Annotated in this window: 54 protein-coding genes (2 of these 54 cut by a window edge); 22 read left to right on the top strand and 32 right to left on the bottom strand. The window is 58.1% G+C overall.

What is annotated here, in order from left to right; genetic code table 11:
* Together ACR0B0_RS07205 and serS are read left to right on the top strand one after the other, a co-directional pair.
* Positions 1-849 carry the 3' portion of a mechanosensitive ion channel family protein gene (locus tag ACR0B0_RS07205; protein ID WP_480647070.1) on the top strand. The gene continues 816 nt to the left of window position 1, outside the view, so only the last 849 of its 1665 coding nucleotides appear in the window; the start codon falls outside the window, past its left edge; its stop codon occupies positions 847-849.
* A gap of 71 nt (positions 850-920) precedes the next feature.
* The gene (serS, locus tag ACR0B0_RS07210; RefSeq protein WP_170349112.1) at positions 921-2213 is read left to right on the top strand and encodes a serine--tRNA ligase; all 1293 of its coding nucleotides are present in this window, start codon (positions 921-923) and stop codon (positions 2211-2213) included.
* 58 nt (positions 2214-2271) lie between these two features.
* Here serS and ACR0B0_RS07215 read toward each other — a convergent pair whose 3' ends face one another.
* The 5 genes from ACR0B0_RS07215 to ACR0B0_RS07235 form a co-directional block, all read right to left on the bottom strand.
* Positions 2272-2886 carry a helix-hairpin-helix domain-containing protein gene (locus ACR0B0_RS07215; protein WP_170349113.1) on the bottom strand — a complete coding sequence of 205 codons (615 nt, stop codon included), beginning with the start codon at positions 2884-2886 and terminating at the stop codon, positions 2272-2274.
* 96 nt (positions 2887-2982) lie between these two features.
* Positions 2983-3969 carry a fatty acid desaturase gene (locus ACR0B0_RS07220; RefSeq protein ID WP_480647072.1) on the bottom strand — a complete coding sequence of 329 codons (987 nt, stop codon included), beginning with the start codon at positions 3967-3969 and terminating at the stop codon, positions 2983-2985.
* 165 nt (positions 3970-4134) lie between these two features.
* Positions 4135-5598, bottom strand: a complete 1464-nt coding sequence (gene der, locus ACR0B0_RS07225; RefSeq protein WP_480647074.1) for a ribosome biogenesis GTPase Der — start codon at positions 5596-5598, stop codon at positions 4135-4137.
* Between the two features lie 48 nt (positions 5599-5646).
* The gene (locus ACR0B0_RS07230; protein ID WP_480647076.1) at positions 5647-6969 is read right to left on the bottom strand and encodes a PQQ-like beta-propeller repeat protein; all 1323 of its coding nucleotides are present in this window, start codon (positions 6967-6969) and stop codon (positions 5647-5649) included.
* A 39-nt stretch (positions 6970-7008) separates the two neighbouring features.
* Entirely contained in the window at positions 7009-7680 is a 672-nt protein-coding gene (locus tag ACR0B0_RS07235) for a hypothetical protein (protein ID WP_170349117.1), read from the bottom strand.
* Between the two features lie 224 nt (positions 7681-7904).
* Here ACR0B0_RS07235 and ACR0B0_RS07240 point away from each other — a divergent pair, with 224 nt between their 5' ends.
* Positions 7905-9137, top strand: a complete 1233-nt coding sequence (locus ACR0B0_RS07240) for an efflux RND transporter periplasmic adaptor subunit (RefSeq protein WP_170549529.1) — start codon at positions 7905-7907, stop codon at positions 9135-9137.
* Positions 9134-12907, top strand: a complete 3774-nt coding sequence (locus ACR0B0_RS07245; RefSeq protein WP_480647079.1) for an efflux RND transporter permease subunit — start codon at positions 9134-9136, stop codon at positions 12905-12907. Before ACR0B0_RS07240 ends, ACR0B0_RS07245 begins: the two co-directional genes overlap by 4 nt.
* A gap of 46 nt (positions 12908-12953) precedes the next feature.
* Here the strand turns inward: ACR0B0_RS07245 and ACR0B0_RS07250 are convergent, their stop codons facing one another.
* The 4 genes from ACR0B0_RS07250 to ACR0B0_RS07265 form a co-directional block, all read right to left on the bottom strand.
* The gene (locus ACR0B0_RS07250) at positions 12954-13277 is read right to left on the bottom strand and encodes a hypothetical protein (RefSeq protein WP_170505489.1); all 324 of its coding nucleotides are present in this window, start codon (positions 13275-13277) and stop codon (positions 12954-12956) included.
* 153 nt (positions 13278-13430) lie between these two features.
* A complete protein-coding gene (locus tag ACR0B0_RS07255; RefSeq protein ID WP_170505486.1) occupies positions 13431-13835 on the bottom strand; it encodes a DUF2147 domain-containing protein in 405 nt (134 codons plus the stop codon).
* A 64-nt stretch (positions 13836-13899) separates the two neighbouring features.
* The gene (locus ACR0B0_RS07260) at positions 13900-15705 is read right to left on the bottom strand and encodes an ABCB family ABC transporter ATP-binding protein/permease (protein WP_438826481.1); all 1806 of its coding nucleotides are present in this window, start codon (positions 15703-15705) and stop codon (positions 13900-13902) included.
* Between the two features lie 79 nt (positions 15706-15784).
* Entirely contained in the window at positions 15785-17131 is a 1347-nt protein-coding gene (locus ACR0B0_RS07265) for a LysM peptidoglycan-binding domain-containing protein (RefSeq protein ID WP_480647081.1), read from the bottom strand.
* 126 nt (positions 17132-17257) lie between these two features.
* Between ACR0B0_RS07265 and ACR0B0_RS07270 the strand changes: the two genes are divergently transcribed.
* Positions 17258-17809, top strand: coding sequence for an LOG family protein (locus ACR0B0_RS07270; RefSeq protein ID WP_170349124.1), 552 nt, complete (start codon positions 17258-17260; stop codon positions 17807-17809).
* A 44-nt stretch (positions 17810-17853) separates the two neighbouring features.
* Here the strand turns inward: ACR0B0_RS07270 and ACR0B0_RS07275 are convergent, their stop codons facing one another.
* The 3 genes from ACR0B0_RS07275 to ACR0B0_RS07285 form a co-directional block, all read right to left on the bottom strand.
* The gene (locus ACR0B0_RS07275) at positions 17854-18303 is read right to left on the bottom strand and encodes a host attachment family protein (RefSeq protein ID WP_170349125.1); all 450 of its coding nucleotides are present in this window, start codon (positions 18301-18303) and stop codon (positions 17854-17856) included.
* A gap of 207 nt (positions 18304-18510) precedes the next feature.
* Complete coding sequence (locus tag ACR0B0_RS07280; RefSeq protein ID WP_480647083.1) at positions 18511-19389, bottom strand: metallophosphoesterase; 879 nt, start codon at positions 19387-19389, stop codon at positions 18511-18513.
* A 3-nt stretch (positions 19390-19392) separates the two neighbouring features.
* Positions 19393-19992: a superoxide dismutase gene (locus ACR0B0_RS07285; protein ID WP_113789565.1), complete on the bottom strand. Its 600-nt coding sequence runs from the start codon at positions 19990-19992 to the stop codon at positions 19393-19395.
* Positions 19993-20093: 101 nt separating this feature from the next.
* Here ACR0B0_RS07285 and ACR0B0_RS07290 point away from each other — a divergent pair, with 101 nt between their 5' ends.
* Together ACR0B0_RS07290 and ACR0B0_RS07295 are read left to right on the top strand one after the other, a co-directional pair.
* Positions 20094-20855, top strand: coding sequence for an FkbM family methyltransferase (locus tag ACR0B0_RS07290; RefSeq protein WP_480647085.1), 762 nt, complete (start codon positions 20094-20096; stop codon positions 20853-20855).
* A gap of 100 nt (positions 20856-20955) precedes the next feature.
* On the top strand, positions 20956-21345 hold the full coding sequence (locus ACR0B0_RS07295) for a hypothetical protein (RefSeq protein ID WP_480647087.1): 390 nt from the start codon (positions 20956-20958) through the stop codon (positions 21343-21345).
* A gap of 68 nt (positions 21346-21413) precedes the next feature.
* On the opposite strand, the gene ACR0B0_RS07300 is transcribed toward ACR0B0_RS07295, so the two are convergent.
* From ACR0B0_RS07300 to ACR0B0_RS07320, 5 genes are all read right to left on the bottom strand, one after another.
* Positions 21414-21842 carry a hypothetical protein gene (locus ACR0B0_RS07300; protein ID WP_170410341.1) on the bottom strand — a complete coding sequence of 143 codons (429 nt, stop codon included), beginning with the start codon at positions 21840-21842 and terminating at the stop codon, positions 21414-21416.
* A gap of 204 nt (positions 21843-22046) precedes the next feature.
* Entirely contained in the window at positions 22047-22613 is a 567-nt protein-coding gene (locus tag ACR0B0_RS07305; protein WP_480647089.1) for a sarcosine oxidase subunit gamma, read from the bottom strand.
* A complete protein-coding gene (locus ACR0B0_RS07310; RefSeq protein WP_480647091.1) occupies positions 22606-25620 on the bottom strand; it encodes a sarcosine oxidase subunit alpha family protein in 3015 nt (1004 codons plus the stop codon). Before ACR0B0_RS07310 ends, ACR0B0_RS07305 begins: the two co-directional genes overlap by 8 nt.
* 43 nt (positions 25621-25663) lie before the next feature.
* Positions 25664-25993 (bottom strand): sarcosine oxidase subunit delta, encoded by a 330-nt coding sequence (locus ACR0B0_RS07315; RefSeq protein WP_170349132.1) that lies wholly within the window; start codon positions 25991-25993, stop codon positions 25664-25666.
* 76 nt (positions 25994-26069) lie between these two features.
* Positions 26070-27314: a sarcosine oxidase subunit beta family protein gene (locus tag ACR0B0_RS07320; protein ID WP_170349133.1), complete on the bottom strand. Its 1245-nt coding sequence runs from the start codon at positions 27312-27314 to the stop codon at positions 26070-26072.
* Here ACR0B0_RS07320 and ACR0B0_RS07325 point away from each other — a divergent pair.
* Genes ACR0B0_RS07325 through ACR0B0_RS07340 form a run of 4 tightly spaced genes read left to right on the top strand, consistent with a single transcriptional unit; the run spans position 27313 to position 29443 of the window.
* The gene (locus tag ACR0B0_RS07325; protein WP_170349134.1) at positions 27313-27483 is read left to right on the top strand and encodes a hypothetical protein; all 171 of its coding nucleotides are present in this window, start codon (positions 27313-27315) and stop codon (positions 27481-27483) included. The two genes, ACR0B0_RS07320 and ACR0B0_RS07325, sit on opposite strands and share 2 nt — an antisense overlap.
* 26 nt (positions 27484-27509) lie before the next feature.
* Positions 27510-28730, top strand: a complete 1221-nt coding sequence (gene ccmI / locus ACR0B0_RS07330; RefSeq protein ID WP_480647094.1) for a c-type cytochrome biogenesis protein CcmI — start codon at positions 27510-27512, stop codon at positions 28728-28730.
* Entirely contained in the window at positions 28727-29191 is a 465-nt protein-coding gene (gene ruvX, locus ACR0B0_RS07335; protein ID WP_425080410.1) for a Holliday junction resolvase RuvX, read from the top strand. The genes ccmI and ruvX overlap by 4 nt, the downstream gene beginning before the upstream one ends.
* An 18-nt stretch (positions 29192-29209) precedes the next feature.
* Positions 29210-29443 (top strand): DUF1289 domain-containing protein, encoded by a 234-nt coding sequence (locus ACR0B0_RS07340; RefSeq protein ID WP_170359116.1) that lies wholly within the window; start codon positions 29210-29212, stop codon positions 29441-29443.
* A 250-nt stretch (positions 29444-29693) separates the two neighbouring features.
* Here the strand turns inward: ACR0B0_RS07340 and ACR0B0_RS07345 are convergent, their stop codons facing one another.
* The 5 genes from ACR0B0_RS07345 to ACR0B0_RS07365 all read right to left on the bottom strand — a co-directional run bounded on the left by ACR0B0_RS07345 (position 29694) and on the right by ACR0B0_RS07365 (position 33882).
* The gene (locus ACR0B0_RS07345) at positions 29694-30422 is read right to left on the bottom strand and encodes a SpoIIAA family protein (RefSeq protein ID WP_480647096.1); all 729 of its coding nucleotides are present in this window, start codon (positions 30420-30422) and stop codon (positions 29694-29696) included.
* A gap of 34 nt (positions 30423-30456) precedes the next feature.
* On the bottom strand, positions 30457-31239 hold the full coding sequence (locus ACR0B0_RS07350) for a hypothetical protein (RefSeq protein ID WP_170359120.1): 783 nt from the start codon (positions 31237-31239) through the stop codon (positions 30457-30459).
* Complete coding sequence (locus ACR0B0_RS07355; RefSeq protein WP_480637088.1) at positions 31236-32060, bottom strand: sulfite exporter TauE/SafE family protein; 825 nt, start codon at positions 32058-32060, stop codon at positions 31236-31238. The genes ACR0B0_RS07350 and ACR0B0_RS07355 overlap by 4 nt, the downstream gene beginning before the upstream one ends.
* 39 nt (positions 32061-32099) lie before the next feature.
* Positions 32100-33125 (bottom strand): tRNA dihydrouridine(20/20a) synthase DusA, encoded by a 1026-nt coding sequence (gene dusA, locus ACR0B0_RS07360; RefSeq protein ID WP_480637090.1) that lies wholly within the window; start codon positions 33123-33125, stop codon positions 32100-32102.
* 154 nt (positions 33126-33279) lie between these two features.
* Positions 33280-33882: a TetR/AcrR family transcriptional regulator gene (locus tag ACR0B0_RS07365; RefSeq protein ID WP_480647098.1), complete on the bottom strand. Its 603-nt coding sequence runs from the start codon at positions 33880-33882 to the stop codon at positions 33280-33282.
* 139 nt (positions 33883-34021) lie between these two features.
* On the opposite strand from ACR0B0_RS07365, the gene ACR0B0_RS07370 reads away from it, so the two are divergent.
* From ACR0B0_RS07370 to ACR0B0_RS07395, 6 genes are all read left to right on the top strand, one after another.
* Positions 34022-34486: a (2Fe-2S)-binding protein gene (locus tag ACR0B0_RS07370; RefSeq protein ID WP_170349143.1), complete on the top strand. Its 465-nt coding sequence runs from the start codon at positions 34022-34024 to the stop codon at positions 34484-34486.
* Between the two features lie 3 nt (positions 34487-34489).
* Positions 34490-36676, top strand: coding sequence for a xanthine dehydrogenase family protein molybdopterin-binding subunit (locus tag ACR0B0_RS07375; protein WP_480647100.1), 2187 nt, complete (start codon positions 34490-34492; stop codon positions 36674-36676).
* A 137-nt stretch (positions 36677-36813) separates the two neighbouring features.
* On the top strand, positions 36814-38133 hold the full coding sequence (locus tag ACR0B0_RS07380; RefSeq protein WP_480647102.1) for a glutamine synthetase family protein: 1320 nt from the start codon (positions 36814-36816) through the stop codon (positions 38131-38133).
* 58 nt (positions 38134-38191) lie between these two features.
* Positions 38192-38872, top strand: a complete 681-nt coding sequence (locus tag ACR0B0_RS07385; RefSeq protein WP_170410363.1) for a type 1 glutamine amidotransferase — start codon at positions 38192-38194, stop codon at positions 38870-38872.
* Entirely contained in the window at positions 38872-40230 is a 1359-nt protein-coding gene (locus ACR0B0_RS07390; protein WP_170349147.1) for a glutamine synthetase family protein, read from the top strand. The genes ACR0B0_RS07385 and ACR0B0_RS07390 overlap by 1 nt, the downstream gene beginning before the upstream one ends.
* Positions 40231-40238: 8 nt before the next feature.
* Positions 40239-41543: an NAD(P)/FAD-dependent oxidoreductase gene (locus tag ACR0B0_RS07395; protein ID WP_480647104.1), complete on the top strand. Its 1305-nt coding sequence runs from the start codon at positions 40239-40241 to the stop codon at positions 41541-41543.
* Positions 41544-41564: 21 nt separating this feature from the next.
* Here the strand turns inward: ACR0B0_RS07395 and ACR0B0_RS07400 are convergent, their stop codons facing one another.
* Positions 41565-42527 (bottom strand): formylglycine-generating enzyme family protein, encoded by a 963-nt coding sequence (locus ACR0B0_RS07400; RefSeq protein ID WP_480647106.1) that lies wholly within the window; start codon positions 42525-42527, stop codon positions 41565-41567.
* A gap of 227 nt (positions 42528-42754) precedes the next feature.
* Between ACR0B0_RS07400 and ACR0B0_RS07405 the strand changes: the two genes are divergently transcribed.
* On the top strand, positions 42755-43969 hold the full coding sequence (locus tag ACR0B0_RS07405; protein WP_170359138.1) for a DegT/DnrJ/EryC1/StrS family aminotransferase: 1215 nt from the start codon (positions 42755-42757) through the stop codon (positions 43967-43969).
* 6 nt (positions 43970-43975) lie between these two features.
* Here ACR0B0_RS07405 and ACR0B0_RS07410 read toward each other — a convergent pair whose 3' ends face one another.
* From ACR0B0_RS07410 to ACR0B0_RS07425, 4 genes are all read right to left on the bottom strand, one after another.
* Positions 43976-44737 (bottom strand): trypsin-like serine peptidase, encoded by a 762-nt coding sequence (locus ACR0B0_RS07410; RefSeq protein ID WP_480647109.1) that lies wholly within the window; start codon positions 44735-44737, stop codon positions 43976-43978.
* Positions 44738-44745: 8 nt separating this feature from the next.
* Positions 44746-45300, bottom strand: coding sequence for a polyhydroxyalkanoate synthesis repressor PhaR (gene phaR, locus ACR0B0_RS07415; RefSeq protein WP_170349151.1), 555 nt, complete (start codon positions 45298-45300; stop codon positions 44746-44748).
* 135 nt (positions 45301-45435) lie between these two features.
* A complete protein-coding gene (locus ACR0B0_RS07420; protein WP_170349152.1) occupies positions 45436-45882 on the bottom strand; it encodes a phasin family protein in 447 nt (148 codons plus the stop codon).
* A 131-nt stretch (positions 45883-46013) separates the two neighbouring features.
* Entirely contained in the window at positions 46014-47816 is a 1803-nt protein-coding gene (locus ACR0B0_RS07425; RefSeq protein WP_480647111.1) for a PHA/PHB synthase family protein, read from the bottom strand.
* Between the two features lie 114 nt (positions 47817-47930).
* Here ACR0B0_RS07425 and phaZ point away from each other — a divergent pair, with 114 nt between their 5' ends.
* Together phaZ and ACR0B0_RS07435 are read left to right on the top strand one after the other, a co-directional pair.
* A complete protein-coding gene (gene phaZ, locus ACR0B0_RS07430; protein WP_170349154.1) occupies positions 47931-49202 on the top strand; it encodes a polyhydroxyalkanoate depolymerase in 1272 nt (423 codons plus the stop codon).
* 28 nt (positions 49203-49230) lie between these two features.
* A complete protein-coding gene (locus tag ACR0B0_RS07435) occupies positions 49231-49791 on the top strand; it encodes a DUF6151 family protein (RefSeq protein WP_480647113.1) in 561 nt (186 codons plus the stop codon).
* Here ACR0B0_RS07435 and ACR0B0_RS07440 read toward each other — a convergent pair.
* The 5 genes from ACR0B0_RS07440 to ACR0B0_RS07460 all read right to left on the bottom strand — a co-directional run bounded on the left by ACR0B0_RS07440 (position 49782) and on the right by ACR0B0_RS07460 (position 53385).
* Positions 49782-50498 carry an alpha/beta fold hydrolase gene (locus ACR0B0_RS07440; protein ID WP_480647115.1) on the bottom strand — a complete coding sequence of 239 codons (717 nt, stop codon included), beginning with the start codon at positions 50496-50498 and terminating at the stop codon, positions 49782-49784. The two genes, ACR0B0_RS07435 and ACR0B0_RS07440, sit on opposite strands and share 10 nt — an antisense overlap.
* An 85-nt stretch (positions 50499-50583) precedes the next feature.
* Positions 50584-51198, bottom strand: coding sequence for a hypothetical protein (locus ACR0B0_RS07445; RefSeq protein ID WP_480639001.1), 615 nt, complete (start codon positions 51196-51198; stop codon positions 50584-50586).
* A gap of 17 nt (positions 51199-51215) precedes the next feature.
* Positions 51216-51644: a VOC family protein gene (locus ACR0B0_RS07450; RefSeq protein ID WP_480647117.1), complete on the bottom strand. Its 429-nt coding sequence runs from the start codon at positions 51642-51644 to the stop codon at positions 51216-51218.
* On the bottom strand, positions 51644-52636 hold the full coding sequence (locus tag ACR0B0_RS07455; protein ID WP_480647119.1) for an alpha/beta hydrolase: 993 nt from the start codon (positions 52634-52636) through the stop codon (positions 51644-51646). Before ACR0B0_RS07455 ends, ACR0B0_RS07450 begins: the two co-directional genes overlap by 1 nt.
* A complete protein-coding gene (locus ACR0B0_RS07460) occupies positions 52636-53385 on the bottom strand; it encodes an alpha/beta hydrolase (RefSeq protein WP_480647121.1) in 750 nt (249 codons plus the stop codon). The genes ACR0B0_RS07455 and ACR0B0_RS07460 overlap by 1 nt, the downstream gene beginning before the upstream one ends.
* Positions 53386-53578: 193 nt before the next feature.
* Between ACR0B0_RS07460 and thrS the strand changes: the two genes are divergently transcribed.
* Both thrS and ACR0B0_RS07470 read left to right on the top strand, forming a co-directional pair.
* The gene (gene thrS, locus ACR0B0_RS07465) at positions 53579-55537 is read left to right on the top strand and encodes a threonine--tRNA ligase (protein ID WP_170349160.1); all 1959 of its coding nucleotides are present in this window, start codon (positions 53579-53581) and stop codon (positions 55535-55537) included.
* Between the two features lie 222 nt (positions 55538-55759).
* Positions 55760-55990, top strand: the 5' portion of a protein-coding gene (locus ACR0B0_RS07470; RefSeq protein ID WP_170349161.1) for a BufA1 family periplasmic bufferin-type metallophore. 72 nt of this gene lie beyond the right edge of the window; only the first 231 of its 303 coding nucleotides appear in the window; the start codon lies at positions 55760-55762; its stop codon lies beyond the right edge, outside the window.

Genomic DNA, 55990 nt, shown 5'->3' on the forward strand with positions numbered 1-55990 from the left:
AACATGATCATGCTGGCCCTGATCACCTGGGTCACGATGTACATCATCAAGGGCATGCGCGTGTTCTTTGATGCCGTTGAGGCAGGGTCGTTCGATATGGGCGATTTCGAGAAGCACTGGGTCAACCCGACCTTCAATATCGCCCGCGTCGTCGTCATCCTCATCGCGCTGGTTTTCGCCGTTCCTTACATTCCGGGGTCGGACTCGGCCGCGTTTCAGGGCCTGACCATATTGGTTGGTGCTATGCTATCGCTGGGGGCGAATTCGGTCGTGTCCAACATGTTGGCTGGATTATTCGTTATTTACCGCCGCTCAACCTCGATCGGGGACCGTATTCAGATCGGGGACCACATTGGCGATGTGGTGCAGATCAAGCTAATGGAAACCCACCTGAAATCCATCAAGAATGAGCTGATATCGATCCCCAATGCGCAATTGATGAATTCGGATGTCGTGAATTTTTCAAAGAAAACAGATGGTAGTGGGCTTTTACTGCACACCACAGTCGGCATCGGATACGAGGAGCCACCTGAGAAGGTCGAGGCCATGCTGATCGAAGCCGCCAAGCGCACCAAGGGGATCAAAGCCAAGCCCGAGCCGTTCGTGTTGTGGACTGCACTGGCCGACTACGCGATAAATTATCAGATCAATGGCTATACGACGCGGGGCAGTATCATCCCCAAAATCCGCTCGGATCTGCACCGCAACATCGTGGCGGTATTCAACGAAAACAACGTGCAGATCATGACGCCGTCTTACATGGCCGATCCGCCCGAACCGAAGATACCCGTCGAAGAATGGGACGGGCATCTGGCGCATGAAACACACGAGGACACCAATAAGTCGTAACCGGTGCTACACCCTGCCTTTCAGATGGTGCATAAGCGATCCTAGTGATTCACGCATTAAGGATCTGAACCATGCACGACATCCGCGCCATTCGCGAAAACCCTGACGCCTTCGACGCCGCCCTTGCGCGCCGTGGGGATGCGCCGGTGTCGTCAGATGTGCTGCGGCTGGACGAAAGCCGCCGGGCCAAGATTCTGGCCGCCGAAACCGCTCAGGCGGAGCAGAACAAGGCCAGCAAGGAGGTCGGTGCCGCCAAAGCGCGCGGGGACGAGGATGAATTCCAGCGTCTGCGCGCATTGGTGTCTGAGAAAAAGACCGAAATCGCCCGCATGCAGAACGAGGCCAAGGATCTGGACGCGCTGCTAACCGACCAACTGGCACGCATCGCCAACCTGCCCGCCGAGGATGTGCCGCAAGGTGTGGATGAGAACGACAATGTCGAGGTGAACCGTTGGGGCACCCCGCGCGAACTCGATTTTGCTCCGAAAGAACACTTCGACATTCCCGCCGTTGCCGCTGCGATGGACTTTGAAACCGCCGCCAAGACCAGCGGCAGCCGTTTTGTAAACCTGTCGAAGGGTGTCGCGCGTATCCACCGTGCGTTGGCCCAATTCATGCTGAACACCCATATCGACAAGAACGGTCTGACCGAGATGCAGACTCCGGTTCTGGTCCGCGATGAGGCGATGTACGGCACTGATAAACTGCCGAAATTCGGCGATGACAGCTATCAGACCACCAATGGCTGGTGGCTGATCCCCACATCCGAAGTGACGCTGACCTATTCAGTGGCCGGTGACATTCTGGACGAAGCCGCCCTGCCCATCCGCATGACCGCCCACACGGCCTGTTTCCGGTCCGAGGCCGGCAGCGCGGGCAAGGACACCGCCGGGATGCTACGCCAGCACCAGTTTGAAAAGGTCGAAATGGTTTCGATCACGCATCCCGACAAGTCGGATGAGGAACAGAAACGCATGCTGCGCTGCGCCGAGGACCTGTTGGAGCAAATGGGCATCCCCTACCGCACCGTCGTTCTGTGTACGGGCGACATGGGTTTTGGCGCGCGCCGCACCTTTGATATCGAGGCTTGGCTGCCCGGGCAGGACACGTACCGTGAGATCAGCTCGGTCTCGACAACCGGTGCTTTCCAAGCCCGCCGCATGAACGCACGTTTCCGCCCCGAAGGTGGCGGTAAGCCGGAATATGTCCACACCCTGAACGGTTCTGGGCTGGCGGTTGGACGCTGCCTGATTGCGGTTCTGGAAAATGGACAGAACGAGGATGGCACCGTGACCCTGCCCGAAGTGCTGGCGCCATACCTGGGCGGCAAACGAACACTGCAGCTGGACGGCACGCTGGCATAAAAAAACCGGCACCCGCATTGCGTAGAGCCGGTCTTGCAGAACGTAAGGCGAAGGAGGATTACTTCTTCGTCTTTTTCTTACCCTTCTTCTTTTTGTCTTTCTTGGGCTGGTCTTTTTTCTTACCGCCCTTCTTGGACTGATCTTTTTTCTTACCGTCCTTTTTGGACTTTTTGTCTTTCTTGGCCTTGGCCTTCACCTTGTCCTTGGCCTTTGAGATCGCGGCTTCCATCTCTTGCAGCTTTTTGGCGGCCTTTTCGGCCTTGGCCTTGGCTTTCGCCTTCTTGCGCGCCTTGGCTTCCGCGGCGGCTTTTTCCTCGGCAGCTTTGCGCGCGGCCTCTTCGGCACGTTTCTCGGCAGCGGCGGCTGCAACGGTTTTCCGGGCGGCAGGCCTGCGCGTCACAGGTTTGCGCGCGGGCGCGCGTCTGGCAGTCTTGGCCGCAGTTGGCTTTTTGGCTGCAGGTTTTGCCGCAGCCGCTTTCGCTGCGGGCTTGGTTGCAATCGCCTCTTTCGCCGCGGCGATCAACAGAGGCGCGCTAGAGGCACCAATTCGGGGAACCTTGACCAGGTCGGCAGGGTTGGCTTTGGCAAGGGCTTCAGCGGTTTTGTACCCATTGGCGATCAGCGCCTGCCCAAGCGCCTTTCCTACACCTTTAACATCGGTCACTGCGGTCATTACTAAGCCTTCCTTTCTCTCCCTACATTTTCAATTGAATGCACGCTGGGCCCAGACGCCTACTAATCTGCGAGCAGTTTCGGCGACGTCTTTGCGTCAATTGCCGTGAGCCAGAGTGCCGGGTCTATCCTCTTTGGGGAATGGCACGAGACGCTTGGCATCTTCGTCCCAGAGTTTCAAATTCAGCGCCGCCACCGCCTCGGGGAACTTGATCCGACGCGGGGTGAATTCAGGCGGCAGGTTATAGTGGCACGCCCGCAGCCGATAGGATGGAATACGGGCGTTGAAATGGTGGATGTCGTGCAGCGTGATACACGCCACCGCATTGTCGAACCACCAACCAAAATCCAAAGCAGAAGACCCCTGCAAGGCTGCCAATTGCGGATCAAGGTCCGGACGGCGGTCCCAATACGTATCTTCGAAATTATGCTGCAGGTAGACCAGGAACACACCCAGCATCCCCCCCAGCAACGAGAACACCAGCCAGACCAGAATACCGGTCGTGCCCGCGATCAGATAAAGCAGCCCCAGGAAGATCACGATCGACAGATTGTGCAGCAGAACTCCGGTCACACCAAACCGTACCGTGTTTTTGGGCCAGCGGTAGCGAATGAAGTAGGTGAAAAGCGCACCAACCGGAACCAGAATGAACGGGTTGCGGTAAAGCCGGTAGAACAAACGCTTTTTCCAGTCTGCAGCGTTCCATTCCCGCAGGGTCATCGTGTGAATCTCACCCGTTTCGCGGTGTTCCAAATTACCGATCCCCGAATGGTGCAGGTTGTGGTTCTGCTTCATCACTTCGAACGGCGCAAAGGTGAAGGGCGACAAACCGTGCCCGGCCCATTCATTCTGCTCGCGGGTCTCAAACAGGGAATGGTGGCCGCAATCATGTTGCAAAACGTAAAGACGCACAGCTGAAAAGGCAAAGACGATCCCGGCAGGGATCATGATGTACCAGCGGTCGACATAGATAATTGCCAGCGTCAGCGACGCGAAATAAACGGCGAAGGTCCCAAAATAGCTTAGCGCGGCCAGCCGATTGTCCTGTACCGCATATTGTCGCGTATATTCCCGCAAATTCATTCAGCCTGTCCCCACGTTTGGCCCAATTAATATCACCACGAAACTATTTGCGTTTTGCTTGTAATCAAGCAGCGCGCACAAAAAACAGATGCACACAGGCGAATGCTAGCCTGCGGCAGCGGGACTGTCACGCCTTTCAGCCGAAAGTGCTGAAAATTGGCGCAGTTACGCGCGACCCTTGAGATGCTTGGCCAGAGCGCCCGCGTTTTTCTTGCGCCGCCCCTTATAGGGATTTTTGTCACCCTGCCCACGCAATGTCAGGCGGATAGGCGACCCGGGCATATCGAAATCTTCGCGCAGGCCATTCACCAAATAGCGGGTGTAGCTGTCTGGCATCTTGTCGGGATGTGAACACATCACTACAAATCCAGGGGGACGGGTCTTGGCCTGAGTCATATAGCGCAGTTTGATCCGGCGGCCCTGCGGGGCTGGCGGCGGGTGCTGCTCCAGCATGGCCGTCAGCCAGCGGTTCAGTGCTGCTGTGGGTACACGACGGTTCCAAACGTCATGCGCACGCAGGATGGCAGCGCGCAGACGTTCCAGCCCCCGACCAGTCTTGGCAGATACGGTGATCAGCGGTGCGCCACGCAATTGCGGCAACAGACGATCAAAGGACTCTTTCAGATCGCGCAGCTTTTCCTGCTTGTTCTCTTCGATATCCCATTTGTTAACGGCGACAACGACGGCGCGGCCTTCGCGCTCGGCCAGATCAGCGATGCGCAGGTCCTGCTGTTCAAACGGAATGGCTGCGTCCAACAACACCACCACGACCTCGGCAAATTTTACGGCGCGCAGACCGTCGGACACCGAAAGCTTTTCCAGCTTTTCCTGCACCTTAGCTTTTTTGCGCATGCCCGCCGTGTCGAAAATCCGCATCGGGGTGCTGTCGCCATCGGGATCGGCCCAGTCAATCCGCAGGCTGATCGCATCGCGGGTGATACCAGCCTCGGGGCCGGTCAACAGGCGGTCTTCGCCGATGATCTTGTTGATCAGTGTGGACTTTCCGGCATTTGGCCGCCCAACTACCGCGACCTGCAGCGGCTTGGCGGCTGTGATCAGCGGCGCCTCGCCCTCGCCGTCTTCGTCCAGTTCGATATCGGTTTGCGGGGCATCATCCTCGGCCTGCTCAGCCGCGGCATCTGCCAGCGGCATGAGTTGCGCATAAAGGTCTGTCATCCCCTCGCCGTGTTCACCCGACAGGCGCACGGGCTCACCCAGACCCAGATTATACGCCTCAAGCACACCCGCATCCGCCGCGCTTCCTTCGGCCTTGTTGGCGGCAAGGATCACATGTTTCGAGCGTTTGCGCAGGATCTCGGCGAACATCTCGTCCGTTGGGGTTAACCCCACCCGCGCGTCGATCATGAACAGGCAGACATCGGCCATATCCACCGCGCGCTCGGTCAGGCGACGCATCCGCCCCTGCAGGCTGTCATCGATCGCGTCCTCAAGACCCGCTGTGTCGATTACGGTAAAGCGCAGATCGCCCAGACGCCCTTCGCCCTCGCGCAGGTCGCGCGTCACGCCGGGCTGGTCGTCGACCAGGGCCAAGCGTTTGCCCACAAGGCGGTTGAACAGAGTGGATTTGCCCACATTCGGGCGCCCCACGATGGCGAGGGTCAGCGACATGATACTCAACTTTCAAGACTCAGACGCGCCCTTTAGCGCATCTTGCGATCAACGGAAAGCGTGTAGATCACCTTTGGTCGAAACGACATACAACGTCTGCCCGGCCACTACCGGGGCCGTGGTGGCGCCGCCGGGAACCTCGACGCTGTTGACCAGCGTGCCGTCGACCGGGTTAAAGAACCGCAGGAAACCGTCATTCGACGCGACAATGATGCGCCCACCGGCCAGGATCGGGCCATAGTGTGCAACGATTGGACCACGGCGTTTGGGCTTGTCCTTGACAAAACCGGGCAAATCCTGCGCCCAGATGATCGAACCATCTGCCCTGTTCAACCGGACCAACTGACTGCGGTCACTGATCAAAAACAGGCTGTCACCGGCAGGCCAGGCCGTATCCACAGCCCCCTCATCCGCCGTCCAGATCCGCTCACCCGAGGTGGCGTTAAACGCCACGGTGCGGCCCGAGTGATTGCCGATATAGATCGTATCGCCCACCACCATTGGTCCGCCGGTCACATCCACGATCTGTGCGGTCGCACGTCCCCGGCGCCCACCCGCGACCGAAGCGTTCCAGCGCCCGATCCCCCCCTTGCGGAAAGACGCGGAAATATCGCCCGAACCAAAGGCAAAGACGGCAAACTCCTGTGCAATCACAGGGGCCGGAGCCCCCAGAACATTGCCCACGCTTGGCGTACCCTGAACTTGCCACGCGATGCGGCCGTCCTTGGTGTTCACGGCCCAGCCGGTTTCATCACCTGCTACCAGATACAACAAACCATCATTGACCAAAGGTGCGCCGTTTCCTGGGGCATTCAGGCGTTTTTGCCATTTGATCGCCCCAGTTTTCGCATCCAACGCCGTCAGACGCCCAAACCCGGACGACACGTAAAGCACACCATTGGCATAGGCCAATCCGCCGCCGGTCGCGTCCGCGTCGCCATCATTGGCCGGGATAAGATTCTTGCTCCAGGCCACCTGTCCCTGTGGTGTAACCGCGGAAACGGTCGCGCCTGCATCCAGCGTATAAATCAGGCCACCGGCCACAACAGGTTCTGCGGTGATGCGACGCTTGCGCGAATCCCCATCCCCGATCGAGGTCGACCACACACGCTGAGGCGTCGCGCGCAGTGCCGCGTTGCCGGTGCGAAATGCGGGCGTCCCGGCGCTTTGCGACCAATTGGCGTTGGCTTTTTGCGCAGGCAGGCTGATCGGTTTCGAACCCTGGGTTACCAAAGTCACGTTGTCAGAGGTGGGCCGAATGTCTTCACGGGCACCTGGCAGGATGACCTCGGGTTCCTCACATGCGGCAAGAACACTCAGCGATAGGGCCGCAGCCGTCAATCCAATGCGGGAGAAAAGACTTGTCACCATGATACTCCGAACTCGCCTGTCATTCTAATTGCCGCCGGTTCAGCCCTGCTGGGCCACCAGTGGTTCCGGTTCGCCGCCAAGCGCGACAATCAGTTGCGCGGCGCGTTGCTGAAGGTCCACGCCAATCTCGGCGTCCTGCCGCATCGCCTGTAGACGCTCGATTGCTGCGTCCGCATTCCCCTCGGCGACATCAATCAGTGCCAGTTGTTCTTCGGCCAACAAGCGCAGCGGTGCGCCCGGCGCAGACAGCGCCTCGAACTGCTGACGGCGATCCGCCACGGGCAAAGTGTCACTTTGCAGCAGCAGCGCCTTGAATGTAGCAATCGCACGATAAATTTCCGGCAGATCACCCTGAACAGCGATGGCGTTCAGGCTGTCCACAGCCTCTTGCCGCGACCCGGCCTCAACCTGCGACGAAGACAACAACATGTTCAGAACCGCATCACCGCCGGGTGTTACCGCATCAATGCTGGCCAGGCTGCTTGCACGTTCGGCCGAGTCATTCTGCGCGAGCGCGCTGAGAATCTCGTCACCCAGCTTTTCAGCCTGACCGGTGGTACGGGCCTTGCGAACCTCGTTAAACGCGGCCCCGCCAACGATGAGAACCACGGCCAGAACGCCGATCCAACCCCAACGACGCAGCAGCAGATACAGGCGATCACGGCGAACCTCTTCGGTCACCTCATCAATAAAACTGTCGACGTCGCTCATCCCTGCTCCCTGGGCTGTCACATTTTCTATGGCGCCATGTCATACCCCGGCGACCTTGCCAAGCCAAGGGCCGGAATTCGCACATTTTCGCGGCGTCACGCTGCCCTTGCGAAAAAAAGTGAACCGAACTATTCAGTTTAGTGTAGAAAACGCGCGTGCCTGCCCCCACTTTTAAACATGCACGCCGAAGGACAATCGGCAAAGAATTTTTAGAGAGGCCCCGTATGCGATTGATTTCATTCGTGAATGCGATTCTGGTGATTGCCGCATTATTCCTTTTGGTCTTTGAACGCGACGCATTGTTTGCATTTGCCGGTCGCGGCGACTCTGAAACAGATACGTCATCCGAAACAGAATCTGTATCCGATCCCCAGACGGCGCAGAATGCAATCGGTGTGGTCGTCTTGCGCTCTTCCGCACGGGAAATTGACAGCGCCGTGTTGTTGCGCGGCCAGACCAGAGCCAATCGCCAGGTCGAAGTTCTGGCCGAAACAACGTCGACCGTGATTTCGGAACCCAAGCGCAAGGGTGCGTTCGTCGAAGCAGGCGACCTGCTGTGCGAGCTTGACCCAGGCACCCGCCCCGCCAGTCTGGCCGAGGCTATGGCCGCCAAACTTGAAGCCGAAAGCCGCATCCCTGAGGCCGAAGCCCGCCTGGAAGAGGCGCATGCCCTGGTTGCTGAGGCGCAAATCAACCTGACGGCCGCACAGAAACTGTCGGAAACCGGGTTCGGGTCGGAAACGCGACGGATTTCCAGCGAAGCCGCGATGCGCTCTGCCGAAGCGGGCGTCAAAACCGCCGAGGCCGGACTGGAGGCCACCCGCGCCGGGATCGAAGCCGCCACTGCCGAGGTTAAAGCCGCCCAGCGCGAGATTGACCGTCAGACCATCGAAGCCCCATTCAAGGGCCTGCTGGAAAGCGATACCGCCGAACTGGGCAGCCTGATGCAGCCCGGATCGCTGTGTGCGACCGTGATTCAATTGGACCCGATCAAGCTGGTGGGGTTCGTGCCCGAAACGGATGTAAACAAGATCATCGTCGGTTCGGAAGCATCGGCGCGCCTGATCACGGGTCTTGAGGTCAAAGGCCGCGTGACTTTCCTGAGCAGGTCGGCGGATGAAACGACCCGCACCTTCGAAGTTGAAATCACCGTTCCAAACCCGGAACTAGCCATTCGCGATGGTCAGACGGCCAATATCCGTATAGCCGCCGACGGGGCAAAGGCCCATCTGCTGCCGCAATCCGCCCTGACCCTGAACAACGAAGGGCAGATCGGTGTGCGCACGGTCGGCGCTGACCAGATCGTGGAATTCATGCCGATTCTGCTATTGCGCGACACCGCAAAAGGCGTCTGGGTTGATGGGCTACCGGAAACCTCTGATGTCATTGTGATCGGCCAGGAATTCGTGACGCAAGGCGTTAAGGTCGAACCAACCTACCAGGAAGCTGCACAATGACAGGATTGGTTGCATGGGCCGCCCACAGGGCCCGTATGGTGTTGGCCTTCATCGCGATCTCGCTGATTGTCGGCGGGTTTGCATATGTCAGCCTGCCCAAAGAGGGTGAACCGGATATCGAAATCCCGGCGCTTTTCGTCTCGGTCCAATTTCCCGGCATTTCCGCCGAGGATTCTGAGAACCTTCTGATCAAGCCGATGGAGACCGAACTGGCGGATCTGGACGGTCTCAAGGAAATGACCGCCACTGCTGCCGAAGGCTATGCCGGTATCGCGCTGGAGTTCGAATTCGGCTGGGATAAGACCGCGATCATGGCGGATGTGCGCGACGCGATGAACAGCGCTCAGGCCGATTTCCCTGAAGGGGCTGAGCAGTATTCGCTTTTCGAGATTAACTTTTCGGAATTCCCTATCGTCATCGTCAACCTGACTGGCGCAGTCCCCGAGCGAACAATGGCGCGTATCGCCAAAGACTTGCAGGACGATCTTGAATCGCTGGATTCCGTTCTGGAAGCCGGGATTGCGGGCAACCGAGACGAATTGCTCGAGGTGATTATCGATCCGCTCCGGCTGGAGGCTTACAACGTCTCGGCCGACGAATTGATCACAGTTGTCCAAAACAACAACCAGCTGATCGCTGCTGGTGAGGTGGATTCAGCACAAGGCACTTTCTCGGTCAAAATCCCGTCTTCATTCAAAACCGCTGAAGATGTCTACAGCCTACCCGTCAAGGTCAATGGCGACCGCGTGGTGACGATGGGTGAGCTGGCGCAGATCAACTATACTTTCGAAGACCGCGAAGGCACCGCGCGGTTTGACAACCAGTCCACGGTGGCACTTCAGGTGGTCAAACGCAAAGGCTACAACCTGATCGACACAGTGGACGACGTCAAAGCGACTCTTGCCGCAGCGCAAGAGAAATGGCCCGCCGAATTGCAGGCCGCCGTAGATGTTGGCACCTCGAACGACCAAAGCCGCATTGTCGATTCGATGGTGCGTCAGCTTGAAGGTTCGGTCCTAACCGCGATCGCGCTGGTGATGATCGTGGTTCTGGCCTCGCTGGGTACGCGCGCTGCGCTGTTGGTCGGATTTGCAATCCCAACCTCGTTCCTGCTGAGCTTTGCTTTTCTGGCGGTCATGGGCGTCACCATCTCGAACATGGTGATGTTCGGGCTGATCCTTGCGGTGGGGATGCTGGTCGACGGTGCTATTGTTGTGGTTGAATACGCAGACAAGCGCATCAAAGAAGGCATCGGCCCGATGCACGCCTATGTCGAGGCGGCGCAGCGGATGTTCTGGCCCATCGTGTCCTCGACCGCGACGACGCTGTGTGCCTTCCTGCCGATGCTGTTCTGGCCCGGCGTGCCCGGCGAATTCATGAAGATGCTGCCGATCACGTTGATCTTCGTTCTGTCCTCTTCGCTGATCGTGGCGCTGATCTACCTGCCGGTCGTCGGCGGCGTATCCGGACGAATGAGCCGCACGTTCGATCGAACTTCGAATTGGCTGCGCAGTGTGGCCCCGTGGTGGGTTCGCGCAATTATGGTCCCCCCATCGCTGTACATGATCTTCTTGGGCGCGATGCAGATGCTGAACCCTGACTATCTGCTGCCCGGGGGCGTGCTGTCGGGTGCCTTGCTGTTCGTCTTCGGTGGCTTTGCAGGGTCGGTGACCCTGAGCGCCGCCAAAATCGAGCGGCAAAAGCAAGAACGCGTCCACACAGCGCGTGAACACTCTGTGTTCGGTTATCTGATAAAGTTCCTGGTCGGCAACCCGGTCATGCCGCTCGTATCAATCATGGCAGTCGGTTTTTGCGTCTGGCAGGTGATGTCGTACTACGGAGAAAACAACCGCGGCGTTGAGTTCTTTGTCGAAACCGAACCGGAACAGGCCACGGCCTATGTCCGCGCACGGGGCAACCTGTCATTGCAGGAAAAAGACGCGATGGTGTTGGCCGCCGAAGAGGTAATAGGCGCACACCCAGCCGTAACCAACGTGTTCGCTTTTGCCGGTGAAGGCGGCCTGAACCAGAACAACGGCGGTGCCGAAGCTCCGGCGGATACCGTCGGTCGTGTGCAGTTCGAAATCACTCCGTGGGAGGACCGCCCAACGCTGACCGAACCCGCGTTTTTCGGTCTGTTCGATCGCGAAATCATCGCCCCGGAGTACGACGGTGATTTCGTTCTAGACGAGTTGAATGCAGAACTTGCCAAACTGCCTGGTTTCATCGTGGAAATCCTGCCGCTGGAACAGGGTCCGGCCTCAGCTAAACCTGTGCATCTGCGTATCAAAGGCGACGGTTGGGAGGAATTGACCACAGCGACCGAAGCCGCGCGGGCTGTGTTTGACGAAACGCCCGGTCTGATCAAGATCGAAGACACCATGCCCCTGCCCGGCATCGACTGGCAGATCGACGTGGACGTCGCCAAGGCCGGACGTTTCGGGGCTGATGTCGCCACGGTTGGCGCAATGGTACAGTTGGTCACCCGTGGCATTCTTCTCGGCGAGATGCGTCCGGACAACACCGATGAAGAAGTCGAGATTCGCGTGCGCCTGCCTGAACAGGACCGAGTTTTGTCCACATTGGATTCGCTCAAGGTCCGCACCCCTGACGGGCTAGTGCCGCTGTCCAACTTTGTCACCCGCCAACCGGTGGCCAAGCTGGCCGAGATCAACCGGATCGACCAGCAGCGTTACTATGACGTCAAAGCAGATGTCGAGCCGGGCCTGTCCAAGGTGATAGTCGACGGCCCTGACGGAACCGAACAGAGACTGGCCGTTGTGCGTGCGGTCGAAGAAGGCGCGGACGCCAACGGGACAACCATCACCAGCTCCGATGGCACGGTATTTGAGCTGTTCCAACTAACCGGTGCCGAAACCGTCGAGGACTTGAGCACAGCTATTGCGGAAGAAGGGGCGCGGTTCGCGCTGGTCAACCCGAATGAACGGATCGCAGTGCTGACGGAATGGCTAAACACCAGCCCCTTCTCGAACACGATAGCCTGGGAGTGGACCGGCGATCAGGAGGATCAAGAGGAATCCGGGGCCTTCCTGCAAAGCGCTTTCCTGGGTGCTTTGGGCCTGATGTTCGTGATCCTGCTGGCGCAGTTCAACTCGTTCTACAACTCGGTACTGGTGCTGCTGGCGGTTGTTCTGTCGACCACCGGGGTTCTGATCGGAATGATCGTTATGGGGCAACCGTTCTCTATCATCATGACCGGCACGGGCATCGTGGCGCTGGCAGGGATCGTTGTGAACAACAACATCGTTCTGATCGACACCTATCAGGAATACAGCCGCTACATGCCCCGGATCGAAGCCATCATCCGCACGGCTGAGGCGCGTATCCGTCCGGTTCTGCTGACCACATTGACCACGATGGCTGGTCTGACACCCATGATGTTCGGCCTGTCGCTGGACTTCATCAATGGTGGTTATTCGATCAACAGCCCCACCGCGTTGTGGTGGAAGCAGCTGGCCACGGCGGTGGTCTTCGGATTGGGCATTGCGACGGTTCTGACGCTGATCGTGACGCCTTCACTGTTGGCGTTGCGCGTTTGGGTTTCGACCTACACGATATGGCTGGGCCGGGCACTGGCGCGCGCGACGTCCGGTCGATCCAGCCAATTGGCGCAGGATATGGCGATTGGCAAAGCCGTCCGTCAGGCACAAGCGACCGAGGTGGTCTGGGGCGACGAAACGCCCCCTGCGTCCAAAGATGCCCAAGCGCCCAAACATCCGCCGGGATCACCCCTAAAAGCGGCAGAATAAAAGAATGGCGAGCCCAACGGTTCGCCATTTTTCGTTTCAGACAGGCTTAGTCAGTAAAGACGTATTCACCCAGATCGCACAGGTCTACGCCGTAATCCTCGGCGCTGGACCCGTCGGAAAACGCGCCGCGAATATCATAGACGCAGGTGGTCAGACCGTCAGCAATCAACACGTCTGCTTCGTATCCCGGCGCGATGTAATCGCCTTGCAGCAAGTTTGCTTCCCATTCATTGGACGCACTTGCCGAGACATTGAATTCGACCAGATCGACGCTGCTTTCATTACCCAGCAAAAATACCAGATCCTCGGCGAAGGCGGTCGACGCGAACAGCGACGCCAGAACGATCGGCGCAGCAAAGAACTTCTTCATTAGTGTTTCCCTGATTTATTGCCCAACACCACTCGGTTGGTACTGCCCGTCATAACGACGCAATATCATCGGTCAATCGGCAATCACCCACGGTCAGAGTGGTGGTCGTAGCGCAAGACTCAGTTGCAACAAATTCTTGTCAGAAGGAGCGGGTCAATTGGACAGACGGGTCCATTTCTGGTGGCCGCACACAACATGCTCGCATCCGCGCACGGTCAGAGTGTCTCCGCTCAGCGTCATTTGCGGCACCACATCCACATTGACCATGGGAATCCAGAAATCACCACCGCCATATTTGCCGCCCCCTTCGCTGGCCACATCCCAGAATAACTTTTTGCCGATGTTGGGGGTCTGCACCTCTTTCCCAGATTTGTCATAGGCCGATTGAATCTGACCACAGAACTTGTCTCCGCAGGCAGATATCTGGATATGCGAAATCAGGTTCTTGCGATCCGGTTCGGTTTTCCAGACACCGACAATGGGATCAGCCGCCGCCATCACTGGCATGAGCACGGCAATAACGACCAGAACAACAGAGGTTCTTTTCAATCTGCGCATCAAAACAACTCCTCCAAAAACCCATTCAGTATATCACATAGTCCAGTCGGAGGCCGGTTTCGGTTCAGGCAGCCTGCGCATCCGATTGCTGACGGCTCCACAGCTGCGCATAACGACCCTCGCGTTGCAGCAGCTCATCATGGGTGCCCTGCTCCAATATCTCGCCTTGCTCCAAAACAACGATACGGTCGGCCTCGGCGATGGTGCTGAGACGATGCGCGATGGTCAGAACCGTACGCCCCTCTCCGGCCCGCGCCAAAGCATCCTTGATGTCCTGCTCGGTGTCAGTATCCAGTGCCGAGGTCGCCTCATCCAGCAACAGGATCGGGGGATTTTTCAACAGCGTGCGCGCAATGCCGACACGCTGTTTTTCACCGCCGGACAGTTTCAGCCCACGCTCACCAACCTTGGTGTCATACCCTTCGGGCAGCATTACAATGAATTCGTGAATCTGGGCTGCCTTGGCTGCGGCTTCGACCTCTTCTTGAGTGGCGCCATCGCGGCCATAGGCGATGTTGTAGCGGATCGTGTCGTTGAACAGCACCGTATCCTGTGGCACCACACCGATGGCGGCATGCAGACTGTTCAGGGTCACGTCGCGCACATCCTGCCCGTCGATCCTCAGCGCTCCGCCAGTCACATCATAGAACCGGAACAGCAGCCGCCCGATGGTGGATTTACCCGAACCGGTGGCCCCGACAATAGCCACGGTCTGCCCCGCCGGAACGGTCAGTGAGATGCCTTTGAGGATTTCACGATCCGCATCATAACCAAACCGCACGTTGTCCAGCGTCACCTCACCGCCATTGATCGCAAGGTTCGGCGCGCAGGGCTTGTCTGTTACCTCGGTAGGTTGTTCCAGCAGATCAAACATCTGCCCCATATCGACCAGCGATTGACGGATTTCACGATACACCGTGCCCAGAAAGTTCAACGGCACGGTGATTTGGATCATGTAGGCGTTGACCATGACAAAATCACCCACGGTCAGCGTACCATTCTGCACACCGATGGCGGCCAAAACCATCACGCCGATCAGTCCGCAGGTGATCAGAAAAGACTGCCCGAAATTCAGGAAGGCCAGCGAATAAGCCGTTTTCAGCGCCGCGCCAGCATAGGCTTTCATCGAGACATCATAGCGTTCAGCTTCGCGCTGTTCAGCGTTGAAATATTTGACAGTTTCAAAGTTCAGTAGACTATCGATAGCGCGCTGGTTGGCCTCAGTATCTTGATCGTTCATCTCGCGCCGCAATTTAACGCGCCACTCAGTCACCGCGAAGGTGAACCAGATATAAAGCGCAATGGTCACCGCGACGACGACCAGATACCAGACATCGAACAGCCACATAAGGATGATCGCGACCAGTAGCAATTCCAGGATCAGCGGCCCGATGGAAAACAGCAGGAACCGCAACAGGAATTCCACGCCCTTCACCCCGCGCTCAATGATCCGGCTGAGACCGCCGGTTCGGCGGGTTACGTGATAGCGCATCGACAGTTGGTGGATGTGCTGGAAGGTTTCCAGCGCCAGCGCCCGCAACGCCCGTTGCCCGACCGGGGCAAAAGACGCGTCGCGGAGCTGCTGAAATCCCACGGTCATCATCCGTGCAACACCGTAGGCTACTGTTAATCCTACCGCACCCAGCGCCAGTGGCGGCACGCCTTCGCCCGCCAGACCGTCGACCGCGCCCTTGTACAAAATTGGCGTGTACACCGCGATTAGCTTGGCCAGAACCAACATTCCCATTGCCAACACAACACGGCGTTTGACCCAAGGTTCGTCCTCGGGCCAGAGGTATGGTGATACCTTGCGGATCGTGCGCCAACCTGAGCGGCGCTCGTTCGTTTCTGGCGTATCGTCTGAATGCATCGGGGCTGATCGTCTCATCACGTTCCTGGTCTGCGGTCAGAGATAGCCCCCCGCCCCCGCAGGGGCCAGAGGCTAAAGCTTATTCGGGGATCGTGAAGATCTGTCCGGGGTAGATCAGGTCCGGATCACGTATAGCAGCCCGGTTGGCCTCGAACAGCTTCACATAAAGAACACCGTCGCCAAACCGTTCGCGGGAAATGGCCCAGAGCGTGTCACCCTTCTGCACAGTGACCGACCGGATCGGTGGGGCATCCTCTGCTGCCTCGGGGCTATCCGTCGCCTCGGCGGCGCGCAGCACTTCGGTGGCCTCACGTTTGAATGGCGTTTCAATACGGCTAACGACGGTACCATCCGGTGCAACCTCGTCAGCGCGCAGGGTGTAGACGCCGGGTTCGACCCCGTCCAACTCGCTGCGCCATTTGCCGTCATTGGCCGGGGACAGATCATCGACCAGCCGGTTGTCCAAATACAGGCGCACAGCCGATCCATCCGGTACCCGGCCTGTCAGTTCAACCTCGCCAGCATCGGAATACCCAATGGTGTCGAGTGCGATCTGTTCCGGTTCCTGCGGTTGGCTTGTTGGACCTTGCACCAGTTCAACCCCGTCCTCCCCAGACCGCAGGATAGCGACCTGTTGGTCCGGCGTGTCCTCAGCCGGAGCCTCGGCAACCTGTTCCGTTTGATCTTCGGACGACGGCGCGTCAGTTTCAGCCGTTTCGGAAGAGGGCAAGTCAGTGGAAACTGTGTCGGTCGACGCCGCCTGATCCGTTTCGGTTGCCTGCGCCACTTCGGGTTCTTGCGTTGCATCGTCAGCAGTATCCGCGACAGAAACAGCGTCATCCGCAGCTTCAGGTTCGGGCAGTGCAGCAATCACGTAGTCGTCCGAGCGCACCGGTTGATCGCCCTGCGTCTCCAACGTCAAACCGCGCGCTGTATCGGCGAATGGAATCGAAACGAATTCGGCAAACTGACCGCTAGGATCGACCGTGAAACTATGCACCGCTTCTCCGTCCAGCAGCACGTTGACCTCGGAACCCGGTTCGGCAGAACCTGACAGAACCGTATTGCCGTCCGATTCAACAAAAATTTGATCCAACAGCGGTTTCACAGGCGGCTCAGCTTGGGCTGTCTCTTCCTCAGCCGGTGTTTCAGGCACCGCCTCTTCGGCAGCAGGTGGGGTCGCAGCCTCGACGCTTTGCTCATCTTCTGCGGCAGGTGGTGTGGAACTTTCGGCAGGTTGCTCAGCGGGCTCAGCGCTGTCCTCCTGGGTCTGAACTGCGACTTCGACCTCTGGTGCCGGTTCTTCCGAGTCCCCCCCGACCATACCGGACCAGTACAATCCACCCGCTCCGATTAAAACTGCGATACCGGCGATCACCCCCCAGGTGAAGGTGCCAGAGCTTCCGCTTCCCGACTCGGCGTTCATTCTTTTCCTTTCACTCCGCAGCGCAAGTGCCGTGCCTTCAACACATTCTGCCCGGCGGTTGAGCCAATCTATCAATCCCGCTATCAGGGGTCAAAAGCCCAGGCACAACCCCGGAGAGCGTTCACGATGTCTCAGAAATCTGTTTGTGTGTATTGCGGGTCACGCAATGGCGCAAATTCCGCCTATTCCGAAGCCGCAAGGGCCTTCGGAACGATGCTGGCACAAGAAGGCTGGCGTTTGGTCTATGGCGCCGGGGATGTCGGCCTGATGGGCGAAGTTGCCCGTGCTGCGCAATCCGCTGGCGGCGACACATTCGGCGTGATCCCCGTTCACCTGCTGAAACGCGAGGTCGGCAAAACCGACCTGACCCGCTTTGTGGTCACCGAAACGATGCACGAGCGCAAAAAGGTCATGATCATGAATGCAGATGCTGTGGTCGTGCTTCCGGGCGGCCCGGGGTCGCTGGATGAGCTGTTCGAGGCGCTGACATGGCGGCAGCTGGGCCTGCATGACAAACCCATTCTGGTCATGAATGTGGGTGGCTACTGGGACGCGCTGCACGAGCTGGTGCAGCGCGTCATCGGTCAGGGGTTCGCGGATGAGTCGTTGGCGGATTACATCACTTGGGTTGATGATCCGGCCTCGGCGATGTCGACACTGCGCGGGTTCCTGACCTGACCGGTGGACGGACGGCTGAGACCGCCCACCGGGGGACAAATCGGTCAAACTGCCGGGTTCAGGCGGCTGGTCAGAAGCTTTTCGACCTTGTGCATTGGGTGGTTGGTCAGGGTCTTGTCCACCTCAGCCACGACCTTGGCAAGTACCTCGCTGTGCAGGCGACGGCGCAGCAGGCCCAGCACATGCGGGCTGGCAACCAGAACCAACCGATTGAAGGCCCCTTTCAATCCCTTACGGTTTAGAAGATTGGCAACATCCTGCACGAAAAGGGATTTGGCGTGGGTTTTCCAGTTCGGCTCTTCAACCGACGATTTCTGGTTCGGCCCGGTATCAAAGCGCCGCCCGGCCCGGTCGGTGGGTCGGCTAACCCCATCCTGTTCTTCCACCGATACAACCACCAGATTGGGGTCTTCGGCATCGGTGATGTTCTCGACGAACAACGCCTTTTCCCCATCGGCAATAACAACCCAGGTTCCCTGTTCAAGTGCGACCATCGTGATCTCCTGTCATGTTTCTACGGCCATCCCTCAATTAACAGGCATAGGTTTACCCCGACGCAACCATAGGTTTCCGGCGCGTTGCCTGTGCATTTTCATATGGTTAGCGGTTCTCTCCCTCCGCCACACCCAAGGTAGGCACTGCGAGGTTGCGTGCAAACCCGTCTCAGTATGAAACTTTGTTCATAGGCGGGTTTTCTCCTGTCAGGCTGACAGTTCGATCACCGTGATCTCGGGCGTTACCCCAAAGCGCACGGGCAGGATCGAACACCCGATCCCACCAGACACGACCAAATCGCGCCCGTCTTCGTGTACATGCCCATAAGCATAACGATTGCCGTACTTGGACGGCACCACCGGCGACCAACCAAACAGCCGCACCTGCCCACCATGCGTGTGGCCGGACAAAGTCAGCGCCACATTTTCCGGGATGTCGGGGAAGATATCAGGCTCATGCGCCATCATTACCACGGGCGCGTCGTCGGTCACTTGCGCCATGGTTCCCGGCAGATCATCCAGACCCACAAGCTTGCCATTGCGTCTGAAGGCAAGTTGATCCTCAAGCCCGGCCAGCCAGATGCCCAAATCGTCCAGGCGCATTGCCTCGTTGGACAGCACTGTGATGCCCTGCCCGTGAAACGCGGTGGCGAATTTGTTCGGCCCACCGCCACGCCGTTGGGCATCCTCATCATCCCACCAGTCGTGGTTTCCGAGAACAGCATAAACTCCGCTGCGCGCCTCAAGCTGTCCAAGAACCGGAGCCAGATCTTCAGCTTCGACTTTAGCGGTGATGCCGTCGTAGTGACCCGCATAATCCCCCAACAGCAAGACCAGATCGGGGGCCAGTGCATTGGTACGCCGCACTACCTGCCGGACACGATCAAGGCCGACATAAGGCTCACCAACGTGCAGATCGGACAGAACCGCGATCCGTAGCGGCTGCGCTGTCCAATCCTTGCGCCGCACGCGCCACTTGCGCACGCGCAATCGCAGCGAGGGCTCGATAAAAAACCCATAGGCTGCAACAAACAGGCCTGCCAGCGTGGTCGCCAGCAGGCCCTTTATGAACCTTCTGCGGTTCAAGGATTACATCCGCGATGCAACGTTTTCCCAGTTCACCAGATTGTCGAGGAAGTTCGACAGGTAAGCCGGGCGTTTGTTGCGGAAATCGATGTAATACGAGTGCTCCCAGACGTCACAACCCAGCAGCGCTGTCTGACCAAAACACAGCGGGTTCACGCCGTTTTCGGTCTTGGTTACAGCCAGCGAACCGTCCGCGTTCTTGACCAGCCACGCCCAGCCCGAACCGAACTGACCAGCACCAGCAGCGCTGAACTGCGACTTGAATTCGTCAACCGAGCCAAAGCTCTCTGTCAGGGCTTTTTCCAACTCACCAGGCATGGCGTTGCCTCCGGGGCCCATCATTTCCCAGAACTGGTTGTGGTTCCACAGTTGGCTGATGTTGTTGAAGATGCCGTTCTGCGCGACTGCGTTTGCGTCGTAGGTGCCAACGATGATCTCTTCCAGCGATTTGCCGTCCCACTCGGTTCCGGCGATCAGCTTGTTGCCGTTGTCGACATATGCCTTGTGGTGCAGATCGTGGTGATATTCCAGCGTTTCTGCGGACATTCCCTTGGCTGCCAGCGCGTCATGTGCATAAGGAAGATCAGGAAGTTCAAAAGCCATGTCGGCCCCCTGTTATAAATGTAAGTTGCGGTTCCCAAGGTTAAATGCTTTGACAGTCGCCATAGGTCAAGGCCCGTGACAATAAAACCCGGAGGTCCGCGATGCTGACACAGGCGCGCAAGATGTTTTACCGCGCCCGCGGGTACTATGCAGGCAGCCTGAATGGCGAGCCGTTTCATCTGGACCCCTATCATTCGAAATTCTGGCGCAAAGCCTCAGCCGGTGCGTGGGAGCCCGAAACTTTCGCCATTCTCGACGAATATCTCTCGTCCGACAGCGACTATCTGGATATCGGCGCCTGGATCGGCCCCACCGTGCTTTACGGTGCCCGCCGCGCCCGGCACGTGTGGTGTTTTGAGCCCGATCCGACTGCATTTAGGTATCTGGCGTGGAATCTGGACCTGAACGACATCCACAACGTGTCGGCCTTTGGGGTGGCGCTGTCCAACCAGTTCGGCGTGGCCCGCATGGCCTCTGTACGCGGCGAGCCGGGCGATTCTACCAGTTCCTTACTGCATGACGGCACGCATGGCAGCGACGCCCTGACAATTGCATGGGATCAGTTTGAGGCCGCAACTGACCTGTCCGGCGTTTCTCTGGTCAAAATGGATATCGAAGGGGCCGAATATTTCGTATTGCCCACTCTGATTGCCTGGTTGAAGAAACAGCGCCCCGCCCTGCTGCTATCACTGCACGCCCCGCTGTTGGCAACGGATAATCGATTGGAGAAGACGAAAAACCTGTTGGATCTTTTGGGTTTCTATTCCGCGGTCGCTGACGAAAACTCCCAACCAATTACAGCGGAACAACTATTGAATCCGAACGCTCTTGCGCAATACAAAACACTGTTGTTGCGCAATTGACAGTATCCCAAAAACGTTCTGAATAACTGCTTGGAACCTCTTGTTCTTTCTGCCCGTTTTTGAAATTTCCTGTACCCGGATACAAGGAAATCGGAAAAATATGAAATATCTCAGCATTGTTGCTTTGGCCGCATTTTTTGCACACGGCGCCATGGCGGAAACAGTTACCTACAATTGCAAAATGACCAAACAGGACAGCCACGGCTGGATCGCGCGGAACTATGCCTTTCAAGTGGACGCCGAAGACGGCTGGGCAAAGGTAGCGGGCAGACCTGAATGGATCGACACAAAATACAAAAGTCGTGGTAACAAAGGTGTTCGGATGGTTTGGACCGAAACACGCCGCGCCTCTGCCGGTGGTAATTTGCGTGTCAAGTATCAGGCAAACCTAAATCCCGCTGATAACAGCCTCAAAGTTCGTATGTCTTTCGTCAGTACAAACGCCGCTAACAAACCTTACGGTCTTGGCACTTGCAGCGTTGAAAGTTAAAAAAAAATCCCCGGAATTTCCGGGGATTTTCTTTTTTCGAGTACACAAAACCAGCGAGCTTGCAGAACTCAGGAAGCGTAAAGCGACTCGATCGTGTTTACTGAACACTCCCCAAAACCCGATGGCCGGTTCAGCACATTGGCTTGCGGAAATCTTGCGATCATGTCCAGGCGCTGTTTTTCCGGGTTCAGTGTGGCTGTATAACTTACATACGCAAGCCCGCTATTTCTGGCGGGAATTTTCATTTTCCACATGAGCCTGTATTCGCCCTTGCGGGTTGTTTTGAATTTCACATCTTTGGGCTGCTTATCCTCATAGTGATGAATGTAGGCGTCATAAGCCCGCGCACGCTTGTTTTCCGCATCAACACTCAGGATCACACGCTCGGCGATCCATCCTTCTTCCATCCGGTGCAAGTTGCAGTCATAGGTGACGACTTCAGCTTTCGCTGTGGTTGCAGCCAAGGTCAAAGCCAAGGCGGCTATCGCTTTCTTCATCTTCTTACGCTTTCAAGTTTTACCAATAACACTATAGCTTGCAGCCTTATCCCACTTAAAATTCAATACAATCTTAAGGGGAGACTGCCTTTGCACCTCTCTCATAAAAGGGCATCGAAATGTTGCGCAAGATGAAAAAGAAAACAGCCGCCTTTTTTGGGAAAGGCGGCTGTTATTTGTAACTTTTCTGCGGTGTTTATGAGGTCAATAAAACCCAACCTCACTGCCTGGCTGCGCCGCAGCCTTGAGCAGTTTGAACACGTAATCCGCAGCCGACCGGAAACAGACAACACGGAAGGTCTCGGCGTCGTCCATCCAGAACGCCCCTGCCACCTGCGCCAAGCGCGAGCGGCGGATTTGGCCAGGTTGGAACGCCTCGACCGACAGATCGACCGGGGCCAATTTGCCAACCACCTCGCGCGCGCTGGCGCCCGAGATGCGGAACACGGCCCGCGCGTCCGAGACATTGACCGCCAACGCGTGTGTGCCGCTAAGCGCATTTACCATTGCGGCCAACTTGGCCTCCACCTCGGCATACGGCACTAGCACCAGCAATTCGTCCGTGGACATCCAGCAAACGCCGGTGTCACCATTGACCAGAGATTCACGCTGGCCGGGTACTTTCTGGCCTGTGGCATCCTTGACCGCTTTGACCAGCACCTTATCGGACAGGTCGCCCCGCAGGGTGATCATACCCTGCAGGCCACATTCCTCGACTTTGACAATACCGTCATAGCCGGCGTGATTCAGTGCGCTGATGGGTTCAGACATTCTGCTTCTCCCCGTCTTTGTCATAGAAGATCGGGTCCACGATCTTGGCTTTATAGGTTTTGCCGTCGGTACCCGGGAACTCGACGATCTCACCCATCCGGTCGGGTCCGTGCTTGATCAAGCCCATGGCGATGCCTTTGCCCAGATTGGCCGAGTAATAGGTCGAGGTAACGCGACCGATCATATTACGCTGGCCGTTGGCGTTGACGCCGTCGCCTACTGCGTAAGCCCCGTCAGGAATAACGGAACCATCCACAGTCTCAAGCCCCACCAGTTTCCAGCGGTCCGGATCGGCCATATGGGTGCGCGAATGGGCGCGTTTGCCGAGGTAGTCCTCTTTCTTCTTGGACAGTGCCCAGTGCAGCCCCAGATCTTGGGGGATCACGGTGCCATCGGTCTCATCCCCGATCATGATAAAGCCCTTCTCGGCCCGCAGGATGTGCAGACATTCGGTGCCATAAGGCATAACTCCGAACTCCTGCCCTGCCTCGACCAGAGCATCCCAGAACGCCTGCCCCTGAGACGCAGGAACGGCGATCTCATAGGACAGCTCGCCCGAGAACGAGATGCGATAGGCACGGCAATCGAAGTCGCCGATCTTGCCATCGCGCCACTCCATGAACGGCAGCGCCTCTTTGGACACATCCATGCCGCCCAGCTTCTCCAACACCTTGCGGGCATTGGGGCCAACAACGGCCACCTGAGCGTATTGCTCGGTCACGTTGGCGACATAAACTTTCCAGTCCCACCATTCGGTTTGCAGCCACTCTTCCATATGGCCGTGGATACGTTCCGCACCGCCGGTGGTTGTGTGGCATAGCCAGGTGTCCTCATCGATGCGGGCAACAACGCCGTCGTCGATCAGAAAGCCGTTTTCCGAACACATCAGGCCATAGCGGCATTTGCCGACCTTCAGCGTGGACATCATGTTAGTGTACATCATGTCCAGGAACTTGCCTGCGTCCGGGCCTTTGACGATCAGCTTGCCCAGCGTCGATGCGTCCAGCAGGCCGAGGTTTTCGCGCGTATTCTTGACCTCGCGATTCACCGCGTCATGTACGGATTCACCGGGGCGGACATAAGCATAGGTCCGGCGCCAGTGGCCGACTGGTTCCCAATCCGCGCCGTTCTTGTCGTGCCAGTCGTGCATCGGGGTTTGACGGATCGGTTGGAACACGTCGCCCCGCGCTTCGCCGCCAATCGACCCCATCGAGATCGGAGTATACGGTGGACGGAATGTGGTGGTGCCGACTTTCGGAATTTCGGACTCCAACGCATCAGCAAGGATCGCCAGACCGTTGATATTACTCAACTTACCTTGATCCGTTGCCATACCCAGCGTCGTGTAGCGCTTGGTGTGTTCAACGCTTTCATAGCCTTCACGCGCCGCCAGTTGGACGTCGGACACTTTGACGTCGTTCTGGAAATCCAGCCAGGATTTCATGCGCAGTTGAACCTCGGCATTGGCGGGCATCAACCAGACCGGCTCCATCGCGGCCTCGGCCGTGGTTTCACCCTTCGGCGCGTCGGACGTCTTGGGTTTGAAACCTGCGCCATTGGCTGCGGCCTCACCTGCGGTTTGTGCGTCAGCCAGAACATCGCCCAGCGCCAGCGGGCCGTTGGCAGAACCGGCGGCCACGACAAAGCCTTCGCCGTTCGCGCCCAGCGGTGGACGTTCGGGGTCAGGACGGAAATGGGCGTTCGCGTCGTCCCAGATCAGTTTGCCACCGCAATGCGACCACAAATGAACGACCGGAGACCAGCCGCCCGACATGGCAACGGCATCGCACTCAACCTCTTCGCGAGCGCCACCGATACCTTCCTGATTGCAGATCGCGACCTTCTTGACGCGCTTGCCACCTTTGACTTTGGCGACGGCTTTTCCGGGGTCCACCCGGATACCGAGCTGACGCGCCTCTTCGGCCATCGGGCCCGCAGCGGCGCGTGCATCTATCACGCGCAGGACGTCCACTCCGGCCTGTTTCAGGATGATCGCGGTGCGATACCCATCGTCATTGTTGGTGGCAACGATCACGCGCTCGCCCGGGGTGACACCCCAGTTCACCATATAGTCGCGCATGGCCGAAGCGAGCATCACACCCGGGACATCGTTGCCCGCGAAAGACAGCGGACGTTCAATTGCACCGGTTGCGGTCACAACCTGCTTGGCACGGATGCGCCACAGGCGGTGGCGTGGGCCCTGAATGCCCGGAGTATGGTCAGTCAGACGCTCGTATCCCAGCACATATCCGTGGTCATAGACACCCGCGCCCATGCAGCGCAATCGCATGGTAACGTTATCCATTGTTTCCAGTTCGGAAACCAATTGATCCACGAACTTATCCACAGGTGCGCCATCAACGGTGCCCCCATCGACCGGGGCGCGACCGCCCCAGTGTGCCGTTTGTTCGATCAGCATCACCTTGGCACCGGACGCAGCCGCCGCCTTTGCGGCCTGCAGACCAGCCACACCACCGCCGATTATCAGAACATCGGTGAAGGCATAAAAATGCTCATAGGTGTCCGCGTCGCGGTTGTCTTTGTCGGGCGCTTTGCCCAGACCGGCCGACTGGCGGATGAACGGCTCATAAACGTGTTTCCAGAACGGCTTGGGGTGGATGAACATCTTGTAGTAGAAGCCAGCCGGCAGAAAGCGAGACAGATGCGTGTTCACCGCCCCGATGTCGAATTCAAGGTTCGGCCAGTGGTTCTGTGAAATCGCGGTCAGACCGTTGAACAACTCGGTCGTGGTGGCGCGCTGGTTCGGCTCGAACCGGTTGCCCTGCCCCAGACCGACCAGTGCGTTCGGCTCTTCCGCACCGCTGGCGACAACGCCGCGCGGGCGGTGATACTTGAACGACCGGCCCATCATCATCTGATCATTGGCCAGCAGGGCCGAGGCGAGCGTATCGCCCTCGTACCCCTGCATCGAGGTGCCGTTGAAGGTAAAGGTGACCTGTTTCGACCGGTCAATCAGCCGGCCTTGTTTTGCGAGACGGGTGCTCATGTTGCGGACCTTTCGCAGGCGGAATTACGGGTGGTGACGCGGGTCATTCGAACTCTCTCCAAGTCCAGCCGGGGCGTTTGGCCGAGATGGCATCCTTGATCTCTTTCGGAGGTTCGGTGACCTGTGCGGAATACGTGCCAAACACCTCAAGCGTCTGGGTACAGCGCGCGGCGTGGAACCACTTGCCACAGCCATTTGCGTGGCGCCAGCGTTCCAAATGGACGCCTTTGGGGTTTTCGCGCATGAACAGGTAGTCGTGGAACTCGTCATCCGACGAGCCCGGACCGAAACGCTTCAGATGCGCCTCGCCACCAGCGGCCAGTTCGGTTTCTTCGGCGTCGACGCCGCAATACGGGCAATTCAGGATCAGCATGTGTTCATCCTTTTGGCGGTCGGTCGGCACAATGGCCGACCTGAATTCTGTTTGTGGGCAACCTCGAGCAGCGCCCTTAGTGCGCCACCCCGGCGGCAACGCTTTCGTCGATGAAGCGGCCCTCTTTGAAACGGTCCAGCGAAAACGCTTCGGTCAGCGGCGAATGGCCGGTGGCCATCAACTGCGCCATCCCCCAGCCGGACCCCGGGATTGCCTTGAAGCCACCTGTGCCCCAACCACCGTTGATGAAGCAGCCTTGTAGCGGCGTCTTCGACAGGATGGGCGAGCGGTCACCGGTCATATCCACGATACCACCCCACTGGCGCAGCATCTTCAGACGCGAAATCATCGGGAAGGTCTCGACCAGCGCGCGGACGGTTTCCTCGATATGGTGGAAGGACCCGCGCTGAGTGAAGTTGTTATAGGCATCAGTACCGCCACCAATCACCATCTCTCCCTTGTCGGACTGAGACATGTAACCGTGCACGGTGTTGGCCATCACGACCACATCCATGCAAGGCTTGATCGGTTCAGATACCAGCGCTTGCAGAGCGATCGCCTCAAGCGGAAGACGGAAGCCCGCCATCTCCGCCAGCTGACCTGAATGGCCTGCGACCACGATACCCAGCTTTTCGCAGTCAATCGCGCCTTTGGTGGTATCTACGCCAACGACACGGCCGTCCTGAGAACGCACACCTGTGACTTCGCATTGCTGGATGATGTCCATACCCATGGCCGAACACGCGCGGGCATAGCCCCACGCCACAGCATCGTGCCGCGCGGTGCCGCCGCGTTCCTGCCACAGCGCCCCCAAAACCGGATAACGCGGACCGTCGATATTGATGATCGGAACCAGCTGTTTGACACGTTCAGGCCCAATCCACTCCGTCTGCACGCCCTGCAGCGCATTGGCATGGGCGGTGCGCTGATAACCGCGGATTTCGTGCTGTGTCTGCGCCAGCATCATCACACCGCGGGGGCTGAACATGATGTTATAGTTCAGGTCCTGGCTCAGGTCCTCGTACAGACCACGCGCCTTTTCATAGATCGCCGCCGACGGGTCCTGCAGATAGTTCGACCGGATGATGGTCGTGTTGCGCCCGGTGTTGCCGCCGCCCAGCCAGCCTTTTTCGATCACGGCGACGTTCTGGATGCCGTAATTCTTGCCAAGATAATAGGCGGTCGCCAGACCATGCCCCCCTGCGCCGACGATTATCACGTCGTACCGCTTTTTCGGTTCGGGCGAGCGCCACGCGCGCTCCCATCCGGTGTGATAGCGCAGGGCCTCCCGCGCCACAGCAAAGGCTGAGTAGTGTTTCATGAGCGAATCCATCCGGTTCGGTGATTGGCGCAGATATGCCGTGCGCGAACACTTTACCCCTGCCGCACAGCGCCACAATATCGAACTATTGCGACATCCGCCCTTTTATTGCGACATGACGTCCTCTCGCGGCCATTTGTCCCTTTTGTCGCCCCGCCGAGAGGTCTAAGTCAGGGCAGCCATATCGGAGAAACCATGTCGTTCCTGGTCGTCAACATTCTAACCGCACTGCTGATTGCCCTGTTCCTGGGCTTTTCCCTGCTCCGCAGCCGCAAAACGCGTGAGCCTGCGGCGGCATATGATCTGCGTGTCTATCGCGAGCAGCTGGCGGGCGTGGACAAGGATCTGGCCCGTGGCGTTATCGGCGAGGCCGACGCAGACCGGGTCCGCACGGAAATCTCACGCCGCATTCTGGCCGCCGACGCGCAGATGCAGGCCGGGGTTGATCGCGCCGGACCGCCTCGCTGGGCCAGCGTTACCGCCTTTGCTGTCATCGCGCTTGTCGTCGTGGGCGGTGCGATCTGGATGTATCGCCAGATGGGTGCCGCAGGGCTGCCGGATCAGCCCTTGTCGCTGCGGCTGGAGCAAGCCGAAACTCTGCGTGCCGAACGCCCCAGCCAGGCCGAAGCCGAAGCAGCCGCCCCGCCCGCACAATTGCCGCAGCTGGATGAGAGTTATGCCAATCTTCTGAATCAGTTGCGCGAGACTGTTGCAGCACGCCCCGATGATCTGCAGGGCCATATCCTGCTGGCTCAACACGAGGCGAATGCAGGCAATTTTCCCGCCGCTTACGCAGCCCAGCAACGTGTGATCGAGCTGTCTGGCGACGATATCCCCGCCGATGCCTTTTCACATCTGGCCGAGATGATGATTCTGTCCGTGGGCGGCTATGTCTCGCCCGAGGCCGAAGAGGCATTGAGGCAGGCGCTGAAACGCGACCCGCGCCATGGGCCGGCGCAATACTATCTAGGGCAGATGATGGTGCAGATCGGACGCCCCGACGTTGGATACCGGGTCTGGGTCGATGCCCTCCGCGATGCCCCTGCCGGCGCGCCATGGGCCGATGCCATTCGGGCCCAATTGGACGAGCTAGCTTTCCGCGCCGGAGTATTCAACGCGCCTGAAATACCTGCTGCCCCCGGCCCCAGTCAGGGTGACGTCGACGCCGCAGCCGAACTGACACCGGAAGAACGGCAAGAAATGATCAAGGGCATGGTCAACCAACTGTCTGAACGTCTGGCCTCTGAGGGCGGTTCACCCGAGGAATGGGCGCGTCTGATTGCAGCCCTTGGCGTGTTGGGCGAAGGTCAGCGGGCCATCGACATCAAAAACGAGGCTATGGAAGTCTTTGCCGGAAATGCCGATGCCATCGAACTGATCGACGCCGCCGCATTGCAGGCCGGAATTGCACAATGATTCACGACGCATTCGAAGAATTTGCTACCGCCCTGCCGCCGATGACCGCGCTGATGGGTCTGGATCTGGGTGAAAAAACCATCGGGGTCGCCGTCTCGGACCGGATGCGCGGTGTGGCCAGCCCGTTGGAGACCGTGCGGCGCAAAAAATTCACCCTGGATTCTGCGCGATTGCTTGAACTGATCGCTGACCGCGAGATTGGCGGTGTCATTCTGGGTCTGCCAAAAAACATGGACGGAACCGAAGGCCCCCGCTGCCAATCCACCCGCGCCTTTGCCCGAAACCTGTCGCGGCTGACCGAAGTTTCCATCGGGTTCTGGGACGAACGGCTCAGCACGGTTGCGGCAGAAAAGGCACTGCTTGAGGCGGATACGACACGAAAACGTCGCGGACAGGTTATCGATCACGTCGCGGCTGGTTATATTCTGCAAGGGGCGCTGGACAGGCTGCGCTTTCTTTAGTTGCAACGGGATACGGCAATGACGAACATGGTTTGGAAAAGGAACGAGGTCGAAAGCCCCTGTATCCAGATCTGCGTCGTTCACCCGACCGAACGTATCTGTACCGGTTGCTACCGCACGATCGACGAAATCTCGCGCTGGTCTAAAATGGACAGCAACGAGCGTGCTGAGATCATGGAAAACCTGCCCTCACGCAAACCCCAGCTGACCAAACGCCGGGGTGGTCGTGCCGCACGCCTGAAAAAGTCTTAAATTCTATCCAGATCGAGGACATGGACTGAATCTGCGCCGCTGCAGGTTGGTCTGAACTTCGAGGGGGATCAAGTTCGAACACTTGTGGTGAGTGAGTGGCAACCCACAGCGACGCGCTTCAGTTTTCAGGTTCCTCCGAAGTGGTTACGCGGAAGAACAAGACATTGCTAATCGTTTTTTGACCATTCAATCAAGAAAAACAAAGCCTGACCTAGCATGACCTGACGTAAGCGTCAGGTTTAGTCTTGGCCTACCCGGCAGCCAGCCAGGATTTGGCATTTTCGATATCCTCAGATGCAAAGAACTGAGTTCTCGTGCCCAGAACATGACTGGCCGCCCGTTGCGCCATATGTTGCCACGTTTTGTCCCCAACGATGGCCGCGCGATCCAGCATCCCGGCATGATTCCGAACCAGTTTGAAATGCGATGCCAGCGCTGACAGACCCTGCCAGCCGTCAAATTCCCGCAAGTCGATCAACAACCGGAACCCCTCCTTGGCTTGCAACAGGTTATCGAGGTCCCGTTCCGCCCGGCTGAATTCGTCGGGGTCCAGCTTTCCCAAGAGGCTGATCTGAATGCACGGCCCACCCAGATCAACCACGTGAATCGACCCCAAAGATTCGCGCATCCAGCGTCTGGCGGCTTCTAGATCGGAAAGGGCAAAGACTTGCACCGGGCATGGCAGGATCGGGGCAGCCAGGCGGATACTGGTCTTTACCCAACCCTGATCCGCCGCCACGCCAATGCGATCAAATCCGCGCCAGTGGCTCAGCCCCAGCTTTGTATCGGCCCAAGCGGCATTCAGATCGTAACCCTTGAATTCCGGCTGAACGACGGCCAGCAGACGCACGTTGTCATGTTCGGTCAATGCGGCCTCGATAGCGGGCACCAGAACCTCGCTGTAATCAGTACTGGTCACCTCGCCGGACAGTTCGACTTCCAGCAATGCTCCGTCCGAATTCCTGTGGACCGTAATCATCAAAAAACCTCCAAATCCGAATAATGGCAGGAGGTTAGGCGGATTCGATCCATTCGGCTACTCCCCCGGCGCACTCGGGGCGGAAATAGGCGATCATGCGTCCATCCGCCCCGGCCGAGGCATTGGCGCCCCATGGGGCCACCCCATGCAGGCAATGACGGTGCAACAGGTAGGCCTCACCGGGTTTGGCGGGCAATTCGATGCGTGGACAAGTGTCGAAAACTTCGCGGCGCGCAGCCTGATATGCCTCGGTTATATCCACCTGATGCAGACTATTGCGTGGGTGCCCGTCCAGCGCGTGTTTGAACGCGGCGCGCAGGATTTTATGACTGCCTTCCCACAGCACCATGGGGGCGGCATCAATACTGGCATCGTTCAGAGGAATGCCCAATATCCACGCATGCGGCTCATCCACGCGCCGCCGCCGATCCGGTCCCGCGGGCCGCAACCCGTCCACATGTGCCGCGTCCCGCTTCAACCGATACTGCCCGGCGCTGGCGCTTTCGCCCTGTCGCGGGCGTGGATAGCCGGGGTAGATGACCGAGACCTGCCCCTTGTGTAGCGGCAGTTCTCCGTACTGATCGGTGATGAAATCCATGGCCTGGCCGGACAACACCCCCGATTGCCCAACCCTGCCCCGCGGGTCATTGTCCAACGCGTCGACGCCAATAAACCATGTCCCCTCACAATCCAGCCATTGGGCATGGGCTGGGTCAGTGACAGATGCACGGGCAGCGGGCAGCGCGTGCCCTACCCACTCGGCCAGCACCGGATCGAAGGGGAACCTGATCCAGCCATTTTCGTGAAAATCGCTCATAACCCCAGTGCCTTACGCAGCATGTTCAGGGCGACCAGCGTCAGGAACACCGCAAACACGCGTCTGAGGGGTTTGGGGTTCATCGCATGAGCCAGCTTTACCCCCAACGGTGCGGTGATTGTCGTCATGGCGACAACGATACCAAATGCGACCAGATTGACCGCCCCGATGGTCAGAGGCGGGCGGTGTTCCGGCGGAACGTCCAGAAACAGAAAGCCCAGAACCGAAGGCACCGCGATGATCACGCCAAAACCGGCAGCAGTTGCCACGGCGCGGTGAATGGGCGTGTTGTAAAGGCTCATCAGTGGCACGCCGAAACTGCCGCCTCCGATCCCCATCAACACCGAAAGAAAGCCCACGGGGGGCGACAGTACGGCACGTTTGATCCCTTTGGGCATGGCGTCACCCAACCGCCATTCAGATTTGCCTAGCCCAAGATAGGCCCCGATGACCATCCCCAGCACGCCAAACAAAATCTGCAGAACCTCGGTCCGCAGCGCCGAGGCCACCAGAACGCCGATGATCGCCCCGACCGCAATCCCAGGCCCCCAGCCGCGCAGGATATCCCAGTCCACTGCGCCTTTCTTGTTGTGCGACAGCACCGATCGTACAGAGGTCACGATGATCGTCGCCAGAGAGGTCGCCAGACACAGCTGCATCAACTGCGGGCCGCCATAGCCAAGCGTCTGAAACGCATAGAAAAAGGCCGGAACCAGCACGATGCCCCCGCCAACGCCCAGCAATCCGGCCAGCACACCGGCCAGCGCCCCGATTACAAGCAAAAGGCCCAGCATCTGGGCCAGCAACATCGTCTCGGGCATCTTCCCCCCATAACGGCCTATGGCCGTATCTTGATCCGCTCAAACCTCGACCAGAGGCGCCACGTGCTCCAGTGCCTGCAACATTACCTCGGGGCCCGCGCCCTCATGCACCGCGCCTTCGGACAAGGCCCGCCGCCAGGCCCGCGCACCGGGGCGACCGGCAAACAAGCCCAGCATATGACGAGTGATCTGGTGCAACCGGCCCCCTTCGACAAGGTGAGCCTCAACATAGGAAACCATTTCCTGCACAACTTCGACAGGATCAGCGGCCTGCCCGGTGCCGTAGATCAGCGGGTCGGCTTCCGCCAAAATGTCGGTCGGCTGATGATAGGCCGCGCGCCCGATCATGACGCCGTCCAGCCCTGCCTCAAGATGCGTTCGCGCTTGATCCAGAGAGGTAATACCCCCATTGATCGAGATATGCAGATCGGGAAATGCCGCCTTCATCCGGTGAACCAGATCATAATCCAAAGGCGGAATATCGCGGTTTTCCTTGGGGCTGAGACCCTGCAACCAAGCCTTACGCGCGTGGATTGTCACCCGTTCGCAACCGGCCGCGCGGATTTGGTCCAGAAATGTTGGCAGAACCTCTTCGGGGTTTTGTTCATCCACGCCGATCCGGCATTTGACCGTCACGTCAACATCCACAACCTCACGCATAGCAGATACGCATTCGGCAACCCGGCCCGGGTCCTTCATCAAAACCGCCCCAAACGTGCCGGACTGCACCCGATCCGAAGGGCAGCCGCAGTTCAGGTTGACCTCATCATAACCCGCCTCGGTCCCAAGCCGCGCTGCCTGCGCCAATTCCTTTGGGTCGGACCCGCCCAGTTGCAGCGCTACGGGGTGTTCCTGAGGGCTGTATCTCAGCAAATGCATCGCCCCACCGCGCACCAGCGCTGGGGCCGTCACCATTTCCGTGTAAAGCAACGCCTGCCCACTGAGCAGCCGGTGCAGATAGCGACAGTGCCGATCCGTCCAATCCATCATGGGGGCAACGGACAGACGGGCCGCGCGCCTAAGTCCACCCCCTTTCAGGGCTGTGTTTTCTGCTAAATTCGACATACTTTCCGCGCCCGTCTTGGCCTTGTTCCTCAAGGGATCTTTTCAGAACAGCCCTGTAGCACTATTTCGGGATCGAGTGCCACTCGGAATGCCAAATTGTCAGTTTCGAGACGAATCTCAGCCAGGGCGGATGATATATGACGGGTTTTGACCCTCACACCGCATAACGGCTGATCATCATTTCGACGCTGTTTTCGATGGTTTCGGCCATTTCGGCCTTGCTCAGCACAGACCCGGTGAACAAAAGGGGCCAAAATGCGCGCGCTTTGATCAGGCCGATGAATTCGCGCCCCGCCTGTTCCGGATCGTCGATCCGCAATTGCCCGTCCTCGGCTGCATCCCGCATCATGCCGATAAAGGCGGCAGTTTTGTCTAGTTTGCCTGTCGCCTCGGCAGCAAGGGCCGGGCTGCGCAAGGTTTCGCTGATCACCATCCGGGACATCGCCATCACATCCGGCATCATCAGGATGCGTCCTTCGGCCCAGGCCAGTTCGGTCAGTTGTTCGCGAATATCACGGCCTTTTTTGTACCGGATTTCGACCACTTCGGCAAAGCGGCTGGACAGCTCGATCACAATCGAGCGAAACAGGTTTTCTTTGCTTTCGAAATACTTATACAGCGTACGCTTAGACACCTCGGCCTGCGCCGAGATGCGATCCATGCTGGCTGCGGCAAAGCCCTTGTCCTGGAACTCGGCCACAGCAGCTTCGATGATCTGCGCGTATTTGGTCGCATTCGGTGCGCTGCATTCGGTCATGTCAGAGCTATAGACCTATTGACAGGGGGCGGTCAAATCCTAGGTAAACGCAGGAGTTTACAATGGCGATATTCTGTGCCACTAGTAAACGCGCCAGTTTACCGACTCAGGTAACCAGCCCAACACGGAAGGTCCCCTCATGGCACTGACATTGAAACTGAATGGCGAAACCCACACGGTTGACGCCGAACCCGGCACGCCCTTGCTGTGGGTAATCCGGGATGAATTAAAACTAACTGGAACCAAATTCGGCTGCGGCGTCGCCTCGTGCGGTGCCTGCACCGTACACCTGAATGGCGAGCCCGTACGCTCGTGCCAGACCTATATCGAAGACGTCGAAGATGCCGAGATCACCACAATCGAGGCCGTCGGCAATGACAAGATCGGCGCCGCCGTTCAGCAGGCCTGGGTTGAGTTGGACGTCGTTCAGTGCGGCTATTGCCAATCGGGTCAGGTGATGTCGGCCGTTGGGCTGTTGTCCGAAAATCCCACCCCATCCGTCGAAGAGATTGACGATTACATGCACGGCAATGCCTGCCGCTGCGCCACCTATCAACGCATTCGCGCCGGCATTCAGCGCGCGTCCGAAATTCTGGAGGCCTGATCTATGACCATCAACACCTCTCGCCGTGGGTTTCTGAAAGGGGCCGCCGCTGCCGGTGCTGTTCTGCTGGTTGGTGCGCGTGCCGATGGCGTGCTGGCTGCGACCTCATCCGAGACTGCGCAATTCAACCCCTTCGTCAAGATTGATGCGAATGGCACAGTGACGGCCATCGTCAAACACTTTGAAAAAGGTCAGGGCCCCGCAACCGGCCTGCCGACGTTGATCGCCGAAGAAATCGGTCTTCGCATGGATCAGATCGACTACGAATTCGCGCCATCTAACGCGCAGGTTTACAACAACCTTCTGTTCGGCCCCTTTCAGGGCACCGGCGGGTCGACCGCGATGGCGAATTCGTGGATGCAATATCGTCAGGCTGGTGCCGCCGCGCGCGAAATGCTGATCGCCGCCGCCGCCCAAAGCTGGGGCGTGGATGCCGCGGGTATCACCATCGACGAAGGCATCGTCAATGCGGGCGACCAATCCGCCCCGATTGCCGAGTTTGTGGCTGCGGCCTCTCAGCTAGACGCGCCCGCCGAGCCGCGCCTGAAAGACCCATCGGAATTCCGTCTGATCGGCAACGAATCCGTGCGCCGCAAGGATTCCGCCATCAAAGGCAACGGTCAGGCCATGTATGCCATGGACGTTCACCTGCCAAACCAGATGGTCGCCATGATCAAGCGCCCTGAGTCAAAAGGCGGTATCGCCAACGGCTTTGACGACAGCGCGTCGAAAGAAGTCAAAGGCTATATCTCAGCCGCCGTTCTGCCCAATCAGGCAGGGGTCGCGGTTTACGCCGAAAACACCTGGGCCGCGATCCAGGCGCGTGACGTGCTTGAGGTTGATTGGGATATGTCGGGCGCGGAAACCCGCCATTCGGATCAGATCAAGGCCGAGATCATGGCCGCACTGGATGCCGAACCAACTTATAACGTGAACAAGGCGGACTTCGCAGCAGTCGCAGCAGCAATCGACGGGGCAGACAAGGTCATCGAAAAGACCTTTTACTTCCCGCTGCTGGCGCATGCTCCGATGGAGCCTCTGAACTGCACCATCGAACAAACCGCCGAGGGCGACATCGTCTTGCATGACGGTGCGCAAATGCCGACCGGCCCGCACATGGCGTATCAGCAAATCTTCCAACTGCCGCCCGAAAAGATCCACATCAAGACGATGCTGGCAGGCGGGTCGTTCGGGCGTCGCGCGACACCAGATGCGGATTACCAAGTCGAGGCAGCGCTGGCCTTTGTGGTCACCGACCGCTCGCGCCCGGTTAAGCTGGTCTGGACGCGTGAGGATGACATCCGCAGCGGCTATTACCGCCCTGCCTTTGGTCACAAGGTCCGTGTGGGCCTGAATGCCAATGGCGACATCGTTGGCTGGCAACATCAGGTAGCTGGACAATCGGTCATCAAGGGCACTCCGTTTGAATCCGTTCTGGTGCATGACGGGATCGACCACAGCTCGATCGAAGGTATCGCCGACAGTCCTTATGCCATCCCCGGAATGGCGCTTGGGCTGACCGACACGCCGAAGGCAACGACGGTACTGTGGTGGCGCTCTGTGGGCCACACCCACACCGGCTATGTCATGGAGACGATGATGGATGCAGTTGCCGAGGCCGCAGGGCGCGATCCAGTGAAGTTCCGACTTTCGCACCTTGCCGACGCCAGCAACCCGGATCAGGCACGCAAAGCTACGGTTCTGAAACTGGCGGCTGAAAAAGGCAACTGGGGCAACGCGCCTGCAGGTCGCGCGCAGGGTATCGCAGTTCACAAGTCTTTTGGTTCCTATGCCGCTCAGGTTGTCGAGGTATCGGGCGATCCGGAAAACGGCATCAAGATCGAAAAGGTCACTTGTGCAGTCGATTGTGGCATTGCGGTGAACCCCGATGTGGTGCGCGCGCAGATGGAAGGCGGCATCGGTTACGGCATCGGACATGTCATGCGCGATCAGATCACGCTGACAGATGGCACTGTGGATCAATTCAACTTCCCGGATTATGAGCCGCTGCGGATTGGCGACATCGCCGCGATTGACGTACATATCGTTCCATCAGCCGAGGCACCCACAGGTGTTGGCGAACCGGGCACCCCACCCTCGGCCCCGGCGTTGGCCAATGCAATCAACGCATTGTCAGGCACGCATGTAGCCGAACTGCCAATGGCTGAAAACGGCGTCAGCTTCGTTTAAAGCCCCTGCTCCGCGCCGTTCCCCTCTGGCGCGGAGCAACTTGCTGCAAAACCACCACGGCAATAATTTGATCAAATTTAGTGACAAGGCGCGTTTAACCCATTACATCTCGGGTAACTCGAAGGATGGAGACCCCGATGGACCTGAGCGCCCTGCACAGTTTTCGCGTTACTGCCTGTGACCTGAACGGTCAGATGCGCGGCAAGCGAGTGCCGCCCTCATATGCCGACAAGCTGACTAAAGGCGCGGTGCGGATGCCCTTTTCCGCGTTGAATGTGGATCTATGGGGCGCGGATATCGACGGCAGCCCGCTGGTCTTTGAATCCGGTGACGCCGATGGAATGCTACTGCCGACGGACCGCGGGCCGGTGCCGATGCCTTGGCTGGAAGCAGACACCGCACTGGTCCCGATGTGCTTGCATGATGACGCAGGTGTGCCCTTTGCTGGGGATCCCCGGCACGCGCTGGCCGCTGTGCTGGAACGCTATGCCCAGCGCGGTTGGTCTGTCATCGCAGCGACCGAACTGGAGTTCACTCTGCTGGACGCATCCGGCCCCCAACCGCAGCCTCCAATCAACCCGGTCACAGATCGGCGGCTGGCGGATGAGGCAGTTTTGTCCATGGCCGAGATGGACGCGTTCGACGCGTTTTTCACCGATCTCTACGACGGATGCGCAGCCATGGGCATACCAGCCCAGACAGCGATATCCGAAAGCGGCATTGGCCAGTTCGAGATCAACCTGAACCACCAGGACGCCATGCGCTGCGCCGATGATACGTGGCTTTTCAAGACCTTGACGCGTGGCCTTGCCCGCAAACATGGGTTTACGGCCACATTCATGTCGAAACCGTACGCCGATGACGCGGGCAACGGGATGCACGTGCATTTTTCGGTCGTTGACGAGAAAGGCCGAAACGTATTCGACAGTGGCGGGCCTGAGGGCACTGATCTGCTGCGCTGGGCCGTTGCCGGATGTCTGTCGGCGATGCCGGGCTGCACGCTGATATTTGCGCCCCACGGCAATTCCTACACGCGCCTTATACCCGGCGCGCACGCCCCGACCGGTGCCAGTTGGGCCTATGAAAACCGCACCGCCGCCCTTCGCATTCCCGGCGGTGCCCCTGCCGCGCGGCGGATCGAACATCGCGTCGCGGGCGGCGACATCAACCCTTATCTGATGCTGGCGGCCGTGCTGGGTGCCGCGCTGAACGGGATCGAGGACGAGACCGAACCCCCCGCCCCAATCTCGGGCAATGCATATGAGATCGACAACCTGCCGCAACTGGCAGCAGATTGGGGTGCAGCCATTACCGCGTTCGAAACCGACGCGAACGTGGCGCGCATCTTCCCCGCCGATCTGATCCGCTTTTTCGCCATGACCAAGCGGCAGGAAATGCGCCGCTTTGCCGACCGCCCGGTGGAAGAACACTGGCTAAGCTATCTGGAAGCGGTATGACCCTCTTGCCCGCGTGAACCCGGTGGGCTAGAATAAATTTGATCAAATTTGGTGACCCATGAAAATCGGCATCCTACTGACCGGCCACCCTCCTGACGTATTGCAGGACCAGTTCGACGAATATGACGCGATGTTTCGCGCGCTTCTGGACGGCAATGGCTTTACCTACGAAACCTTCGCCGTCGTGGACGGGCAGTTCCCAAAAGATGAGCTTCAGGCCGATGGCTGGGTCATCACTGGCTCGCGCCACGGCGCGTATGAGAACCACCCGTGGATACCGCCTCTTGAAGATCTGATCCGCGCCATTCGCCAAAGCGGACGCCCCTTGATCGGCGTCTGTTTCGGCCACCAGATCATTGCGCAGGCGCTTGGCGGGAAAGTCGAGAAATTCAAAGGCGGCTGGGCCGTTGGACGCACGGACTATGAATATGACGGCCAGACCATAACGCTGAACGCCTGGCATCAGGATCAGGTGATTGATTTGCCCGAAGACGCACGCGTGTTGGGCACAAACACTTTCTGCCGTAACGCGATGGTGGCCTATGGCGACAACGTCTGGACGGTGCAGGCGCATCCGGAATACGGCGATGCCTTCATTCAGGGCCTCATGAACACGCGCGGAAAAGGCGTTGTGCCCGATGCACTGATGGAGGCGGCAGCCAACCGCCTGCCCGCCCAGAATGACAATCCGAAGATCGGGCAGTTGATGGCCGAGTTTCTGAAGAAAGAGAGGGCCTGATGGCCGACTGGAAAGATCAACTGCCACAGGCAGCCCGAACTTATATCGACGGCCAACGGCTGGATGAGGTTGAATGCATCATCTCGGACTTACCCGGTATCGCCCGTGGCAAGGCTGTGCCCGCCTCAAAATTTGCAAAGCAGGCCTATTTCCACCTGCCCGACAGCGTTTTCTACCAGACCATCACAGGTGATTGGGGTGAGGCCGCCGGCGAGGACGGGTTTATCGAACGGGACATGATCCTCAAGCCTGACTTTTCGACCGCCTCGGCCGCGCCCTGGACGGGCGACTGGACACTGCAAGTGATCCACGACGCCTATGACCGGGATGGAGAGCCGATCCCCTTCAGCCCCCGCAACGTGCTGAAACGGGTGGTGCAGATGTATCACGACAAGGGCTGGAAGCCGATTGTCGCGCCTGAAATGGAGTTCTTTCTGGTCGCCCGCAATGTCGATCCGGCGCAGGGGATCAAGCCGATGATGGGTCGCTCGGGCCGTCCGGCGGCGGCTCGTCAGGCCTATTCAATGACGGCAGTGGACGAGTTCGGCCCGGTGATCGACGACATCTATGATTTCGCCGAACACCAGGGATTCGAGATCGACGGCATCACGCAAGAAGGCGGCGCGGGTCAGCTGGAAATCAATCTACGCCATGGCGATCCGGTCAAGCTGGCGGATGAGGTGTTCTACTTCAAACGCCTGATCCGCGAGGCCGCTTTGCGTCACGATTGCTTTGCCACCTTCATGGCCAAGCCGATCGAGGATGAGCCGGGCTCGGCCATGCATATCCACCACTCGATCATCGATACTGAGACCGGGCAAAACATATTCTCTGGTCCACAGGGCGGTGAGACGGACGCGTTCTATAACTTCATTGCCGGGCTGCAGAACCACCTGCCCGCCGGGCTGGCCGTGATGGCGCCTTACGTGAACTCCTACCGTCGCTACGTGAAAGACCACGCCGCACCGATCAATCTGGAATGGGCACGTGATAATCGCACCACCGGTATCCGCGTACCCCTGTCCGGGCCTGAGGCGCGGCGGGTCGAAAACCGTATCGCCGGGATGGACTGCAACCCTTATCTGGGCATCGCGCTGTCGCTGGCCTGTGGCTATCTCGGCCTGACACAGCAGGAACGTCCCCGCCGTCAATTCTATGGCGACGCCTATGAAGGCGAAGGCGATATCCCACAGGTTATGGGCAGCGCGCTTGACCTGTTTGATGAGGCCGACGCCCTGCATGAGGTCCTTGGCCCAGAATTCGCCCGCGTCTACAGCATCGTCAAACGCGCAGAATACGAGGAATTCCTGCAGGTGATCTCTCCGTGGGAGCGTGAGCATCTGCTGCTGAACGTTTGAGGTGCGCGATGAACCTGCTCTATTCCAACGACCGCAAGGCCGAGTATCCGGCCAGTTGGTATGCGGCGACGGCCAACCCGGTGGATCGGTTTCCGGCACTCCGCAAAGACGAGACAGCCGATGTCTGTGTCGTTGGTGCAGGCTACACCGGCCTGTCCGCCGCGCTGCATTTGGCCGAAGCCGGGCTCAACGTGGTGCTGCTTGAGGCGCACCGTGTGGGGTTCGGCGCGTCCGGTCGCAACGGTGGTCAGTTGGGAAGCGCCCAGCGTATGGACCAGGAAGACCTCGAGCGGTTGGTTGGAAACGATGATGCGACCAAGCTATGGGATCTGGCAGAGGACGCAAAAGATCTGGTCAAATCTCTGATCGCTAAGCACCAGATCAACTGCGACCTGAAACCGGGCGTTGCCGTTCTGGGCCTCAGCGCAGGCGAGCAGCAAGATCTGCACGAACATGCCGCACATCTATCCGGCCGTTACGGTTACGATCAGATCGAATTGTTGGATAAAGCCGCCGGTCACGCGCTGTGTCCATCGCCCTCGTATAAAGGGGGATATCTGGACATGGGTGCGGCACATCTGCATCCGTTGAACTTTGCCTTGGGTCTGGCACAAGCCGCGGCAAAAACCGGGGTGCGCATCTTTGAAAGCACCGAGGTTACCGGGATTGAGGAAGGCCAACCTGCCAAGGTGCAGACGGTGAACGGAACGGTCACCGCCGACCACGTTATTCTGGCCTGCAATGGCTATCTGGGCGATCTGAACCGCAGGGTGGCGTCAAGGGTCATGCCGATCAATAACTTCATTGCGGCGACCGAGCCATTGGGGGCCGACGCCGCCCGCGTCCTGACGCAGGACGTCGCGGTCGCCGACACGAAATTCGTGGTGAATTACTTTCGCCTCAGCGCAGATGGTCGCCTGCTGTTTGGCGGTGGTGAGAGTTATGGCTACCGTTTCCCCGCCGACATAGCCGCCAAGGTGCGCAAACCTATGACAGAGATTTTTCCGCATCTGCATGATGTGAAGATCGACTATGCCTGGGGTGGCACGCTGGCTATCACCATGCGCCGCATGCCCTACCTGACGCGAGTTGCGCCGAATATCCTGTCGGCCTCGGGTTATTCAGGCCACGGTGTCGGCACGGCCACCCATGCTGGTCAATTGATGGCACTGGCCATACAGGGACAAGCCGAAGGCTTTGACACCATGGCCCGCGTCCCCGCCCTACCCTTCCCCGGCGGCTCCGCCCTGCGCAGTCCGCTGCTGGTTCTGGCAATGACGTGGTTTGCGCTGCGGGATCGGTTGGGGTTTTGAGGGCGAAGAACACCAGCGAATTTACTTTAACTCTCTCAAGATACGGAAACCGTTTGATGTTGATCTCGCGGTTGGCTCCACCCTGCCCCGTGTGGCCACACGTGAAAAATCCATTGCTAGCCAAAAGGCTCCATTGCGCCCTGCTCTTGCCTGACATCCTGGCTCCAACGCCTTATTCAAGTAAACGCTTGACGTGCTCCAAAGTTGATGTGTTTCCGTCCAACAAGACATCGTTAACTCAGCCACATTCCCCGACATGTGTCGCAACCCCCAATCATTGGCGGAGTCAAGCTCGTCAACCGGAACCGGGTGACCACGCCTCGCTAGGTCTGGCCTCTTGACCCCAAGCATTTCTTCGGTGGGTTTCCCGTGGAAATTTACCTGATCCGTGGTGACATCTTCACCTTGCGCAAACGGGGTTTGTGTCCCTGCACGAGCTGCGTATTCCCACTCGGCCTCTGTCGGAAGGCGGTAAACATCTGCCCCAACTTTATTGTTGAGCCATCGCGCGTAGGCCAATGCATCCAGATAGGACACATCAATAACCGGATGATTTCCGCGAATGTCAGCGCATCGGTCTCTGTAGGGTAGAGAGATACAATCTCTTGGGTAATGCCCCCCACACCCTCCATCATCTACACAGGCCATCCATTGCTCGTGGGTAACTTCATTTCGCCCCATGGCCACAGGCATATCGACCGTTACTGGATGCACCGGCCCTTCGTGATGCGCGATATAGGGCTCTTCGGGCGTTGCAAGTCGAAACCCTTTTGCGTCCCAGTGAAAGTTTCGTTTTGCTTCCCCCGGAGGGGCCCCCATCAGAAACTCACCCAAGGGCAAGGCAATCATTTCAGGGCATAAATCGCATTCCTGAAAAATCTCAAGCGGTGTAACTTCGGTACCATCCGAAAGCACATATTCCGCATGTACTGCCGAAGCGAACGTTGAAAGCGCCCAAAAGCAGGCGAAACGTGCGAATGTCAAAGCCGTGATCCAACCCATCAAACAAAAAGCGTAAAGGTTGGGTCATTGGCACCTTACTGCCCCCGAAGTTGCAAGCTCAAAATACTTTTTGGGACCTGTCGCAGGCTGACCTGCGACCTTTCGACTATGAAGGATTGGTGAAATTTCGCCAACATGGCGATTGAGGGGTTTTATTGCCCCCCATTTAGCTTTATCTTTCCCAAAGTTAGAATTTGGGAAAATCAAATATGACGCTTCCTCCAAACGTTCATGACGCCGAACCCATCCCCGAAGCAGCAAAAGAAGCCATCGACGCCCTGATGCAGTCGGGCGACCTGTTCCGCTATACCGCGCCGCAGGATGCGCCGGTGGCTCTGCTCGAGGCGGAATTTGCCGCTTTGCTGGGAACAAAATACGCGTTGGCCGTGTCATCGTGCTCGGCCGCATTGTTCCTGTCTCTCAAAGCGTTGGGCTTGCCGCGGGATGCACGGGTTCTGATCCCCGGCTTTACCTTTGCTGCTGTGCCCTCGTCTGTCGTGCATGCGGATTGCATTCCGGTGCTGTGTGAGGTCGGCGAGAATTATCGCATCGACATGGAAGATTTCGCCACCAAGCTGGACGGCGTACAGGCCGTAATCATCAGCCATATGCGCGGCCACACGTCCGACATGGATGCCATCATGGCGCTGTGCAACGAACGCGACATCCCGGTGATCGAGGATGCGGCTCATTCGCTGGGCACAACCTGGCATGGGCAGAACATTGGCACCATCGGCAAGGTGGGGTGCTTTTCATTCCAGTCCTACAAGATGATCAACGCGGGGGAAGGCGGCATCCTGATCACCGACGATGCCGACCTGGTGGCCCAGGCCGTGATCATGTCGGGCGCTTATGAGCACAACTGGAAGAAGCACAAAACCCCGCATGGCGACAACTCGCCCGAGTTGGAGCAAGCCTTTGCCCGCTGGCAGAACCAGTTGCCGCTGTATAACCTGCGGATGAGCAACCTGAGCGCTGCCGTGATCCGCCCCCAAATCCCCGAACTGGCGCGACGCGTGCGTGATGGCCTGTCTAACCACGACTACGTGGCCGAACGGCTGAACACCTCGTCCCATATCGACGTCCCTGCCCCCCTGACACCCGAACGTCGGGCACCGGATTCGATCCAGTTCAATCTGGTCGGAATGAATGAGGCCGAAATCCGCGCCTTTGCGGCTGCTTCAGAGGCACGCGGTGTCAAAGTTCAGGTTTTCGGCCTGAGCGAAGACAACGCCCGCGCCTTCTGGAACTGGCAATTCCTGCCCGAAAAGTTCGACTTGCCGCAGACACGGGACATGCTGATGAAAGCGTGCGACGTCCGTCTGCCTGTACGGCTGACCAAGGAAGAACTAGACGTGATCGCCGATATTCTACTGGCTTCGGTCGGCGAGGTGACCGGCCCGGTTCCCGTCTACGGAACTTGATAAGGCTTACGGATCGAGGTCAAACAACTCGGTCGACAGAAACAGGGCTGTAATCCCCTCGGGGGTTACACCCACACGCGACAGGATCGCCGCGACTTGGGGGCCGGTCGGCGTGTCCACTAAAAGCGGCGCACCGGAATCTCCCATCATGACCGGGCACAGCGACAAGACCATTCCACCTTCAAGGGGACGCGGCGCACAGGTCAAAGTCCGACTGAGGACATGAGGCCGAAGACCGGAATACCCCGCAACAAACGACGAAGGCGTCAACGCAGATGCCAACGGCAGATAACCAACCGTTTGACCAATAGGCTCGGTCAATTCCAGAACCGCCCAGTCCAATTCGGTACGGTCGTCGAACGCCCCGTCAGCGCCTTGTTCCGGATGCAACTTATACCCATCGATACCCGCAACGGCCGCGGCCTCTCCGCGTTGATAGCCAGCGGCAAACCGGATGCTAGACGGCGGTATCCAGCGTTTGCGTGGGGAATTGTACAGGCAATGCGCAGCAGTCAGGACCAGCCGGTCAGACACCAATACGCCAGTACAATGTGATCGCCGGTCCCGGCTGGCGAAATTGAGGCGCCCAATGGCACGCCATGGGGGTTGATCCGCATCCAGGATCTCGCGCGCACGAATGGCATCGCACCCTTCTTCGGATTGGGTGCCCATCGTGCAGACCGCAGACCAGCCTTCCGAAAAAACGCCCTGTGATAGCGCCGGGTGGGCCCAAAGCACCGCAACACTCAGGACCAGCCAGCGCAACACAACAGACGTCAGTTCAACTTGGAGAGCTTTTTCTGCAACTCAGCCAGCTGCTTTTTGATGTCATCCAGATCTTCTTTCGATTCCGAATTGGCATCTTCACCTTCTTCTGGGCCTGACCAATTGCCTGACAGCCCCCCGGTCATCGCCTTGAGGAATGCCTGTTGCTGCGCCTGCATGGCTTCGAAACCCGGTATCTGCGACATCGGGTTCATGGCATTCATATTCTCCATCATCTTGCTCTGGCTTTCGCGCAGCATCTCAAACGAACTTTGCAGGAATTGCGGCATCATCCCGCCACCCGGAATCATGTAGCTGCGCACCAGATCGTTCAGCACGTTGACCGGCAGCACATTTTCACCCCGGCTTTCGTGTTCGGCGATGATTTGCAGTAGATATTGCCGGGTCAGATCGTCGCCAGATTTCAGGTCAATGATCTGCACTTCGCGCCCATCGCGGATGAAGGTCGCGATATCTTCGAGCGTAACATAGTCGCTGGTCTCGGTGTTATACAGCCTGCGGCTTGCATAGCGCTTGATCAACAGCGGTTTTTCTTGTTCTGGCACCGTTTGCCCTCCCCAAGGATGATGCGTTGCAGCAGAGATTATGCGACCGCAGAACAAAAAGAAAGGGCAGGTCCTAAGACCTGCCCTGCGCGATTGCACCAAATGGGAGGAGTGGGTGCGCCTCGCGCCCAAATTTTACTTGGTGGCTGCAGCTTTTTTGGCAGCAGCAGTCACGTCGTTGGTGGCTTTCTGAACAGCAACGGTTGCTTCTTCAGCAGCGTCTTTACCAGCAGCCATCAGCAGCTCGACGGTTTCAGTCTGCAGTTTTTTCGCGATTTCAGCGAAAGCAGCCATGTTTTCAGCGGCAACTTCAGCCGACGCGCTTGCGAAGTCGGTTGCGGCTTTTGCGTATTCAGCAGGCTCGGCCTTTGCTTTCGACATCTCGGTCAGCTTGGACAGTGTGTCTTTGGTCCATTTGTTCGAGATTTCAGCCGACTTCTCTGCTGCTTCCAGAGCAACACCGGAAAGCTTTTCGTTCAGCGAAGCGGTCGATTTGAAGGCACCTTCCAGAGCGGTGGTGTCAACGGGGAATGCACCCATCATGTCTTTCAGGGTCGCGGTAAAGTCTTGAGTCTTTGCCATTGTCCTAATCCTTTTTGCCGAACCGGGCCCACCCCGGCTTTCATCAGCTTGAGGACAATATGATTGCTGCAATGCAGCATTGCAAGTTTTTTCTTGCTGCATTGCAGAAATTCTTAAGTTTCAAAATGAAATCAGTTGTTTGGATCGGCCACCACATAGGTCCCGGGTGCTGGTGCAAGCCGTGGGTGATCCGAATCGCCGGTATCGCGGGCAGGAACCTGCTTGCCGGATCGCTTCTTCAACCAGGCCTCCCACAGGGGCCACCACGAACCTTCGTGGAAGTCGGCCTCTTTCATCCAGGTGTCCGCGTCCACCTTCAGATCGGGGTTGGTGTAATGGCCGTATTTCTTCTTGCTGGGCGGGTTGATGATGCCTGCGATGTGACCGGATTCCGAGACGACAAAAGTCTTGGAACGTGACCCCATCTTTTGCACACCACGATAGCAGTCTTTCCAAGCAGCAATGTGATCCGTCTGACAGGTGATCGCCATCAACGGCACGTCCACGTCACTGACATGCAGCTTGTGCCCGAGAAGTTCGAAACCGCCTTCGGCGAACTCATTGCGCTGGCATAGCCCGCGCAGGTATTGCACCGTCATCTTGGCAGGCAGGTTGGCCCCGTCCCCATTCCAGTACAGCAGATCAAAGGCTGGCGGCATCTCGCCCAGCATATAGCTGCGGATGGCTGGACCGTAGACCAGATCGCGCGAGCGCAGAAAGGACATGGTGCGCCCCATGATCCATGAGCGCAGAATGCCTTCTTTGTTTACCTCTGCCTCAACCCCGTCAATGAAGTCGTTCTGCAGAAATGGCGTAAACTCGCCCTGTTCGGAAAAATCCGTCAACGCAGTAAACATGGTGGCCGATTTGATCGACTTGTCGCCGCGCTGCTTCTGCAACGCCAGGGTCAAACTTAGAGTAGTACCAGCAATGCAATAGCCAATCGCGTTCACCTGCTTGACCTTGCAGATTTTCTTAGTTTCTTCGATCGCGGTCAGAAAGCCATCTTCGATATAATCTTCCATCCCAACATCCGCATAGCTTTCATCAGGATTGATCCAACTGACCACAAACAGTGTATAGCCTTTTTCAGTGATCCATTTGATCAGACTGTTTTGGGCCTTAAGGTCAAGGATATAGAACTTGTTGATCCAGGGCGGGAACAGCACGATTGGTGTTTCATACACCGTTTCAGTCGCGGGTTTGTACTGGATCAGTTCCATCATACGATTGCGATAGACCACATCGCCCGGAGTGGTCGCCAGATTGCCGCCGACCTCAAACGCGCTATCATCGGCCAGTTTGACAACCAGCTCGCCGTCATTGGCCTCAAGATCCGAGACAAGGTTTTCCAGCCCTTTGATCAATGACTGCCCTTCGGTTTCAACCGCCTTTTGCAGGGCGTCTGGATTGGTCGCCAGGAAATTCGTGGGGGACATCATGTCGACAATTTGCTGCGAGAAGTACTTGAGGCGGCGTTTGTCCTTGGCATCCAGATCCTCAACCGAGGCCACGGCCTGCGCAATGGCTTCTGCGTTGGTCTGGTATTGCTGCCGGATCAGACGGAAATAGGGGTTGGTTTCCCATAAGGGGTTGGAAAAACGCTTGTCCTGAGGTTTGGGCTGGTCATCGTCAGCCTCGCCCGTGGTCATTGCTTTTTGGGCTTCGGCGAAGTTCAGAACCGACTTGCCCCAGTATTCTATCTGTTGTTCCAGCAGTTTTGCCGGATTTTGCCAAGCTTCGGCCCAATAAGCTGTTGCTGCTCGTGCGAAAAGCTCTTGATTCGGGCCATCCAAAGCGGGGGTATGAGGCTTTTTGGCCGACATGACTTCGATCAGCCGCTTCGAAAGCGCCTCGACCTTTTCCATATTTTCTTTAAGGCGTTCAACGTTTTCTTCGGTCAGTTCTGGCATCTGATCTTCACTTGTTGTCATTTTAACAATTCCCCCCTAACCTCGCTGCTACGCAGAATAACGTCGTGGGTGTCGGGGGGCAAAGCGGCGAATGGTCCAATCTTATTGGCTGACATCTAGGAGGCCCCTTTTTCCATGCGCTACATGATGACATACGACCTGATGGAAACGATGCGCAACACCAACCAATGGATGGGCGCAACTGCCAGCGCAATCGCATCCTACCCCGCGTTTTCCATGATTCCCAACCCCGCAATTAGTATGATGGCTGCCTGGGGTGATGTCACCGAACGTACTTTCCAACGGATGATCGTCAAACCGGACTGGGGCATCCGCACTTTTACATGCGAGGATGGCAAAGACCATCTGGTCGATATCACGACCGTTGTCGAACGTCCCTTTGGTGATCTGGTGCATTTCCGGGTCAATGGGCGCGAGGAACAGCCCCTCAAGGTGTTGCTGGTGGCGCCGATGTCCGGGCATTATGCGACGTTGTTGCGCTCGACGGTGAAAAGCCTGCTGGTGAATTGCGAAGTCTATATCACTGATTGGCATAACGCGCGCGACATTCCTGTTTCCGAAGGCAAGTTCGATGTAGAGGACTATACACTCTATCTTGTCGATTTCATGAAAGAACTTGGTCCCGACACTCATGTGGTGGCGATTTGTCAACCTGCACCGCTGACTCTGGCCGCCACGGCCTATCTGGCCGAGGTTGAGCCCAAAGCGCAACCCAGCACGCTGACCCTGATAGGTGGACCGGTAGACCCCGATGCCACCCCGACCGATGTGACCGATTTTGGCCGCCGCGTCACCATGGGGCAGCTGGAAGAGACCATGATCCAGCGTGTCGGCTTCAAGTACAAAGGCGTTGGCCGCATGGTCTACCCCGGCTTGTTGCAGCTAGCGTCCTTTATGTCGATGAACGCAGAGCGTCATTCCAAAGCGTTCTCAGAGCAGATTCAGCGCGTTATGCAAGACGAAGCTTCGGACCATGATGCGCATAACCGTTTCTACGATGAATATCTGGCCGTTATGGACATGACCGCCGAATTCTATCTGTCGACGGTTGAGCGTGTGTTCAAGAACCGCGAAATTGCGCGGAACGAATTCGTCGTCGCGGGCCACAAGGTGGACATCGGCAAAATCACCAATGTTGCGGTCAAGACGGTTGAAGGCGCAAATGACGATATCTCGGCCCCCGGCCAGTGTATCGCTGCGTTGGACCTTTGCACCGGTTTGCCCGCATCGAAGAAGGCCAGTCATGTTGAACCAGCAGCCGGGCACTATGGCATTTTCGCCGGACGCAGCTGGCGTGACAATATCCGGCCACTGGTGATCGACTTCATGACCGCCAACGCCCGCAAACCACAACGCCGGGCCGCCAATAAGAACAAGATCGCCTGACAAAATGAGCGGGAGAGCGGCCCACCCAATGCCCTTCTCCTGCGAATGCGGTACTTTGCACGGGCATATCACCGCTGAAGGAGTGCATTCGGGCACCCATGTCGGTTGCTTTTGCCGCGACTGCCGCGCAGCACAGCTGTACTTCGGTCAACCCGACCCAGCCCCCGGCCCTGTCAACATCCTACAGATGAGCCCAGAGGAGATCTGCTTCGAAGGGGGCTCGGAAAAACTTGCGCTGATGCAGCTAAGCCCCAAAGGGATGTTGCGGTGGTATTCCAGTTGCTGCAATGCGCCGCTGGCGACTACCGCGCGGACCGCGAAGTTTCCTTTTGCCGGGTTCGATGTCAAACGCATTGCTGACCCTAGCGGGCTTGGTCCGATCACAACCCGTGGCTTTGTTCCGCAGCCGAACGGTAAGCAATCGCATGAAAAACTGCGCTATGCAGCGGTTGGGATGCTGACGCGCCTCAGCAAATCGTGGCTGTCCGGAAGATGGAGAAACACGCCGTTTTTTGACCTAGGCGACGGCAAACCTGTGGTCGCACCGACGATACTCAGCAAGACTGAGCGCGCGAAATTCTACACGTAAGCTGCGCGAGCGGGTGCGCTTAGCCATTGTGTCAGCGCGTCATTCACGAAATCTGGCGCTTCGAGCGTCGGCAGGTGCCCGGCCTCGTCAATAACTTTCAAATCGGCACCCGGTATCAGTTCGGACATAAAGGTATGTTTGCGTAGCGGTGTAAGGGTGTCATGCGCGCCGGACAGAACCAGTGTTGGCACCTTGATGCGCCTCAGCTCACTTTGCTGATCGGGACGCCGTTGCAGAGCGCGAATCTGACGTTCGAACACCTCGGGCCCCAGATCCAGCGCCATTGCGACCAAATCGTTCAGAATGGGTATGCGCCGCGGTCCCGGTGCCAACGTGTTCGAGCTGATTATCCGACGCATCACCTCTTCCAGCCGACCCATTTTCGTGGCGACCAACAACTCTTCACGCGCCGCCGCGGTCTGAGGTGTATCGGCCTGCGCATCCGTCGCCATCAGGCAAAGACGCGACACCCGATCCGGCGCGCGCCGAACCAGCTCCAGCGCAACCACGCCCCCCATACCCGACCCAGCCAGCGCAAATCGTCGCGGCAGTTGGTCCAGAAGGAACGACGCAATCTCTTCGATACGTTCGCCCAGTGAAATCGGTGCAACCGTAACCGCGCGCTGCCGCGACAAGCTGTTGATCTGGGGTTCAAACAACCGTGCGTCGCACATCATTTCAGGCAGTAAAACCAGCGGCTCAATCACGCGGGGCCTCGCAACACTTCAACTTTATAAGCAATGCTCTTTGCACTCAGGATGAGGGGTTTTGCAGGTTCGGGCAAGTTAAACTTCAGGGATATTTGATGTCCCGGAAAGGCGGGAAATCTGCATATCGGTTGCGACGGGTTTTCAGGTCTTCGCCCGGCTCAGCCCCGGGGCGCAGCAAACACCCGCGCGGCGCAATATAGCTGTCGATCCGGCGATGGGGGTGTGGCCTCCACACCAGATTAAAGGCGCAGAGCTTGGGAAAGAACCAGATTTCGGAATAGTCCAGATGATCGTGCATCCACCACGCCAAATCACGCCAATCACGTCCCGTATCGTATTGATCGGCGAACCAAGGGATGACGATTGACGCCCCGGCGATCCGGGCATCCCCTTCGCCCCGATCCCAGATATGGCATTCCAACGGGTTGTCGTTGCGGGCGCAGTTCAATCGGTTCTCATTCCCGAATTGATTCAACGAGGGTGATCGATACCCGGACCGGACCGCGATACGTCCAAAGGTTTCCTCAAGCGGGTCCAGCAGGGTCTGGCAAAAGGCGCGCCCCGTTTCGATGGCAAGGTCAGGATTGTCTGGAAGGTTTTGCTTTTCATGGAAATTTCCAATCTCAGAATACAGGAATTCCCGCATGAAGAAATGCCGGGACAGACGTACACGCCCAAGCGTTTCAAGGCTCCACATGCTGCCCGGCTTGCGCATTACCCATACCCGTTCCAGCAAAAGGCACCGTCCGGTGCAAGCGCTGAGAACGGATTGAAGGCCACTTCCCAAATTGTCCCATCGGGGGCGCGGAAATACCCGTGATGCCCGCCCCAGAAAACATCAGATGCCGGTTTCAATATCTCGGCCCCGGCTTCCCCGGCCTTGTCCAACACCCGCGCAACCTCGTCCTTTGACCGGCAATTGTAGCTGAGCGTCAGCGCACCATGGCCCAGAGAGTCAACGTCAACTCCGATCTCTTCAGCCAATGCAGACAACGGATACAAACCTAAAGTCTGACCGATAAGGTCAAAGGCAATTACCCCGTCGGGGCTGCTGACCCGTTTCCAACCCATGTCCTCATAGAACCCGGCGGCAAGCTCGGGGTCATCCACCCCAACTGTGATCAAGCTTACTCGCTGGTCCACTATTCGATCCCCTGCTCACTCAGCCAGTCCAGAATACCTGCAACAGTAGCGTCCGTCTGCCCCGGGGACATCAGCCGACCCGCGATCACATGCGACGCTGGATCATCCCCTGGCCCCATTGTCACCAGATTGACCGTCTTCGGTCCACCCCATCTTTCGGCCACTTTATGCGTCAGGTCAGGACGCACGACCTGATCGTCATCCGAAAACCAGAACAGCGCCGGAATCTGCGCGCTCGAGAAGTCCAACGCATAGACAGCCTCGACCAACAGGGTCATCGGCACCACAGCCTCCCACGGGTAAACCGAGGTCCAATAGGTGTTTACCTCCGGGTCCGGGCCAGAGACATCCCGTTCCTCCCCCATCACCAAGGGCAGCCACTTCCGCGCCCAGGGCAAGCCGGGAATCCACGCGCCCGGTGTGTTCACCCCGAAATTCGGAGACACAAAGACCAAAGCCGCCACGTCTTGGCTCAGTTCTTCATCCAACGCTGCTGCTGCGGCCAGCGTTCCGCCGGTCGAGGTTGAGATGACAACAACCTTGTCGCCAACGGCCCGCGCCGCGGCCAACCCCTCGGCCATATCCTGCATCCAGCCCGTAGCCGTCCCTTCGGCCATTGCCGGGCCATCGCGACCATGTCCCTTCAGGCGCGTATAGACCAGATTGGCCCCCAGCGCGTCAGCCACCTTATCCGGCACCGGACGGATTTCCTCGGACGAGGCCGAAAAGCCATGCACATAGAGAACCGAAACAGGCGTGCGTTGTTCTTTGAATCCGTCCTGCCAGACCACGCGCTTTTCCACTCCGGGCACGATGTCGTCATAGGCGGATTCTGTGCTTTCAAAGTGGACCTGAACCCCTTCGCCGAATTTGCGAGGATCAAAGCGGGGATGCAGGTCGACCTGTTCACGCGGCCCGAACCAATAGATCAGGCCACCGACAACAATCAGTGCCAGCAGCAGACGCCCAAGAAACCACCCAAAGCGCTGCATCAGCTGGCCTCCATCACCTCAAGCACTGCGTTTTCGATCAACCCCAGACAGGGGCCGTCCGAGAACCGGTGATCTGCGTCTTTGACCAGCAATAAACGCATATCTGGCCCACTGGCGTGTTCCAGCAACCGCACAGCCGTTTTGGTGGACACCGCCGTATCCGCCGTGCCCTGCAGAAAGCGCACCGGGAAAGGCAGGTCTAGCGCGTCGCGCAGCACCAACCGTTGACGCCCGTCTTCGATCATCCGCTTGGTGATGATGTAGGGTTCCATATAATCCGAGGGCAGTTCCACATGCCCAACACTATCTAGCGCAGCCTTTTGTTCGGCGCTGAACGACGCCCAATAGCCGTCCTCAGTGAAATCAGGCGCGGCGGCAATGGTCACCATACCAGCGATCCGTTCGGGTATCGTTCTGGCAAGCAACAGCGCCTGCCACCCGCCCATGGATGATCCGACAACGATTAACGGCCCTTCGGTCAAGGCTGCCACAGCCTCAATCGTATCTTCGTGCCAATCGCCGATACAGCCATCGGTGAATTTCTCGGAACTTTCACCATGACCGGAATAGTCGAACCGCAAAAACGCCTGCCCGCGCGCCTGTGCCCAGTCTTCCAGGTGCACCGCTTTGGTGCCTTCCATGTCAGATTTGAGCCCGCCCAGAAAAACGACGGTCGGGCCATGGCCCTCACTTTTGTGATAGGCCAACCGCCGGTCTTTTGCGGTGATCAGAAATTCCGTAGCTGCCATGAAACCCTCTTTCCATTTGCATCACATCATGCACGGCAGACCAGTGGTCGCAATTCCCGATTTTTGCAGTCTCGCAGCGTCAGTCCTGCTTCCTTCGACACTTGACAGGTTTTGCTGCACCTGCCACATGAGCCGGACACCATAACCCGCAACCGGGCGTTCAGTGGGCGCCAAACCGACGAGGAGAGCCGATATGGCCCTGGATGCAAAATCCGTCTCACTCACCTTTCCCGATGGCAATGCACGTTCTTATGACGCAGGCGTAACGCCCGCGCAGGTGGCTGCCGATATCTCGACCTCGCTGGCGAAAAAGGCCATCTCGGCCACGGTGAATGGCCAGCACTGGGACCTGCAATGGCCCATCGAATCCGATTCCGATATCGCCATTCACACCATGAAGGATGAGGTTCAGGCTAATGAACTGATCCGCCACGACCTGGCGCACATCATGGCTCGCGCGGTGCAGGAAATCTGGCCCGATACCAAGGTCACCATCGGCCCCGTCATCGAAAATGGCTGGTATTATGACTTTGATCGGGCGGAACCTTTCACGCCCGAAGACCTTGGCCTGATCGAAAAAAAGATGAAGGAAATCATCAACAAGCGCGACCCCGTGACCACCGAAGTCTGGGACCGTCAGCGTGCGATAGATTTCTACACCGCCAATGACGAGCCCTATAAGGTCGAACTGATCGACGCCATTCCGGGCGACGAGCCGCTGCGCATGTATTGGCATGGCGACTGGCAGGACCTGTGCCGCGGCCCGCATCTGCAGCATACCGGTCAGGTTCCAGGCGATGCGTTCAAGCTGATGTCCATCGCCGGTGCCTATTGGCGCGGTGACAGCGACCGCGCGATGCTGCAGCGTATCTATGGCGTGGCCTTCACCGGCAAGGAAAAGCTGAAAGCTCACCTGCACATGCTGGAAGAGGCCGCCAAGCGCGATCACCGCAAGCTGGGCCGCGAGATGAACCTGTTCCACATGCAGGAAGAGGCCCCCGGCCAAATCTTCTGGCATCCGAACGGCTGGAAAATCTACACCACCCTGCAGGACTATATGCGCCGGATGCAGGAGCGCGATGGATATGTCGAGGTGAACACGCCTCAGGTTGTCGACCGCAAACTGTGGGAGGCCTCGGGCCACTGGGACAAATATCAGGAAAACATGTTCATCGTCGAAGTCGACGAGGAACATGCCCGCGAAAAGGCAATCAACGCGCTGAAACCGATGAACTGCCCCTGTCACGTGCAGGTGTTCAATCAGGGCCTGAAATCCTATCGTGATCTGCCGTTGCGAATGGCCGAATTCGGGTCTTGTGCCCGTTATGAGCCTTCGGGCGCGCTGCACGGAATCATGCGCGTGCGTGGATTCACACAGGATGATGGTCACATCTTCTGTGCCGAGGATCAGATCGAATCCGAGACCGCCAAGTTCATTGCCTTCCTGTCTAAGGTATATGCCGATCTGGGCTTCCATGACTGGACGATCAAACTGTCTACTCGTCCGGAAAAACGGATCGGGTCGGATGAAAGCTGGGATCTGGTCGAAAAGGCGCTGGGCGATGCCTGTAAGGCCGCCGGATATGAGTATGAGCTGCTAGAAGGCGAAGGCGCGTTTTATGGGCCCAAGCTGGAGTTCACTCTGACCGACGCGATCGGCAGGACATGGCAATGCGGGACCCTGCAGGTGGACCCCAACCTGCCCGAGCGGCTGGATGCCAGCTTTATCGGTGCCGACGGCGCCAAGCACCGCCCCTTCATGCTGCACAGGGCTACGCTGGGCTCGTTCGAACGCTTCATCGGCATTCTTATCGAAGAACACGCAGGCAAGCTGCCGTTCTGGCTGGCCCCGCGTCAGGTCGTCGTCGCCTCGATCACGTCAGAAGCCGATGATTATGTGGCCGAAGTGGTTGAGACGCTCAAGGCCGCCGGTGTCCGCGCCGAGGCAGACATCCGCAACGAAAAGATCAACTACAAGGTTCGCGAACATTCGGTCGGCAAGGTTCCGGTCATTCTGGCCGTCGGTCATCGCGAAGTTGACGAACGCACCGTCAGCGTTCGCCGGCTGGGCGAAAAACAAACGCAGGTTCAATCGCTTGAAGCTGTAACAAATGAGCTTTCACAGGCCGCGACACCGCCGGATCTGTTGTAACATTCGGCATGGAATTGCCATGAATTCGGCCCCGCTTTTGGGGCCGAATTGAAATATTTCCTCTTTTCTTATTCAAAAACAGTATATTAACTTACAAGGGGGCATTGTGCGCCCTGACGGGCTTGTGAGACACGGGCTCGTGAATTCAACTCTGGGCCGCAAGCCACTACCTTTGTCATTGTCACAAGCAGACATACGCAGTCATCAAAAGGGATTACCGAGATGTCGAACACCGCAAAATCACTGGTTATCGCAACCGCAGTCGCAGCCGCCGTTTCGGGCGCAGCCACAACTGCCACCGCACAAGCCAAAGAGAAATGCTATGGCATTTCGCTGGCCGGTCAGAACGACTGCGCCGCGGGCCCCGGCACAACCTGCGCGGGCACCTCGACCGTAGACTATCAGGGCAACGCCTGGACTCTGGTCGATGCAGGTACCTGCGCCGATATCGAA

The organism is Ruegeria sp. BA12 (assembly GCF_056539625.1).

What these genes read in the sequence shown, in the direction of transcription:
- serS (WP_170349112.1), top strand. Translation starts at nt 921, where the DNA reads ATGCACGACATCCGCGCCATTCGCGAAAACCCTGACGCCTTCGACGCC.
- phaZ (WP_170349154.1), top strand. Translation starts at nt 47,931, where the DNA reads ATGCGCTACATGATGACATACGACCTGATGGAAACGATGCGCAACACC.
- ACR0B0_RS07295 (WP_480647087.1), top strand. Translation starts at nt 20,956, where the DNA reads ATGAAATATCTCAGCATTGTTGCTTTGGCCGCATTTTTTGCACACGGC.
- ACR0B0_RS07315 (WP_170349132.1), bottom strand. Translation starts at nt 25,993, where the DNA reads ATGCTGATCCTGAATTGCCCGTATTGCGGCGTCGACGCCGAAGAAACC.
- ACR0B0_RS07425 (WP_480647111.1), bottom strand. Translation starts at nt 47,816, where the DNA reads ATGACAACAAGTGAAGATCAGATGCCAGAACTGACCGAAGAAAACGTT.
- ACR0B0_RS07365 (WP_480647098.1), bottom strand. Translation starts at nt 33,882, where the DNA reads ATGACCGAATGCAGCGCACCGAATGCGACCAAATACGCGCAGATCATC.
- ACR0B0_RS07370 (WP_170349143.1), top strand. Translation starts at nt 34,022, where the DNA reads ATGGCACTGACATTGAAACTGAATGGCGAAACCCACACGGTTGACGCC.
- ACR0B0_RS07455 (WP_480647119.1), bottom strand. Translation starts at nt 52,636, where the DNA reads ATGCAGCGCTTTGGGTGGTTTCTTGGGCGTCTGCTGCTGGCACTGATT.
- ACR0B0_RS07305 (WP_480647089.1), bottom strand. Translation starts at nt 22,613, where the DNA reads ATGTCTGAACCCATCAGCGCACTGAATCACGCCGGCTATGACGGTATT.
- dusA (WP_480637090.1), bottom strand. Translation starts at nt 33,125, where the DNA reads ATGTCGAATTTAGCAGAAAACACAGCCCTGAAAGGGGGTGGACTTAGG.
- ACR0B0_RS07325 (WP_170349134.1), top strand. Translation starts at nt 27,313, where the DNA reads ATGAGCGAATCCATCCGGTTCGGTGATTGGCGCAGATATGCCGTGCGC.
- ACR0B0_RS07255 (WP_170505486.1), bottom strand. Translation starts at nt 13,835, where the DNA reads ATGCGCAGATTGAAAAGAACCTCTGTTGTTCTGGTCGTTATTGCCGTG.
- der (WP_480647074.1), bottom strand. Translation starts at nt 5,598, where the DNA reads ATGTCGCTGACCCTCGCCATCGTGGGGCGCCCGAATGTGGGCAAATCC.
- ACR0B0_RS07375 (WP_480647100.1), top strand. Translation starts at nt 34,490, where the DNA reads ATGACCATCAACACCTCTCGCCGTGGGTTTCTGAAAGGGGCCGCCGCT.
- ACR0B0_RS07460 (WP_480647121.1), bottom strand. Translation starts at nt 53,385, where the DNA reads ATGGCAGCTACGGAATTTCTGATCACCGCAAAAGACCGGCGGTTGGCC.
- ACR0B0_RS07290 (WP_480647085.1), top strand. Translation starts at nt 20,094, where the DNA reads ATGCTGACACAGGCGCGCAAGATGTTTTACCGCGCCCGCGGGTACTAT.
- ruvX (WP_425080410.1), top strand. Translation starts at nt 28,727, where the DNA reads ATGATTCACGACGCATTCGAAGAATTTGCTACCGCCCTGCCGCCGATG.
- ACR0B0_RS07245 (WP_480647079.1), top strand. Translation starts at nt 9,134, where the DNA reads ATGACAGGATTGGTTGCATGGGCCGCCCACAGGGCCCGTATGGTGTTG.
- ACR0B0_RS07310 (WP_480647091.1), bottom strand. Translation starts at nt 25,620, where the DNA reads ATGAGCACCCGTCTCGCAAAACAAGGCCGGCTGATTGACCGGTCGAAA.
- ACR0B0_RS07270 (WP_170349124.1), top strand. Translation starts at nt 17,258, where the DNA reads ATGTCTCAGAAATCTGTTTGTGTGTATTGCGGGTCACGCAATGGCGCA.
- ACR0B0_RS07235 (WP_170349117.1), bottom strand. Translation starts at nt 7,680, where the DNA reads ATGAGCGACGTCGACAGTTTTATTGATGAGGTGACCGAAGAGGTTCGC.
- thrS (WP_170349160.1), top strand. Translation starts at nt 53,579, where the DNA reads ATGGCCCTGGATGCAAAATCCGTCTCACTCACCTTTCCCGATGGCAAT.
- ACR0B0_RS07285 (WP_113789565.1), bottom strand. Translation starts at nt 19,992, where the DNA reads ATGGCTTTTGAACTTCCTGATCTTCCTTATGCACATGACGCGCTGGCA.
- ACR0B0_RS07275 (WP_170349125.1), bottom strand. Translation starts at nt 18,303, where the DNA reads ATGGTCGCACTTGAACAGGGAACCTGGGTTGTTATTGCCGATGGGGAA.
- ACR0B0_RS07260 (WP_438826481.1), bottom strand. Translation starts at nt 15,705, where the DNA reads ATGCATTCAGACGATACGCCAGAAACGAACGAGCGCCGCTCAGGTTGG.
- ACR0B0_RS07350 (WP_170359120.1), bottom strand. Translation starts at nt 31,239, where the DNA reads ATGAGCGATTTTCACGAAAATGGCTGGATCAGGTTCCCCTTCGATCCG.
- ACR0B0_RS07345 (WP_480647096.1), bottom strand. Translation starts at nt 30,422, where the DNA reads ATGATTACGGTCCACAGGAATTCGGACGGAGCATTGCTGGAAGTCGAA.
- ACR0B0_RS07240 (WP_170549529.1), top strand. Translation starts at nt 7,905, where the DNA reads ATGCGATTGATTTCATTCGTGAATGCGATTCTGGTGATTGCCGCATTA.
- ACR0B0_RS07445 (WP_480639001.1), bottom strand. Translation starts at nt 51,198, where the DNA reads ATGTGGAGCCTTGAAACGCTTGGGCGTGTACGTCTGTCCCGGCATTTC.
- ACR0B0_RS07435 (WP_480647113.1), top strand. Translation starts at nt 49,231, where the DNA reads ATGCCCTTCTCCTGCGAATGCGGTACTTTGCACGGGCATATCACCGCT.
- ACR0B0_RS07355 (WP_480637088.1), bottom strand. Translation starts at nt 32,060, where the DNA reads ATGCCCGAGACGATGTTGCTGGCCCAGATGCTGGGCCTTTTGCTTGTA.
- ACR0B0_RS07265 (WP_480647081.1), bottom strand. Translation starts at nt 17,131, where the DNA reads ATGAACGCCGAGTCGGGAAGCGGAAGCTCTGGCACCTTCACCTGGGGG.
- ACR0B0_RS07320 (WP_170349133.1), bottom strand. Translation starts at nt 27,314, where the DNA reads ATGAAACACTACTCAGCCTTTGCTGTGGCGCGGGAGGCCCTGCGCTAT.
- ACR0B0_RS07230 (WP_480647076.1), bottom strand. Translation starts at nt 6,969, where the DNA reads ATGGTGACAAGTCTTTTCTCCCGCATTGGATTGACGGCTGCGGCCCTA.
- ACR0B0_RS07405 (WP_170359138.1), top strand. Translation starts at nt 42,755, where the DNA reads ATGACGCTTCCTCCAAACGTTCATGACGCCGAACCCATCCCCGAAGCA.
- ACR0B0_RS07300 (WP_170410341.1), bottom strand. Translation starts at nt 21,842, where the DNA reads ATGAAGAAAGCGATAGCCGCCTTGGCTTTGACCTTGGCTGCAACCACA.
- ACR0B0_RS07385 (WP_170410363.1), top strand. Translation starts at nt 38,192, where the DNA reads ATGAAAATCGGCATCCTACTGACCGGCCACCCTCCTGACGTATTGCAG.
- ACR0B0_RS07420 (WP_170349152.1), bottom strand. Translation starts at nt 45,882, where the DNA reads ATGGCAAAGACTCAAGACTTTACCGCGACCCTGAAAGACATGATGGGT.
- ACR0B0_RS07390 (WP_170349147.1), top strand. Translation starts at nt 38,872, where the DNA reads ATGGCCGACTGGAAAGATCAACTGCCACAGGCAGCCCGAACTTATATC.
- ACR0B0_RS07215 (WP_170349113.1), bottom strand. Translation starts at nt 2,886, where the DNA reads ATGACCGCAGTGACCGATGTTAAAGGTGTAGGAAAGGCGCTTGGGCAG.
- ACR0B0_RS07340 (WP_170359116.1), top strand. Translation starts at nt 29,210, where the DNA reads ATGACGAACATGGTTTGGAAAAGGAACGAGGTCGAAAGCCCCTGTATC.
- ACR0B0_RS07395 (WP_480647104.1), top strand. Translation starts at nt 40,239, where the DNA reads ATGAACCTGCTCTATTCCAACGACCGCAAGGCCGAGTATCCGGCCAGT.
- ACR0B0_RS07220 (WP_480647072.1), bottom strand. Translation starts at nt 3,969, where the DNA reads ATGAATTTGCGGGAATATACGCGACAATATGCGGTACAGGACAATCGG.
- ccmI (WP_480647094.1), top strand. Translation starts at nt 27,510, where the DNA reads ATGTCGTTCCTGGTCGTCAACATTCTAACCGCACTGCTGATTGCCCTG.
- ACR0B0_RS07250 (WP_170505489.1), bottom strand. Translation starts at nt 13,277, where the DNA reads ATGAAGAAGTTCTTTGCTGCGCCGATCGTTCTGGCGTCGCTGTTCGCG.
- ACR0B0_RS07380 (WP_480647102.1), top strand. Translation starts at nt 36,814, where the DNA reads ATGGACCTGAGCGCCCTGCACAGTTTTCGCGTTACTGCCTGTGACCTG.